This window comes from Rathayibacter sp. PhB151 (genome assembly GCF_004366415.1).
GTDB classification, from domain to species: domain Bacteria; phylum Actinomycetota; class Actinomycetes; order Actinomycetales; family Microbacteriaceae; genus Rathayibacter; species Rathayibacter festucae.
Map to the genome: position 1 here is coordinate 57,204 of NZ_SOEN01000013.1, position 52,718 is coordinate 109,921.

Sequence of the window (52,718 nt, forward strand, 5' to 3'; positions counted from 1 at the left end):
CACGGCGGCCGACTCCTCGGGGATGTCGCGCGCGTAGACCGGCGTCACGACGGGCGCGCTGCCCTCGGTCCAGTCGACCTGCAGGTCGCCCGCCGCGTCCTTCACCAGATTCAGGGTCACCTCGGTGAGCCCCTGCGCCCAGAAGTACGGCTGGGTGACGAGGACCTGCTCGCCGGCGACGTTCGTGTAGAGCGTCTCGGGGACGTCCTGGTGGCTGTGGCCGGCGACGACCACGTCGATGCCGGGGACCTGCGTCGCGATGTTGTTGACGACGTCCTCGTTGAGGTCGGCGGGGTCGTACTCGGCGTCCGGGACGGTGCCCTGGCCGGTGTGCGCGAGGACGACGACCACGTCGGCCTCGGCCTGGACCTTCGGGACCCACTCCTTCGCGGTCTCGACCATGTCCCGGAACTCGAGCACGCCGTCGACGTACTGCTTGTCCCAGACGCGGACGCCCGGGGTGACCAGGCCGAGCACGCCGACCCGCACGGTCTCGCCGTCGATCTCGCGCTCGATCACGGCGTACGGCTTCTGGTACGGCTCGCCGGTCGCGACGTCGACGACGTTCGCGCCGAGCAGCGGGGCGTTCAGATCGCCCTCGTAGGCGCTGAGCATGTCGAGGCCGTAATTGAACTCGTGGTTGCCGACGACCTGCGCGTCGTAGCCGATGGTGTTGAACGCGGTGGCCATCGGGTGCGTCGTCTCGCCCGAGAGGACGCCCGCGGCGCCGTCGCCGAGGCCGTAGTAGTAGGTCAGGGGCGTGCCCTGGATCGCGTCGCCGTTGTCGAAGACGAGGACGGAGTCGTCGCCCTTCTCGGCGCGGAGGCGGTCGACCTCGGTCGCGACGCGGGTGAGGCCCAGCGTGTCCTCGCCCTCGTAGGGCGCGTTCGCGAAGTAGTCCCAGTTGTAAACGTGCCCGTGCGTGTCGGTCGTCGACACCAGGGTGAGCTCGACGCCGTCGTCGAGAGGGGCCGCGCTCGCGAGGGGAGCGGCGGTGACCGCCCCGAGCGCGACGACGGCGAGGAGGCTTGCGGCGCGGAGTGTGCGCATCGGTTTCCTGTTCGCGTGATCGGTGGAGTGTGAACGAGTTCGAATCTATGCGCGACGTGTGAACGCGTCGTTACGAGTTCGAGAGCATCGCTCGGCTATCGGTCGGCGCCCGCATCCGGGCCCGTGCGCACGAGCCGCAGAAGGGGCCCCTCCGCTAGAATCGATCGGCTGGTCGCGCTGCTGCGCCAACGGATGCCCCGCCGGCCGCCGAGGCTCGCCCTCGAGATCGAGTGCACGCCCCACGACTCCGCTCCCACCCGCGAAGGACACGCCATGCCAGCAATCGTCATCACCGGCGCCCAGTGGGGCGACGAGGGCAAGGGACGCGCGACCGACCTGCTCGGCAGCCGCGTCGACTACGTCGTCAAGTTCAACGGCGGCAACAACGCCGGCCACACGGTCGTCGTCGGCGACGAGAAGTACGCGCTGCACCTGCTGCCCTCGGGCATCCTGACGCCGGGCGTCGTCCCCGTCATCGCGAACGGCGTCGTCGTCGACATCGAGGTGCTCTTCCACGAGCTCGAGGCGCTGAGCGCCCGCGGCGTCGACGTCTCGAAGCTGCTCGTCAGCGCCAACGCGCACGTGATCACCAGCTACCACCGCACCCTCGACAAGGTGACGGAGCGCTTCCTCGGCAAGCGCCAGATCGGCACCACCGGCCGCGGCATCGGCCCGGCCTACGCCGACAAGATCAACCGCGTCGGCATCCGGATCCAGGACCTCTTCGACGAGAACATCCTCCGCCAGAAGGTCGAGGGCGCCCTCGACCAGAAGAACCACCTGCTGGTGAAGGTCTACAACCGCCGCGCGATCCTGGTCGAGCAGGTCATGGAGGACCTGCTGCAGTACACGGAGCGCCTGCGCCCGATGGTCGCGGACACCTCGCTGGTGCTCGCCCGGGCCCTCGACGCCGGCAAGACCGTGCTCTTCGAGGCCGGCCAGGCCACGATGCTCGACGTCGACCACGGCACCTACCCGTTCGTCACCTCCTCCAACGCGACCTCGGGCGGCGCGGCCACCGGCTCCGGAGTGGCGCCCAACCGCATCGAGCGCGTCATCGCGGTCATCAAGGCGTACACGACCCGCGTCGGCGCCGGCCCGTTCCCGACCGAGCTCTTCGACGAGTGGGGCGAGTACCTGCGCAAGCAGGGCTTCGAGTTCGGCACCACCACCGGCCGCCCGCGCCGCTGCGGCTGGTACGACGCCCCCATCGCCCGCTACTCCGCGCGGATCAACGGCGTCACCGACTTCGTGCTGACCAAGCTCGACGTGCTCTCGGGCCTGGAGACCATCCCGGTCTGCGTCGCCTACGAGGTCGACGGCGTGCGTCACGACGAGGTCCCCGTCTCGCAGAGCGACTTCCACCACGCGAAGCCGATCTACGAGGAGTTCCCCGGCTGGCAGGAGGACATCACCGGCTGCCGCGAGTTCGCCGACCTGCCCCAGGCCGCGCAGGACTACGTCCGCGCGCTCGAGGCGATGAGCGGCGCCCGCTTCTCCGCGATCGGCGTCGGGCCGGAGCGCGAGCAGGTCGTCGTCCTGCACGACCTCCTCGACTGAGGCGCACCGGGAACGACGCGCGCGAGGACCGCGGGCGGGGGATGATCGGCTGGTGCAGATCTACGCCGACCTCCCCGCCGTCCGCGCCCGGCAGATCACGGCCGACGCCCTCGCGCTCGCCGTCGCGGTGATCGCGATCGCGGCCGGGATCGCCGTCGGCTCTCTGATCGCCGGCCTCGCCGAGATCGGCCGCCGCCTCGAGAGCGCGGGCAGCGGCTTCGGCTCGACCATGAGCGACGCCGGATCGACGCTCGGCGGCATTCCGCTGCTCGGTGACGCCGTGCGCGCGCCGTTCGACGAGGCCAGCGGCGCCGGCGCGGTGCTCGCCGCGGCCGGCCGCGACCAGCAGCAGCTCGCGAGCGCCCTCGCGATCGTGGCCGGGCTCGCGGTCGGCGGGCTGCCGCTGCTCCTGCTCGCCGTCGTCTGGCTCCGCCCGCGCCTGCGCTTCGCCCGCCGCACCGCCGAGCTGCGCGCCCTCGGTGCGACCCCCGGCGGCGCCGAGCTGCTGGCCCTCCGCGCCCTCACCGAGGCGCCCCCGCGCGAGATCCTCGCCGCCCACCCGCAGGCCGTCCCCGCCTGGCGCGCCGGCGACCCCGCCGCCACCGCCGCCCTCTCCGCCCTCACCCTCCGCCGAGCGGGCCTCCGCCCCTGATCCGCGTGCTGACCCCTCCCGCGAGATGCCACTTATGAGCACGACACGCCGTGGATCCCGCTCATAAGTGGCATCTCGCGGGGGCCGCAGGGACCAGCGCGGGTCCCCCGGGAGGATGACGGCGGCGGCCACCCGGGGCGACGCCCGCGACAGAGGCGGCTCCGTAGCGTCGGAGACATGCAGAACCAGACCTCCTCCGTCGTGGCGCGCGTCGAGGGCGTGCGCAAGCTCTACGGCAGCACGCCGCCCGTCGTCGCCCTCGACGACGTCACCCTCTCGATCGAGCGCGGCGAGTTCACCGCGGTGATGGGCCCCAGCGGCTCCGGCAAGTCGACGCTGATGCACGTGCTCGCCGGCCTCGACACAGCCTCGGCCGGCCGCGTCTTCCTCGGCGACGTCGAGATCACCGCGATGGGCGACGCCGAGCTCACCGTGCTCCGCCGGCGCAGCGTCGGCTTCGTCTTCCAGGCCTTCAACCTCGTCCCGACCCTCGACGTGCGCGGCAACATCCGCCTCCCGTTCGAGCTCGACGGCCGCCGCGTCACGGCCGAGGAGGAGGAGTGGATCGCCCGTCTGATCGAGTCGCTCGGTCTCCGCGAGCGCCTCACCCACCGCCCGCACGAGCTCTCCGGCGGCCAGCAGCAGCGCGTCGCCATCGCCCGCGCCCTGGCCACCCGCCCGCAGCTGATCTTCGCCGACGAGCCGACCGGCAACCTCGACTCGCGCACCGGCCGCGAGGTGCTCAGCCTCCTCCGCGCCTCGACCCGCGAGTACGGCCAGTCGATCGCGATGGTCACCCACGACCCGATCGCCGCGGCCTTCGCCGACCGCATCGTCTTCCTCCGCGACGGGGCCGTCGTCGACGACCGCCGCGGGATGAGCGCCGAGGAGATCTCGCGCGCCATGCTCTCGATGGAGGGAGCGTCGTGAGCGCCCGCACGGGCCTCCGCGCCGCGTCGGGCCAGGGCGGCGGCGCGATCATCACGGTCGCCGCGCTCTCGGCCGCGTTCGGCGGGGTCCTGGTGATGGTCATCGCCGACATGGTGGCGGCGTTCGACGCCGCCGGTCTCGACGGCATCGCGCAGGCCGCGACGACGCTGGGCGTGGTCGGCGGCGTCTTCTTCGGCATCGCCGTCTTCGTCGGCGCGATCGTCACCTCCAACGCGGTGTCGACGGTGATCGCCGGCCGCACCCGCGAGATCGCGCTGCTGCGCCTGCTGGGCGCCTCCGGACGCTCGCTCCGTGCCGAGGTGGTGCGGACCGGCCTCGTGCAGGGGCTGATCGGCGCGGCCCTCGGCCTCGTCGCCGCCGTCGTCCTCGTGGCCGTGGGCGCCGAGATCGCCTTCAGCACCGGCACCTTCACGCGCATCGCCGTACCGCTCGCCTCACCGGGACTGCTGCTGCCGGGCCTCGCCGTCATCGCCTCGACCGTCGTCGCCTCCTGGGCCGGGTCCCGGCGCGTGCTCTCGGTCGCGCCCTCGCAGGCCGCCGGCTCCGCCGCCGAGCCCCGCTACGACGAGCTCCGCGGACGCACGGGCCGGAACGTCCTGGCGCTCGTCCTCCTCGTGGTCGGCGTCCTGCTCCTGCTAATCGGCGTCGTCGTCGGGCTCGCCAGCCCGCTCGGCGTCCTGATCGGCCTCGCCGGCGGCATGCTCTCCTTCACCGGGGTGGTCCTCGGCGCTCCGGTGCTGCTCCCGCCGCTGATCTCGCTGGTCGGCCGGGCCTTCGGCGGCAGCCCCGTCGCGCGCCTCGCCTCGGCGAACGCGACCCGCAACCCCGCCCGGAGCGCGCGCGCCGTCATCGGCCTCGTGATCGGAGTGACGCTCGTCACGATGTTCGCGGTGGCCGCCGCGACCTTCTCGTCGATCATGCGCGCCTCGAGCGAGATGAGCCCGGAGATCTTCGCGGCGCTCGACCAGTTCGTCGCGGTCAGCACGGCGATCATGAGCGTGCTGCTCGGCTTCTCGGTGCTGCTCGCGGCCGTCGGCATGGTCAACACGCTCTCGCTGAGCGTGCTGCAACGCCGCCGCGAGCTGGGCCTGCTCCGCGCGCTCGGCTTCACGGGCTCGCAGGTGCGCTGGATGGTCGTCGTCGAGGCGGCGCAGATGGTGATCGCTGCGGCGCTCCTGGGCCTCGTGCTCGGCGCGTTCTACGGCTGGGCCGGCGCGGTCGCGATCTTCGGCTCGCTGCCGGGCATCGGACTGGTGCCGCCGACGATCCCGGTCGGGATCCTGGTCGCCGTCGTCCTGGTCAGCATCGTCCTCACCGCCGTCTCCGCGGTCCTGCCGGCCCGCCGCGCGACCCGGGTGCCGCCGGTGGAGGCGCTCGCCGTCGCCTGAGCGCGCCGGCCGCTCGGCTCGCGAGCGGCTCGAACCACCGGGCCGCTCGAACGACTGAGCGGCTCACACCACCGAGAAGCCGTCCGCGAGGCGCTCCCGCCCGCTCAGTGCGAGCAGGAGCTCCTCGCCCCGTCCCGCCCGAGCGGCGAGCGCCCCCGCCATCGCGGAGCAGGCCTCGACCGCCTCGGGCGGGATCTCGTGCGCGAGGCCCGTCGCCCGCGACAGGTCGAGGGTGTGCACGACCAGCTCGAGTACGCGGGTCCGCAGGTACTCGTCCAGGGCCAGGGCGTGCTCGCCGATCGCGACGAGGCGCCCGGGCGGCTGCTGCGCGAGCAGCGCGAGGGTCCGCTGCAGCGACGCCGCGATCACCTCGGCCGGGTGCTCGCCGAGCAGCGCCCCGGTCTCGACGCCCCGCCGCGCCACGGCCGCGGGGTCGGCGCGGCCGCCGGCCAGGGCCGCGTAGTAGCCGAGCGCGTCGGGCACGGTCGCGGCGGCCGGCTCCTCCGCGAGCAGGTACGTCTCGACCGTCGTGATAGCCCGCGAGGCGTGCCCGGTCAAACCGCGGACGTCCCAGACGCCCAGCCCCGGCAGCGCCCACTGCTCGTCCCCGATCCGCTCGACGAGGCGGAGCAGGGCGCCGGCGGAGGCGGCGAACATCGCGGTGCTGTCCATGGACCTCATGCTGGCACGCGTCCTGGACTCCTCAGCGGGCCGCAGTGGCCCCAGAATGTCCGGATGAGCAGCCCCGCCTCCGCCGATCGTCCCGGCCGTCCCGTCCGCCCGGCGCCCGCGGTGCTGACCGGCCGCCTCGTCGTCCTCGAGCCGCTCACCGAGGAGCACCTGGAGCCGCTCCGGGCCGCGATCGGCCGCCCCGAGGTGTTCGCCGCGGGCTACGGCGGCGGGCCCTCGGGCCTCCCCGACGGCGCCGAGGCGTTCCGCGCCTTCGCCCGGCGCTACTACCCGTGGGAGACCGGCAATCCCTGCGCCGTGCTCGTCGACGGCCGGGTCGTCGGCACCTCCTCGCTGACCGACTTCGACGAGCGGCGGGAGTCGGCGCACCTCGGCTGGACCGCCTACGCCCCCGAGGTCTGGGGCACGGCCGTGAACCCCGAGACCAAGCTCCTCCTGCTCGGCCTGGCCTTCGACAGCGGCTTCTCGCGGGTGAAGCTGCAGGCGGACGCGGCGAACGCGCGCTCCCGCGCGGCGATCCTCCGCCTCGGCGCGGTCTTCGAGGGCGTGCTGCGTCACGACCAGCGGCGGGCGGACGGCTCCTGGCGCGACACGGCGGTGCACTCGATCCTGATCGAGGAGTGGCCGGCCGTCCGCGAGGGGCTCGAGCGGAGGATCGAGGCGCTATCAAGCCCGGTCCCGCCGCGCAACCCGGATGCTCCGATCGGGCGCTGAGCGGTAGGAAGGACGCATGGAACGCATCCACTACGCCGGCAGCTCGGTGCTCACCGGCAGCCGGATCGCGCACTCGCTCGTCGGCTACGCCGAGGCCCTCGCGCTGCGCAAGGGCGCGATGTCGGTCGACATCCCGATCCGGCGCTCGTCCGGTGAGCTCGGCCGGGCGACCCTGCTGATCGGTCCGGCCAGCCAGCTCTTCTCGGAGACCGAGGACGACGGCGGCGAGGAGATCGTGGACGCGGCCCTGGTCGAGAGGCTCGCGAAGGAGACGGCGCGGCTCGGAGTGTCCCAGCCGCTGGCCGAGGAGGGCGACTCGTCCTCGCCGCACCTGTCCGATCTCGAGATCCCGCACTTCGATTCGGACGACGATCGACGCTGAGCGTCGGCCCCGGGGCGGTTAGAATCGCCCCGTACCGTCCGGCCGTGCCCCCGCCGGCTGGACTGCACTGCGAACGGAGACCGCCCTCATGGGCCGATTGATCTACGACTCGACTCTCGAAGCCGACTTCGACGACCGACTGCTCGCTCACCTGCAGATCGTCATCGGCTCGAAGCTGTCGCGCAACGAGTCCTTCTACCTCTCGTGGAAGGACTCGCAGTCCGTCGGCGACGGTCGCACGTCGATCTGGCTGCACCCGGCGATCCCGCTGCGCTTCAAGTACCACGGCGGCCGCGCCCCGGCCATCAACCCCGACTGGATCCGCCAGCTCCTGGCCGATTCGCACAGCGCCCACGGCCTCCGCATCAGCGAGGAGCCGCACGGCGGCGCCCGCCAGAGCGAGGAGGGCCTGCTGTGAAGCGCGTCGAGCTGATCTACGGCGGCACCCCCTACAGCCTGCACGACACCACCGCCGCGGACGTCCGTGCGAGCGTCGAGGAGGCGCTCGACGGCACCGCCTCGCGCTGGCTGACCGTCAACCAGGGCGAGGGCCAGCCCCGCGAGACGTCGATCCTGATCACGCCGGGAGTGGCGTTCTCCGTCGCCGACGTCGCGCAGTGACCGCCGCCGGCTGAGCCGCCGGTCCTGAGCCACCGATCCTGAACGGCGCGTCCTGAGCCGCACGTTCCGAGCCGCCGTCCCGCACCGCTCCCGCGTCAGCCTGCGAGCAGCGTCGGGAACTCGCCCGGGATCTCGCGCGCGAGGTAGCCGGCCGGGCCGAGCCTGCGCACCAGGACCGAGTCGGCCTCGGTGTGCAGGAAGGCACCCCACGCCGCGGCGCCCTGCGGGTCGAGGCCGCGCGCGCGGAGACCGGCCGTCGCGCCGGCGAGGACGTCGCCGCTGCCCGCCGTCGCGAGGCCGGGGTGCTCGCCCTCGATGCGCACGGCGTCGCCGTCGGGCGCGGCGATCACGTTGAAGAGGCTGACGACCGCTCCGTAGCGCTGCGCGACGGCGATCGCGGCGGCCTCCACGTCGTCCACCTCCGCGCCGAGCAGCCGCGCGGCCTCCTCCGTGTTCGGCGTCAGGAGCAGGCGGCCGGCGAGGGCGCGGGCGACGCGCCGCTGGCCCGGCAGCACGCCGAGCGGGAAGGCGTCGAGATGCACGGCGGGGACGTCGGCGAGCAGCGGAGCGATCGCGCGCAGCGTCGCGGCGGTCGCCTTCGGGTCGTCGAGCCCGGGGCCGATCAGCGCGACGTCGGCGGAGCCCAGCTCGCCCTCCAGCGCGGAGAGCCCGCGGCCCGAGATCGAGCCGCCGCGGGTCTCCTCCAGCGGCACGACGCCGCACTCGGGCAGCGCGACGGCGGTGGCGGAGGCGACGGACTCGGCGACGCAGAGGGTGATCCGGCCGGCGCCGACCCGGAGGGCCGCGATCCCGGCGAGGATCGCCGCTCCGGGCGTCTTGCGGGCGCCGCCGACCACGACCACGTCACCGCGGGCGTGCTTCGATCCCGCCGGGTCGGGCAGCGGCCAGCGCCGCTCGAGCAGGGCGCGGTCGACGACGGCGCTCCTGTGCGCGGGCTCGCTCCTGTGCCGGGTCTCGCTCATGAGTCGGTCCTCCCTCGCGGGTCGTCCTCGCCGGTGTCGACGGCGCTGTCCTCGCCGGTGTCGTGGCGGGTGACCGGCGCGCTCGACTCCTCGAGGTGCGCGGTCTCGTTGAAGCGCTCGAGCGTCCAGGCGTCTCCGTCGCGGACGAGCCGGGAGACGGAGGCGTTCGCGACCGGGGTCGCCCGGCCGATGTCGAGCAGCTCGCGCTCGGTGAGGCCCTCGCAGACCGAGCGGATGATCAGGACGACGGCGTCGTGGCAGAACAGCGCCACCGGTCCGGCCGGCGCGACGACGTCGAGGTGGTCCAGGAACGAGCGCACCCGCTGGGCGAGATCGGTCCAGGACTCGCCGCCCGGCGGGCGGTAGTAGAACTTGCCGAGCCAGTCCCGCCGCGCCGCCTCCTCGGGGAATCGCGCGCGGAAGCCCGCGGTGGTCAGGCGATCGGCGATGCCGAGATCGCGGTCGCGGAGCCGCTCGTCGAGGCGCGGCGCGAGGTCGAGGCCCGCCTCCTCGAAGGCCAGCTGCGCCGTCGAGGACGCGCGCAGGTACGGCGAGGACCAGGCGGCGACCGGGGCGTTGCCGTCGGCGAGCCAGCGGCCGAGCGCGCGGGCCTGCTCACGGCCGGCCTGGGACAGCTCGACGTCGGGGTCGCGCCGGTCGACGGCGATGTCGTGGGCGCCCTCCGCCTCGGCGGCGCTCGCCGCGATGTTGGCGACGCTCTCGCCGTGGCGCACGAGGAGGAGCTCGGTGGGGCCGGAGGTGCGTGGGCCGGTGCTGGGGGAGGAGCTCATCGCTCCATGCTCCGCTCCGCGGCCCGCCCGGCCGAGGGGGTTCCGCGCGGTGCGGAGCAGTTGCTACGCGGCTAGGGTCGGTCGGGTGAAGCTGATGCGGACGCGACCGGCCCCGACGACCTCCCCGGCCCGCGCGACCCCGCCGGCCCTGCTGATCGGCGCGACCCTGGCGGTGCTCGCGCTCGCCGGCTGCACCGCTCCCGCGCCGGACGTGGTCGTGTCGAACGACGTGGCGCCCCGCGAGGAGTCGCGCGACCGCGTGCTCGCGCTCGTCTCCGCCCTCGCCGGGCCGCAGGACGACGCCTTCGGCTACGCCCGGCTCGCGAGCGACCAGGCCGTCGAGGGCGTGGACCTGATCGGGATCGAGTCCTACGACGCGCTCAGCGAGGGCGGCGAGTTCGGGGCGCTGTCCTTCCGCACGCCGGTCGACGCCGCGGCCTTCCCGGACGTGGCCGACCTGCCGGAGGCCTACTGCTTCCGCGCGCCGTTCGCCGCGGCGGGTGCCGTGGTCGACGACGCCGGCGGCGGAGGCGTGGCGGTCATCGAGTGCCCGGCCGACGCCGAGACGATCACTCCGCCGGCCGAGTAGGCGCGTCCACCGCGGCGACGACCGCCGCGAGCGTCTCCGGGTCGCTGAGGATGCGGAAGTGCCCGCCCGTCTCGATCCGCACGTTGACCGCGCCCTCGAGCATGCTGCCCTCGGGGATGTGCGGGTCGAAGAGGCCGAAGACCGAGGTGATCCGCGCGTTCGCGCCCGCCCGGCTGGAGAGCAGCAGGGTCGTCGCGTCGCGGGGCGAGAAGGAGCGGAGGCTCTTCAGCAGCAGGTAGGGCGCATAGCGCGAGCCGCCGAACGGCGTGGCGACGGCGACCATCCGGTCGACGCGGCCGTCGGGGTCGAGCTCGGTCATCACGTACTTGCCGATCAGGCCGCCCTTGCTGTGCGCGACGATCACGACGTCGCGGAGGTCGTGCTCGGCGAGGTAGGCGGCCACGTCCTCCGCGGTGCGGGCGACCGGGCGGCCGTTCCAGCCGAGGCTGGTGAGCACGTGCATCGGGTGGCCGCGGCGGTGCAGCGGGTCGATGATCGGGCGGAGGAAGGCCCAGGTCTCCCAGATGCCGGGCAGGACCACGATCGGCCGCTCCGTGCCGTCGAGGTAGTCGTCGGGGGCGCGGCGGGAGACGAAGGCGCGGACCTGCCAGGCGACGGCGTAGGCGTAGTCGCGGATCCACCAGACGGCGTCGCGGACGAGGTGCGTCATGCGGGCACCGGGGACGGGTCGGCGTCGGCGGCGGGGCTGGGCCCGGCGTCGGGGGCGGAGTCGGGCGCGGCGTCCGCCGCGGGGTCGGCGTCGGCGTCGGGGGCGATGTCGGCGGCGAAGGACGCCAGGACGAGCGCGAGCGACTCCGGCTGCGTGCGCGGGACCACGTGGCGGGAGCCGGCGAACTCGAGGAGGTGCCCGTCGGCGGCGTGGGCGAGGAGGCGCTCGCACCAGTGGCGGGTGGCGATCGGATCGTCCCGTCCGCGCACGACCAGCACGGGCGCGGTGACCGCGGCCAGCCGCCGCTGGATCGGGTAGTGCAGCATCTCGGGCAGCTGGCGCAGGTACCAGGCGAGACCGCCGCGGACGTAGTCGGCGAAGAGCAGCGCGTCGACGCCGAGCGGCTCGCCCAGGCAGTCGCGGGCGAGCGCGAGGCCCTGACGCACGGCACCGGGGCGCTGCGGGTCGACGACCGGGCCGATCAGGACCGCTCCCGCGACGAGGCCGGGCGCGCGGGCGGCGAGCTCGACCGCCACCTGGGCGCCCATCGAGTGGCCGACGACGACCGCCCGGGTGACGCCCTGCTCCGCCAGCGCTCTCTCGACCAGACGTGCGTGGTCGGCGATGCCGACACGGCGGCGGGGCGAGCGGTTGGCGCCGAAGCCGGCGAGGTCGACGGCGACGACGCGGCCGTGCGCGCGGAGGGCGACGGCGAGGGTCGAGAAGGTGTGGTGCGACATCCCGATGCCGTGGATCAGGACGAAGGTGCGCTCGGCGTCGGGGCGACCGGTCGCGAGGGTCCGGAGCTCGATCCCGTCGATCCGGTGGCGGACGACGGGCGAGGGGCGGGGCATGCCTCCCAGGCTAGGCACGGCGGTGCCGGCGCGCGCGGGGGTGCGCGGCGCCGGTCGGGTGGGCTAGGCGGTCGGGCGGGGCGGGGCGGGGAGTGTCAAGCGGCTGCTGCGGCGGGGGAGCGCTGCCTAGCCTCGGAGCAGGACGGCGGACGCCGCCCGCGGAGGGACATCATGCGGATCGCGATCGTCGGAGCGACGGGCAACCTGGGCACGGCCCTGCTGAGGCGCCTCCAGCGGGAGGACGCGGTGACGGAGATCGTCGGGATCGCCCGGCGCGAGCCGCCGCCCGGAGCGGACGAGTACCGCGACGTGCGCTGGCACGAGGTCGATGTGGCCTCGAGCGACGCGGAGCGGCAGCTGCGGGAGGCGTTCACCGGTGTGGACGCGGTCGTGCACCTGGCCTGGGCGCTGCAGCCGAGCCACGACGAGCCGTTCCAGCGCCTGGTCGACGTCGGCGGGACCGCGGCGGTGCTGGCGGCCGCGGCGGCGAGCGGAGTCGGCCAGGTCGCGGTGGCGTCGTCCGTCGGCGCCTACAGCGCGGCGCCGAAGAGCCTGCGCGTGGACGAGAGCTGGCCGACCGGCGGGCTGCACACCTCGACCTACAGCCGGCACAAGGCGGCGAACGAGCGCGCGATGGACGCGTTCGAGACGGAGCACCCGGAGGTGGTGCTCACCCGGCTGCGCCCGGGGCTGGTGTTCCAGCGCGGGGCGGCGACCGAGATCGCCGGGCTCTTCGCCGGCCCGCGGTACCCGACGCGCTGGCTTCGGGCGGTCCGGCCGCCGGTCCTGCCGCTGCCGCGGACGCTGATCTTCCAGGGCGTGCACGCCGACGACGTCGCGGACGCGTTCTGGCGCGCGCTCGACCGCCGGACCGGCGGGGCCTTCAACATCGCCGCGGAGCCGGTGCTCACGCCGCAGCGGATCGCGGACGTCGTCGGCGCGCGGCTCGTCACGGTGCCGACGGGGCTGCTCCGCTCGATCGTGTCGGCGACGTGGCGGCTCCGGCTGCAGCGCACCGACGCGGGCTGGCTCGACATCGCGACGAACACGCCGGTCATGTCGACGGAGAAGGCGCGCACCGTCCTCGGCTGGCAGCCGACGACCACCGCCGAGGAGGCGCTGCGCGAGCTGCTCGACGGCCTCGCCGACCGCGCGACGGTCGCGGGCTCCCCGCCGCTGCGCGGCTGACCGCGGATCTCGCTACGCCCTCTGCGAGGGCTGCTCGATCAGCATGCCTACTCCGCGGCGACGCGGATGAGCACCTTGCCCGTCACGCCGCTCTCGACGGCGTCGTGGGCGGCGGCGGTCTCCTCGAGCGGGAACCAGGTCAGCGGCAGGCCGGCCTCCTCGCCGACGGGCAGGGCGCCGTCGCGCAGGGCCGCGGTGATGTCCTCGGCCGCGGCCTGGAGCGGCGCCTCGCCGACCGTGTAGAGCAGCAGGCCCTGCCAGCGGGCGTTCTTGGCGAAGCTGGGCACGATCGGGATCGTGAACTCGTCGCCGTTGTTGTTCGCGTAGTAGCCGATGCTGCCGTGGTTCGCGAGCACCTCGACGTCGAGCGCGGCGTTCTGCGTCGGCGCCACCTCGACGATCTGCTGGACGCCGTCGGGCGCGAGCTCCAGGATCTTCGCTGCGAGCTCCTCGTCGGGGTACTGCAGGACGTGCTGAGCGCCGGCGGCCGTCGCGAGCCGCGCCTTCGCGTCGCTGCTCACCGTGGCGATCACGGTCGCCCCGGCCCACACCGCGAGCTGGATGGCGGCGTGGCCGACCGCTCCCGCGCCGCCCTGCACCAGGACGGTGCGGCCGGCGAGCGCGCCGGGGGAGAGGCGGGCGGGCCCCTCCTCGTGCACGGTCAGGGCGCGGTGCGCGGTCATCGCGGGGACGCCGAGGCTCGCTCCGAGCTCGGCACCGATGCCCTCGGGCAGGCGCACGACGTGCTCGGCGGCGAGGACGGTCGACTCCTGCGCGGAGCCGGTCGGCCGCTGGTGGGCAGCGAGGTAGAACCAGACGCGGTCGCCGACCGCGAATCCCTCGACGCCCTCGCCGACGGCGTCGATCACGCCGGCGCCGTCCTGGTTGGGAACGACCTCGTCGAAGGGCGGCTCGCCACCGGCGCGCGCCTTCCAGTCGGTCGGATTGACGCCGGAGACGAGCACGCGCACGCGCACCTCGCCGGCGCCCGGCGTGCCGGCGTCCCGGTCGACGAGCGAGAGGACGGAGGAGGAACCGGAGCGGGAGTAGACGATGGATCGCATACGACCCAGAAGCCCCGCGAGCCGCCCCCTATTCCCGCGCACCCCGTCCCGGACAGCGAGATGCCACTTGTGTACGCGACACGCCGTGAAAGGCGTACACAAGTGGCATCTCGCGGAGGCGGGAGGGGGAGTTACGAGCGGTCGCTGTCCTGCGTCACGTTCTCTTGGACCGCGTGCTTGGCCTCGCGGGCGGAGTCCTTGACGTCCTCGGCGGCGGAGCCACCCGCCTCCTTGACGTTCTGCGCGGCGTCGGTCGCGGTGTCCTTCACCGAGGCGAAGGCCTGCTGCGCCGGCTCGCGCAGCTCGTTCGCGACGTCCTTCGCGGCACCGGTCACGGAGTCGACGACGGGCTGCGCCTGCTCCTTGACCTTGCCGGCCGCGTCCTTCTCGGCGTCCGAGGCGGGGATGAGCGAGGCGATCAGGAGCCCGGCGCCGAAGGCCATCAGGCCCACCGCGAAGGGGTTGCCGTTCGCCTTGCTCTTCACCGATCCGGCCGTGCCGGAGAGCGAGTCGCCGGCGTCGTGCGCCGAGCCCATCACCCGGTCGCGCACCGAGCCCACGGCCGCCTTGACCTTGTCGGTCTGCCGGTCGACGATCGCGCTCGGGCTGACCTTCTCGGCCAGCGCGTCCACGTCTCCGCCGAGCTCGAGCCGCGTGCGCTCGATGTCGGCCCGGATCTCCTCGGCGCTCTTCTGAGATTCGGGAGTCTTGCTCTGTCCTGCGTCGTACGTCATCGTCCTGCCCCGTTCGGCTTGAGGGTTTCGGGAATCTGCTTGAGGGTGTCGACCGTCTCGGGGACTCCGTCGACCTGCTTGAGGCTCTTGCGGCCGACGGCGAAGAGGATCGCCGCGATGACGCCCCAGATCACGGCGACGATCACACCCGACCAGCCGTTGCCGACCAGCGTCCCGAGCGCCCACCAGAGGGCGATCGAGAGGAAGAGCACGGCCATCAGCGCCGCGTAGCCCGCGCCGCCGAGGAGTCCGGCGCCCTTGCCGGCCTTGCCGGCCGACTCCTTGATCTCGGCCTTGGCCAGCGCCATCTCCTGGCGGATCAGCGTCGAGAGGTCGCGGGAGACCTCGCCGAGCAGATCGCCCAGGGAGGTCGAGCCCGCGCGCTCTCCGGGCGTCGGCTCGGCGGAGGCGCGATGCGCGCCCAGCGGATCGCTCACGGCCGGGTTCCGTTCGGGAAGGCGTCGTAGCCGGGCGTGATCGGCGTGCTCAGCGGGTCGGCGACGGGCTCGGTCGGCGCGAAGTCGCCGCGCTCGTCGAACGAGGTCGTCGTGGTCGCGCCACCGGAGTAGTCCGCGGCGGCGGGAGCGGCGAACTCGGGTCCGAAGGTGTCCGCGGTCGCGGCCTTCTCGTCCTTCGCCTCGGCGGTCAGCGCGCGGACGAGGCGTCCGGCGACCAGGCCGGTCGCGGCGGCGATCAGGATGAACGCACCCGGACGGCGGCGCGCGAACGAGCGGACGTCGTCCAGCAGCTCGGACGGGTCGCGGTTCTCGAGCCACGAGGCGACGCCCTGGACGCGCTCAGCGGCCTGCGAGACGAGCTTCGACGCCGCGTTGTCGTCGCCGCCCTCGCCGTTCGCGAGTGCGGTGAGGTCGTCGCTGAAGGCGCGTGCGCCCTTGGCGGCGTTCTCCTTCTGGGCGTGCGCCTGCTCGGTGAGCTGGGTGCGGCTCTGGTCGAGGAGGTCCTTGACCTGCACCTTCGCCTCCTGGGCGACGTTGGCGGCCTCCTCCTTGCCGGTGGCGAGCACGTCGCCCGCGGCCTGCTTGGCGTCGCCGGCGACGGCGCCGGCCTGCTCCTTCGCCGCGCCCGCGGTCTCGGCGGCCTTCTCCTTGGCGGAGCCGGCGGCGTCCGAGACGCTGCCCGAGGTGCCCCCGCCGACGCTGTGCGCGCCGGAGGTCGTGTCCGTGGTCGTCGTGTCCGACGTGTACGGCTCGGAGGTGAGCGGTGCGTCGTAGGTGCTGTCGGTGCTGTCGTACGAGGGGTCGGCGGCGCGGGCGTTCGCCGCGCCGTCTCCGAACGGAGGTGAAGCGGGATCGATGTTCGACATCGTCTGTCCCTTCCAGGATCGAGAAATGGTGGTCTGCGTGCCGGCGTCGCCAGTCTGGACAGTGCGCCGCGCACCGAGATAGGGCGTAGCGGACAGAAGGCGTGAGGGCGTACGATCCCGCGCATCCGTGCTCTGACGCGTGCACGGCGCTTCCTGGACGTCGGCTCCGGATCCGGTCGACCGCGGCGTCAAGCCCTTCTCGCCGGCGAGGAGCCCTGCCTAGCCTGGAAGGGGATGGGGGCACGACCGCCCCGTCTCCGCTTCCGGAAAGGCACCCCATGCTCAGCACTCGACCGTCCCGCACCGTGCGCGTCCTCGGCGCGCTCGGCGCCTCCGCCCTGACCATCGGCCTGCTCGCGGGCTGCACCGGCGACGCGCAGACCCCGAACCAGTCCGGGAGCGCCGTGCCCACCAGCGCCGACGACGGCTCGACCCGCACGCCCACGATGGAGCCGACGCAGACCGCGCCGTCGGACACCGCGACGCCCGTCATGTGACCCGGCCGGGAGCGGGCAACCGACGATCGTGGCACCTCGGCGATCGTCCGGGCAAGCCCCTTCCGGCTCCCAGCCGACGAGCAGAAACGGCTCCTACCTTCGGGTGAAAGTTCAGCGCACGACGATCACGAAGGAGGCACCACTATGGGGCTCGATGACAAGATCAAGAACGCCGCTCAGGACATCGCCGGCAAGGCGAAGGAAGCCCTGGGCGACCACAAGAACGACGACAGCCTGAAGGCCGAGGGTCAGAAGGACCAGGCCGCGGCCTCCGCGAAGCAGACCGGCGAGGACATCAAGGACGTCTTCAAGTAGGTCTTCCCCGCACCACGACTCAGGCGGCGCCCCCTCGGGGACGCCGCCTTCGTCGTGTCCGGGCGGGTGGATCTCGATACGCCGCGTCCCGCGGCTACTCGATCAGCATGAGCGGCCCATGCTGGTCGAGTAGCGCCGCCAGGCGCGTATCGAGACCCCGCCGCCGCCGCTACGGCTGCAGGACGACCTTGATGCAGCCGTCCTCCTTCTTCTGGAACGTCTCGTAGAGGCCGGGGGCGTCCTCGAGGGGGGCGCGGTGGGTGACGAGGTCGTTGACGCCGAGCGGGTCGCTGGAGTCCTCGACCAGCGGCAGCAGGTCGTCGATCCAGCGCTTGACGTTGCACTGGCCCATCGTCAGGGTGATCTGCTTGTCGAACATCGACTTCAGCGGCAGCGGGTCCGCCTCGCCGCCGTAGACGCCGCTCAGCGAGACCGTGCCGCCGCGGCGCACCAGGTCGAGCGAGGAGACGACCGCGGCGAGCCGGTCGACGCCGACCGTGTCCATCGCCTTCCGCGCGATCGGGTCGGGCAGCAGCCCGGCGACGGTCTGGGCGAACGAGCCCATCGGCGAGCCGTGCGCCTCCATGCCGACCGCGTCGACGACCGAGTCGGGGCCGCGGCCGTCGGTGAGGTCGCGCAGCTGGTCGTTGATGTCGTCGGTGAAGTCGAAGACCTCGATCCCGTGCCGGGCGGCCATCGCGCGGCGCTCGGCGACCGGGTCGACGGCGAGCACGCGGTACCCCTTGTGCGCGCCGATGCGGGCCGCGAACTGGCCGACCGGGCCGAGGCCGAAGACGACGAGCGAGCCGCCGTCGGGAACGTTCGCGTACTCGACGCCCTGCCAGGCCGTCGGCACGATGTCGCTGAGGAAGAGGTAGTTCTCGTCCGGCAGCACGGTGTCGACGACGACGGTGTTGTAGTCGGCGAGCGGCACGCGGAGGAACTCCGCCTGGCCGCCGGGGACCTGGCCGTACATCTTCGTGTAGCCGAAGAGCGAGGCTCCGGAGCCGTACTCCGTCACCTGGGTGGTCTCGCATTGCGACTGCAGGCCGCGGCGGCACATGAAGCACTCGCCGCAGGAGATGTTGAACGGGACGACGACGCGGTCGCCGACCTTCAGCTTCGTGATGCCGGCGCCGACCTCCTCGACGATGCCCATCGGCTCGTGTCCGAGGATGTCGCCCTTGTCGAGGTACGGGCCGAGCAGGCGGTACAGGTGCAGGTCGGAGCCGCAGATGGCGGTCGAGGTGATCCGGACGATGGCGTCCGTCGGCTGCTGGATGCGGGGATCGGGAACCGTCTCGACCGAGACCTTCTCGACGCCCTGCCACGTGAGTGCGCGCATGCTTCCTCCTTCTCCCGGCGCGGACGCCGGTGGTTCTCCGGCGCTCGCCGGGTACCTCCCCAGGCCACACCCGGCGGCGCGGAGTCGCGAGGGGGTTGACGGCCGGACGACGCGGTTCGGAGGCTCCTCCCGGGTGACGGCCGCGCCGAGCGGCGGGGATGTCGAGAGGACGTGCACCCGACGCTCACCCCGCTCCCGGCCGCGCAGTGGTGTGATGGAGGGATGGATGCTCTCTACACCGCCATCGCCCACGCCTCCGGTGGAGGACGCGACGGCCACGTCCGCACCGAGGACGACCGGCTCGACCTCGACACCCGCCCGCCCCAGGAGCTCGGCGGCTCCGGCGAGGGCACGAACCCCGAGCAGCTCTTCGCCGCCGGCTTCGCCGCCTGCTTCCTGAGCGCGCTGCACGGCTCCGGCAAGGCGCTCTCGATCGACACCACCGACGCGCAGGTGTCGGCGAGCGTCTCGATCGGCAAGAACGACGACGGCGGCTTCGGCCTCGCGGTCGAGCTCGACATCCACGTCCCCCAGGCGAGCTCGGAGGACGCGCACGCCGTCGCCGAGAAGGCGCACACCATGTGCCCGTACTCGAACGCGACCCGCGGCAACGTGGACGTCGTCCTCAACATCGTCGACTGACGCCGCCTCTCCTCGAAGGCCCCTGCCCGGTGACGGGCGGGGCCTTCGTCGTGCCGCCGCCTTCGGCTCGTGATTCCGGCTCGGGCTCGCGGGAACTGCGGGATTCGGCGTGCCGGAAGCGTTTCTGCGTGCCGGGGGTCGGTGGGGTCGAGCTTCGGCTCGTGATTCCGGCTCGGGCTCGCGGGAACTGCGGGATTCGGCGTGCCGGGGGCGCCTGCGCGAGCCGGAGGTCTGCGGCAGCGGGAGTGCGTCGCGCCGGTCCGTTAGGGTCGGAGGCATGATCGAGGAACCGTCGCGCGAGGGGTCGGACGCCGAGGCGCTGGCCGAGCTCGAGCAGATCCGTCAGAGCATCGACAACATCGACGCGGCGCTGATCCACCTGCTCGCCGAGCGCTTCAAGTTCACCCAGAAGGTCGGGCGGCTGAAGGCGGCGCACGGCCTGCCGCCCGCCGACCTCGAGCGCGAGTCGCGTCAGATCGCGCGGCTGCGTGCCCTGGCGGAGGACGCACACCTCGACCCGGCCTTCGCGGAGAAGTTCCTCGGCTTCATCGTCGCCGAGGTCATCCACCACCACGAGCAGATCGCGAGCGGCGCTGCGGACTGACGCTCGCGGCGGGTGGGTCTCGATACGCCGCCTGCGGCGGCTACTCGACCAGCATGGGTGGCGCCTGCGGCGGCCGCTCCCTGATGCTGGCCGCCTGACCCCTTCCGCGAGATGCCACTTGTGCACGCTCGACACGGCGTGTCGCGTGCACAAGTGGCATCTCGCGGAGGGGAGGGGTTAGGCCTCGACGGGGCGGGAGAGGGCGCGGACCGAGGTGACGCGCTTGCGGGCGATGGCGGCGACCGTCAGCAGGAGGCCGAAGAGCAGCCAGATCAGCAGGCCGACGACCGCGGCGCCGACGCCGCCGGTGCCCTCGACCACGCCGGCCAGCGCGTTCTGCGCGGCCGAGAGCGGCAGGAAGGCGAGGGCGTCGTCGAAGACGCCCGGGACGGTCGAGATGATGCCGGCGCCGAGGCCGATCACCGCGGCGACCATCGAGACGAAGCGGCCGAGCCCGCCGAGCAGGGCGACCAGCCCTTGGTTCACGGCGGCGAAGGACGCCCCTGCGAGCATCGCCAGCGCGGCGAAGCCGAACCAGGTCACGAGGTCCAGGCTTGCGACCGCGCTCATCACGATCGCGACGGCGAGGCCCTGCACGAGTCCGATCACGAGGGCCGGAACGTAGGAGGACAGCGCCAGCGCCGCGGAGGAGCGGGTCGAGGAGAGCGCGCGGTGCGAGAACGCGGCGAGCACGAGGAAGGTCGCCAGGGCGCCGAGCCAGAGCGCGATCGTCGCGAAGAACGGCACGCTCGACGCTCCGAAGAGGTCCGTGCTGCTGCTCGAGTTCTCCACCGGGTCGGAGACGACGTCGGCGAGGTTCTGCGACTCCGACTCCGTGTAGGTCGGCAGCTGGGCTACCGCGGCGTCGAGGCCGGTGGCGAGCGAGCGGGTGCCGTCGGCGAGCTGGAGCGCGCCGTCCGAGACGCCGCCCGCTCCGTCGGCGAGCTGGCGGGCGCCGTCGGCCGCCGAGGAGGCGCCGGTCGAGAGCTGCGCGGCGCCGTCGGCGGCCGTGGTCGCGCCGCTGGCCAGCTGGCGGGCGCCGTCGGCGGCGGAGGAGGCGCCGGTGGCGAGCTGGGACGCTCCGCCGGCGGCCGTGGCGGCGCCGGTCGAGAGCTGAGTGAGTCCGCCCGCGAGGGAGCCGGCGCCGTCGGCGACGCCGCGCGCCCCGGTCGCCGCGGACGCGACTCCGGAGACGAGCGAGGGCTGCCCGTTCGCTCCGACGCGGATCCCGGCATCGAGCTGCGCGGTGGCGCCCGCGGCGGTCGTCGTCAGGGTCACCGGCCCGGTGGCGGAGGTCTGCGCATCGGCGATGACGCCCAGCGCGGTGAGGCACTCGGCGGTCCGGCAGGTGGCGAGGACCCGCTGGAGGCCCTGCAGCGTCCCCGCCGTCGACGCCGCGGCGCCCGCGCTGAGGGTCGCGATCTGCTGCGTGCTCGCGCCGAGCTCGGTCGTGCTGGCGCTGAGACCGTCGAGCCCGTCGGCGAGCGAGCCCGCCCCCGTCGCGAGCTGCGTCGCGCCGTCGGCCGACTGCTGCGCGCCGGTCGCGAGCTGCGAGACGCCGCCCGAGAGGTCGGAGGCACCGGTGCCCACCTGCGCGACGCCGTCCGCCAGGGACGACGCGCCGGTGCCGAGCTGTGCGACGCCGTCGGAGAGCCCGGACGCGCCGGTCGCGAGGTCGTCGATGCCGTCCGCGAGCGTGCTGGTGCCGTCGGCGAGCGTGGAGGCGCCGGTGCCGAGCTGGTCGGCGCCGTCCGCGAGCGTGCCCGCGCCGTCGGCGGCCTGGCCGATCTGCTGGTTCAGGGTGTTGAAGCCGACGTAGATGTTCTCGAGGTACGCGGTGGTCAGCTGCGTGTTCAGCAGCGCCGTCGCCGTGCTGGTGACCGTCGCCGAGATGGCGTCGTCGACGAGCTTCGCCTTCTCGCTGGTGGCGATGTCGATCGTGGCCTTGGTCGCGGCGGCGGCGTCTCCGGCGTAGGAGGTCGCGGCGGCCGAGAACGAGGACGGGATCGTGACGACGGTCGAGTAGCTGCCGTCGGCGAGGCCCTTCGCCGCGTCGTCCTTGTCGGTGAGGACCCAGGTGAAGTTGCCGGTGGAGTCGGAGCCCGAGACGTTCGCCGCGGGGCTCGCGGAGCTCGCGGAGGGGGAGGGAGTGCCGGACGCGGAGGGCGCGGGCGTCGCCGCGTCCGTCTCCCCGCCGGTGACGAGCCCGGCCGCGAGCTGGCGCCCGAGCGGCACGGTCTGCCCGTTGAGCTCGACGGGGGTGTCCTCGTTCACGACCGCGGCCGTGATGGTGTCGAGGCGCTCGGTCGGGTTCCACAGCGCCCAGACGAGCAGGCCGCCGATGACCAGCGGGACGAGGACGATGCCGAGAAGGGTCACCCAGGACACCTTCTTGACGCCGCGGGGGCGTTCGAGGGAGAAGAGAGCCATCTGTCAGCGGACCTTCGCGATAGCGCGGCGCTCGGCCGCGGGGGAGACCGCGAGCTCGCCGCGGTCGGTGGGGAGGAGGTCGTCGAGCGCGTCCGCGTCGACGGAGGAGACGATCACCGTGAAGGAGTGCTCCTTCTGCGCGGCCTTCGCGCGGGCCCGGTCGAGCTCGGCGCGGATGCCGTCGCGCAGCTGCGGATCGGTGACGGTGTCGAGGTCGTCGAGCACGAGCAGCGGCGGGGCCGTCTCGAGCGCCGCGCGGACCTCGGCCACCGGATCGGCCGCGCCGGCGAGCCGGACGAGTCCGACGCGCCCGCGGACCGCGGAGGAGCGGATCGGCACGACGAGGCCGTCGACCTTGAGCCGGCCGGCGTCGGGGGCGAGGCGCCCCGCGATCGTCAGCAGCAGCGCGGTGCGGCCCGAGCGGTGCGGGCCGTGCACGACGAGCGCGCCGCCCGCGGGCACCCGCACGTCGACGTCGCGGTAGACCGGGCCGTCGGGACCGTCGAGGCACAGCCCCTCGGCCGCGACCGCGTCGGTGGCGCCGGGCTCGGGCCAGTCGGCGAGCGCGAGCTCCTTGGTCAGGCCCTCGCCCTCCACATCGAAGGAGGGGAGCACCCGATCGAGCCAGCGCGGCATGTGCCACGCGCGGTCGCCCAGCAGGTGCAGCACCGCCGGCACGAGCGTCATCCGGACGATGAAGGCGTCGACGAACACGCCCACCGCCAGGCCGAGCGCGATCGGCTTGATGTTGGTGTCGCCCTCCGGCACGAACGCCGCGAAGACGGAGAACATGATGACCGCGGCCGCGGTGACGACCTTCGCCGAGCCGACGAAGCCCGACTCGACCGCCGCGCGGGCCGGACGGCCGTGCACGTAGTCCTCGCGCATCCGCGAGACGAGGAAGACCTCGTAGTCCATCGCCAGTCCGAAGAGCACGCCCATCAGGATGATCGGCATGAAGCTGATGATCGGGCCGGTCTTGTCCACGTGCAGCGCGTCGGCGAACCAGCCCCACTCGAAGACCGCCGCGACGGCGCCGAAGGACGCGCCGACCGAGAGCAGGTAGCCGAGCGTCGCCTTGAGCGGCACCCAGAGCGAGCGGAAGACCATCGTCAGCAGCACCAGCGAGAGCCCGACGACCAGCAGGCCGAACGGCAGCAGTGCGTTCGCGAGGGTGTCGGAGATGTCGATGCCGACCGCGGTCTGCCCGGTGACCGCGAGGTCGACCCCGTAGGTCTCCTCGAAGTAGTCGTGCTTGTCGCGGATCTCGGCGACCAGCGCCTTGGTTGCCTCGGAGTCCGGGCCGCCCTCGGGGATCACCTGGATGATCCCGGTGTCGGCGGTCTCGTTCGGGGTGGCGAGCGGCACGGAGGCGACGCCGTCCAGGCCCTCGATCTCGGTCTTGAGGTCGGCCATCAGGCCGAGCGGATCGGTCGAGCCGATGATCGTGCCGGTGACGATGAGCGGGCCGTTGTAGCCGGGGCCGAAGTTCTCGGCGAGCAGGTCGTAGGTGTCGCGCGCGGGCGTGCCCTCGGCCTGGTAGCCGGCGTCGGGCAGGGCGAGGCGGAGGCTGAGCGCGGGGATCGACGCCATGCCGAGCACGCCGACGACCGCGATGATCGTGAGGATCGGGAAGCGGGTGACGACGCGGACCCAGCCGCGGAAGAAGCCGCGCGGGACCTCGGCGTGCACGTGCGAGCCGGGGGAGGGGGCGGTCGCGTCCTCGGCGGCGTCGGGATCGGTGTGGGCGCCGGTGGTCAGAGCGGCCTTCTCGGCGCCGGAGGTCGCGGCGGCCTTCGCGGCGGCCTTCTTGGCCTTGCGCTCCTTCGGCCGGAGGCGCTCGCCGGCGAAGCCGAGCAGCGCGGGGGTGAGCGTGAGCGCGATGACCACGGCGATCGCGACTCCGCCCGCCGCCGCGATGCCCATCGTGGTGAGGAACGGGATGCCCGCGACCGAGAGGCCGGCGAGCGCGATGATGACGGTCAGGCCGGCGAAGACGACCGCGGAGCCGGCGGTCGCGGTCGCGCGGGCGGCCGACTCCTCCGGCGCCATGCCCTGCTTCAGCTGGTCCTGGTGCCGGCTGATGATGAAGAGCGCGTAGTCGATGCCGACCGCGAGGCCGAGCATCAGCGCCAGCAGCGGCGTGGTGGAGGAGATCGAGGCGAAGCGGGTCGCGATGAAGATCGCGGACATCGAGAGCGCGACGCCGAGCAGTGCGGTCACCAGCGGCATGCCCGCGGCGAGGAACGAGCCGAAGGTGAGCACCAGGACGACGAGTGCGACGAGGAGGCCGATTCCCTCCGTGACGGTGACGCCGGGCAGGCTCTGGGAGAAGAGGTCGCCGCCGAGCGAGACCACGGCGCCCGCGGGGAGCGCATCCTGGAGTGTGGTGGCCTCGGCCTGGAGCGCGTCCCGCGACGCCTCGGAGGTCGTGGTGGCGGAGCCGTCCATCTGCGTGGTGATGACCAGCGCGTTGCCGGCCTCGGAGATCGTGCCCTCGACGGTGTCGGAGTAGGGGTCGGTGACCGCGGCGACGCCGTCGATCCCCTCGAGCGCGGTGACCGCCTCGCCGACCGGGCCGCTGATGTCCGCGTCCTCGACGCTGCCGCCGTCGGGCGCGACGACGACGTAGCGCGCCGAGGTGCCGCTGACCTGGGGGAAGGTGCGCTCGAGCTGGTCCAGTGCGGTCTGCGACTGGGTGCCGGGGATCGAGAAGGTGTTGTCCGTGCCCTGGTTGAGCAGCAGCGCGCCGCCGCCCGCGAGGACGACGACGGCGAGCCAGAGGACGGCGACCAGCCGGTGGGCGCGGAACACCCAGCGGCCGAGTCGGTAGAGCATCGACGACACGCGTGTCTCCTGACGACGGGGGAGCGGAAAGGGACACGACTCTGTGCTCGGAGAGCGCGGTCGTGCCGTCAGCACGAACGCGCGGGAGGCGACGTGCTCGATGCACGACCGTGCTCGATACACGAACGTATCCGATACGCGAATGTATCCGATACAGTGATGTATCTCAACACCGCCGACGCCCGCCCGGGAAGGACTCAGGATGACCGACTCCGTCGAGACCTCCCGCCGGAGTCGGACGCGCGAGCGGCTCCTCGACGCCGCCTACGACGTCTTCGCCGAGACCGGCGTGCACACCGCCTCGGTCGAGCAGATCTGCGAGCGCGCCGGCTTCAGCCGCGGCGCCTTCTACTCCAACTTCTCCACGAAGGAGGAGCTGTTCTTCGCGCTGATGCAGCGGGAGAACGGCGCCCGCCTGGACGGCCTGGTCGAGCAGATGGGGCGCACGATCCCCAAGGTCGCCGAGTCGGACGAGCCGCTCACCCCCGAGACGCTCGCGGTCGTCATCCTCGACTTCCTGCAGGGGCCGTTCACCGACAGTCGGCGCTGGTGCGTCGTGCAGTCCGAGTTCGAGCTGCTGGCGCTGCGCGACGCGGCGATCGCGCCACAGTACAGCGCCTTCCGGACCGGCTTCGACGCGACCCTCGTCGACATCGTGCGGGGGGCGCTGCAGCAGGTGCACCGCGACTTCTCGCTGGCGCCGACCACGGCCGTCCGCCTGCTGATCGCGAGCTACGACGACGCGGTGAAGACCTCGATCCTCGAGGGCGACTCGGAGGAGGCCGCGCTCGAGCGGCTCCGGGCGACGCTCACCGACGTGGTGCTGGCGATCTCGGCGGAGCGCTAGGCCGGGTGGGCCTGTCCGTCGGGCACGGAGCCGTCGGGCGACGCGCCGCCGTGCGCGGAGCCACCGGGCGCTGAGCCGCCGGGCGCTGAGCCGTCGGCGCAACCGGTCCCGGTGGTGCCCGCGCGCGAGGAGGATGGACCCATGGAACTGCGCCAGCTCGAACACTTCCTCGCCGTCGCGAAGGAGCAGCACTTCACCCGCGCGGCGAGCGCCCTGCAGATCTCGCAGTCGGGCCTCTCGGCGTCGATCCGCGCGCTCGAGAGCGAGCTCGGCAGCCCGCTGTTCACCCGGAGCACCCGCCGGGTCGAGCTGACGCCGGCCGGCCGGGCGATGCTGGCGGAGTCGGAGCAGTCGGTCGCCAGCGCGCTCGCCGCCCGCGACGCCGTGCTGGCGGTGCAGGGCGTGCTGCGGGGGAGTCTCGCGGTCGGCACCGAGGAGTGCCTGGGCGGCGTGCACCTGCCGCGCGAGCTCGCGACCTTCCGGGAGCAGCACCCGGGCGTCGGGCTGCGGCTGACCCACGACGGGTCCGGCACGCTGCTCGACGCGGTGGGCAGTGGGCGCCTGGATCTCGCGCTGGTCGCCGACATCGGCGCGGTGCCGGCCGGAGTGGTGACGAGGCCGCTCGCCAGCGAGGGCTTCGCGGTGCTCGCGCATCCGGAGCATCCGCTGGCCGACCGGCCGGTCTGCCGCATCCCGGACCTGGAGGGGCAGACGATCGTCGGCCTGCAGGAGCACTGGGGCGCGAGCCACCTCGCGGCCCAGGCGTTCGCCGCGCACGGCCTGGCGTTCGAGGTGGAGCTCGAGGTCAACGACGTGCACACCCTGCTCGACCTCGTCGAGTACGGCATGGGCGTGGCGGTCGTGCCGGCGCACTTCGCCGAGAAGCGGCCGGCCGGCCTGCGCGCCGTGCCGCTGGAGGACCCGCTGCTGGTCTGGCGCACCATGGTCGCGCTGCCGGAGCGGCCGACGGCGGCGGCGCGCGCCTTCGTCGCGGCCCTGCCGGGCGCCTCCGCCGCCCGCTGACCGACGGCCCGCGCGGGGCCCCTGCATGCTGATCGAGCAGCCCTCGGAGCCGCCCCTTCATGCTGATCGAGCAGCCTTCCGAGCCGCCCCTTCATGCTGATCGAGTAGCCCGCGGAGTGGGCGTATCGAGATCCACGCTCGTCCGGTGGGCGGGTCTCGATACGCGCTGCGCGCTACTCGACCAGCATGGGCCGCCTGCTGACCGAGGAACCCGTGGGGCGGGTCCTCCATGCTGATCGAGTAGCCCGCGGAGCGGGCGTATCGAGATCCACCGCGCTCAGTCGAGCGAGGCGAGCTCCTCCGCGGTCAGCTCGAGGTCGGCCGCCGTGGCCGAGTCGCGGATGCTCTCGGGGCGCGAGGATCCGGGGATCGGGAGGACGGTCGGCGACTTCGCCAGCTCCCAGGCCAGGCAGACGACCTGCGGCGAGACGTCGTGCGCCTCGGCGACGGTGGCGAACGCCGCGAACGAGGTGCCCAGCTCGGCGGCCGAGGTGATGCCGCCCAGCGGGCTCCACGGCAGGAAGGCGAGGCCCAGCTCGGCGCAGAGCTCGAGCTCCGGCTCGCTGGAGCGGAACTTCGGCGAGAACTGGTTCTGCACGGAGACCAGGCGGTCGCCGAGGATCCCGTGCGCCTCGCGGATCTGGTCCGGGTCGGCGTTCGAGATGCCGGCGCGGAGGATCACTCCCTCGTCGAGCAGCTCGGCGAGCGCGCCGATCGAGTCGGCGTAGGGCACCTCGGGGTCGGGGCGGTGGTACTGGTAGAGGCCGATCGCGTCGACACCGAGGCGCTGCGCGGAGGCGCGGGCCGCCTCCTTGAGGTATTCGGGGCGGCCGTCCTGCGTCCAGACTCCCGGCTCGGGGCGGAGGTGGCCGCCCTTGGTGGCGACGAGCACCCCGGAGGTGTCGCCGCCGTAACCGCGGAGCGCCTCCGCGATGAGCAGCTCGTTGTGGCCGAGGTCGGCGTCGCCGCCCTGGTGGTAGGCGTCCGCGGTGTCGATGAGGGTGACGCCGGCGTCGAGGGCGGCGTGGATCGTGGCGATCGACCGCTCGCGGTCGGGCCGGCCCTCGATCGACATCGGCATGCCGCCGAGTCCGATGCTGCCGACGCTGATGTCGCCGATGCTGCGCTGCTTCATATGTGCTTCCTTCGTGGTCGATGTCATGGGGGGATGCATGCTGGTCGAGTAGCCGCGTCAGCGGCGTATCGAGACCCACCGTCGTCAGCAGGGCGGGTCTGCAGACTCGTCTTCCGGCGGTGGTGGATCTCGATACGCCCGCTGCGCGGGCTACTCGATCAGCATGAAATGCGCACGGTGCGCGGGCTACTCGATCAGCATGAAAGGGGAGCGCCCCGCTCGATCAGCGGGGCAGGCCGCTCACCAGGCGTAGTCCTCCGGCGCCGTGCGGTGGCCGGGGAAGATCTCGTCGAGGCGGGCCAGGTCGGCGGGCTCGAGCGCGATGTCGACGGCGGCGACGGCGCTCTCGAGCTGCTCCATCGTGCGCGGGCCGGTGATCGGACCGGTGACACCCGGCTGGTGCAGCAGCCAGGCGAGTGCGAGCTCCCCCGGCGCGATGCCGCGCTCGCGGGCGAAGGCCTCGTACTGCTCCAGCGCGGGGCGGTTCTTCTCGATCGCCTCGAGCGAGCGGGCGGAGGCGCGACGGCTGCCCGACTCCGTCTTCTCGATCACGCCGCCGAGCAGGCCGCCCTGCAGCGGCGACCAGGGGATGACGCCGAGCCCGTAGTGCCGGGCGGCGGGCAGGACCTCGCGCTCGATGTCGCGGACGAGCAGGTTGTAGATCGACTGCTCGGAGGAGAGGCCGGTGAAGCGGCGGTCGCGGGCCGCCTCCTGCGCCTGCGCGATGTGCCAGCCGGCGAAGTTGCTCGAGCCGACGTAGAGGACCTTGCCCTGCTGCACGGCGACCTCCATCGCCTGCCAGATCTCGTCCCACGGCGTCGTGCGGTCGACGTGGTGGAACTGGTACAGGTCGATGTGGTCGGTCTGCAGGCGGCGCAGGCTGTCGTCGAGCGCGCGGCGGATGTTGAGGGCGGAGAGGCGCCCGCCATTGGGCCAGGAGTCGCGGCCGCGCTCCGCGCCGGGAGCGGCGTGCTGCTCCATGTCGCCGTAGAGCTTGGTCGCGAGGACGGTGCGCTCGCGGCGCTCGCCGCCCTGCGCGAACCAGCGGCCGACGATCTCCTCCGTCGCGCCGCGTCCGCCCTCGCCGCCGTAGACGTTCGCGGTGTCGAAGAAGTTGACGCCGAGCTCGTGGGCGCGGTCCATGATCGCGAACGAGTCGGGCTCGCTGGTCTCCGGGCCGAAGTTCATGGTGCCCAGGACGGCGCGGGAGACGGACAGACCGGTGCGGCCGAGATTCGTGTACTGCATGCCTCCAGTTGACGCCGTCGCGGGCGCGGTGTCCAACAGGGCGGTGCGATGGGATTCAGCGCCCCCAGCGGTCAATGCAGGGCGGGCGGATGCGACGGTCCGGCCTGGGGGTGGTCACGGGCTGGAGCGCGATCAGCCATTTCTCAACGGCGCAGGCGAGGCGGGCGCGGAACTTCTTGCTCGAGAGCGGCGGCATCCTCCGCAGCAGCTCGGCAGTGACGAGGGCGACGGTCTCACTGCCCGGATCGCTCCGGCCTTGCGCGACCAGGATCTCTGCGAGGTCGACGCGCCAGTGCTCCAGGTGGATCGGCCCGGCCAGGGAGGGCGGCGTCGCCGCCATCACCCGGGAGAGAAGGCCGGCTGTCGCAGTCATCCGGGCGAGCTCGACGGCCGTCACACCGAGCTCCTCCTTCAGCCCGTCCCCGGTCGCCGTGGTCAGAGCGAGCGGATCCTCGAACCCGAGTCGCGTGAGGATGAGCCGGTGCGGAGCGTAGATCGGCAGATCCCACAGCCCGAGTCGGTCTCCGCCGCCGACGAGTCCGTCCACGACGGCGCCTCCGCGCAGATTCGAGACCTCGGGATCCTGCCGGATCCACCGCCGGAGCTCGAGCGACGTGAACGCCGACCGGAGGCGGAAGGCGGCTTCGCCCGCCTTGTCCTCGCCGAGGGCGGACAGAGCGGCGTTGTACGACCCGTAGGGATCGAGGGGCTGCCAGGGAGGTGGCGCGCCGGTGCAGTTGTCCCGGACCAGGTCCTGTTCTCGCACTCCGTACTCCGCCAGGACGGCCTCCCGGAGGTTCTCGAACCTCGTCTTCGTCGTGAGGAGCAGCGGGTCCTGCTCGCGCACCCGGTCGTCGACCTCCGCCCGCTCCAGGAGCGCACTCATCTGCCGGAAGCGCCGGCCGAGATCGCGGGGCGCCCGCTCGCTCGGCCGAGCGGAGTGCAGGTTGATCAGCACCGAGAAGTAGGTCATCAGCACACGCTGGGTGAGAAGCCGGTGCTCGGGCTGGTCGCGCATGCTCTCCGCCCTCGCCCGCAGCGAGTCCCGGTACCGGCGGAGGATGAGCGGGTCGTTCGAGCGCCGGTGGAGGAGGTGCTGGAGCGCAATGTCCGCTCCTCGGTTGCCCGGATCGATCTGCAGTGCCCGGCTGAGGAGGAGGACCGCCCGATCGGTGTCGTGCGCGAAGGTCGTCGTCGCGACGAATTGGAGGCCGACGCTGCGACCGTCCGTCGCTCCACCGAGACCCTCGAAGCCGGGATGCGCGCGGCTCAGGGCGATCACGACGACCCCCGCAGCGAGCGCGCACAGCATCGACCGCTCGGCTTCGGCGTCGTTCTCGCCGAAGAGACCGTGCTCGGACGGATCGCTCGGCGTTCTCAGCACAGCGGTCTGCACCGTCCGGCCGTTCCGGCTGATGACGACGCTCGCCGAATGCTCACCCGTGAACTGGAGGTCGACCTTCCAGGGTGCGCTGCCGACCAGCGCCGACAGTACCGCGAGCGCAGCCTTCGCCATGGCGTTGGCCGGCGCCGGAAGGAGGAAGGAGTCGGCGAGGGAGCTGACATCCGATCCGCGCGGCGTCTCGAGTCCGGCCGGTGGGCTGTTCCCGAACCGGCCGAGCACGGCGACCAACTGCGTCGTCCGCGCCGCGCTGAGATCGCGGTCTCCGTCCTTGTCGGTCGCCGACACCGAGATGCGCTTCCTCCCGATCAGGTGCGCGGCAGCGAAGATCACGGCGAGGAGCAGTGCGGCGAGGAAGCCGAGAAGGAGCGGCAGGACGAGCTCGAGCTGACGCGCTGTCCGAGCATCGACCCCCAGGTGCCCGATCGAGATCAGCGCAATCAGGAGGGCACCGACGAGTGCGCCGCCGGATGCGAACGCGAGCCCTCTCTGGGTGGCGTCCGACCGCATGCCTGGATTAGGGAGAGGAAGCAGCGTCGCTGCTCGAACGGCGATCACGAACGTGAGCAGGATCGCCCCGACCGCGGCCAGAACCGACGGAAGGAGCGGCTGCAGCCACGCCCCGGAGAAGGCGGCCCAGCCGCGTTCGAGATCTCCGGATGTGCCCGCCGGGCCCTCGGACTGCATCGAGAGCGCACTCTCTCGTTCCGCCGTGCACAAGCGGGCTGCTGCAGCCTTCGCGGCGGCGTCGGCACCGTCGGGGGAGGCGCGGACCTTGTCGATCAGGGCGAGAGCCTCGGCCGGTCTGCCGGCGTCGGTCAGTTCCTGGGCCGCGTCGCAGACCGCGTTGTTGTCGGATCCGAGGGTCGCGGGCTCCGGCGAGGCGGTCTGCGCGGGGGTCGACCGCGTCGTGGTCGTGGTGGTGGTCGTGGTGGTCGCGGGCTCCGGCTGGCCCGGTGTCGTGACCGTGGTCGTCTCCTCCACGGTGGTGCTGCTCGGGGAGGCCTCCTCGGCCGGCGCGGGGGCGGCCAGCAGACACGTGAGCACGCCCGACGCGAGGACGGCGAGGACGAGCCGCGCCGCTGCGGACCGCTCAGGGCGGAGGCGACGTGGGCGAGGGGCCGCAGTGTCGTCGACCGTGCGTGTCGTGCAGTGCGGAACAGGCATCGTCGCCTCCTGCGCACAGTGTGATCCTCAGGGAGATCGGAGGCAATACTCGAGCGCGTCACAGTTCGGGCAGGTTCTCGGGCGTGAGAGGGCGGAAGAGGCGGCTGCCGTGCGGGTTAGAGTCTGGGAGTGGCATCGAAGACGACTCAGCGCATCGTGATCGTGCTCGCGAGCACCCTCCTGCTCGCCGGCTGCACGTCGGCGGCCGACATCCCGGATGCGGCGCCGACCGCCGAGGCCGGTGCGGCCAGCTCCGCGACCGCCACGAGCGCGCCGAGCGCTGACGCCGATGCCGGTCCGCGTCCCGTGCCGAGCGTCTCGCTCGCGCCGGTGCCCGTCGCCGCCACCGGCGAGTGCGTGATCTCCGACCTGGCCGGCGGCGGCTCGATCGGCGACGTCGACCTCGAGGTCGTGCGCGACCGGGGGACCCGCGAGGGCGCGGCCGGGACGACGCGCACCGCGACCGACGGCATGCCCGCCGCGTACGTCGTCGCGGCCGGCGACAATCCCGCCCGCATCGCCGACCGCTTCTGCGTCAGCGCCGACTACCTCGACGCCCTGAACTCGGTCCGCCGCGACGGCGTCACCCTGAGCAGCCTCTTCGGCGGCGACACCCTCAACCTCAGCCCGTCGACGGTGCTGACCGTCGGCGACCAGAACGGCCGCGTCCTCGACAACGCCGAGCCCGACCCGCTGCCGACCCAGGCCGGCTGACCCGGCCCTCCCCGCCGATCGAGCAGCCGCCGTGCATGCCGATCGACGCGCCCGCCGAGTCATGCTGATCGAGTAGCCCGCGAAGCGGGCGTATCGAGATCCACCACTGTCAGAACCTGAGTCTGCAGACCCATCTTTCTGAGGACGGTGGGTCTCGATACGCCCCTGCGGGGCTGCTCGACCACCATGGGCGGCGCGTCGGTCAGAGCCCGATCACGCGGACGAGCACGGCCGAGAGGGCGACCGTGCCGGCGAAGCCGGTCGTCCGGGCCCGGCGCTTCGACGGATCCTCGAGCCAGGGCAGGGCGTGCCAGCGCACGACGGCGCCGAACGCCCCGGCCGCCGCCAGCGCCACGAGCGCGAACCACGGCACGAGGGTCACCAGCGTCCAGTCGGCGAGCACCCGCACCAGCAGCAGCACGAGCGCCGATTCGACGCCGCGGGTGAGCACGCGCAGGCGGTCGCGGTCGAGGTGCTTCGCCGTGCGGCGCCAGAGGATGCTCCCGAGCGCGAAGCGGCCGACGGTGAAGACCGTGACGGCGAGGGCGATCAGCGTGGCGAGGATCATGCCTCCTCCTCCAGGACGTGGGCGAGCAGGTCGAGGCCGAGCGCGTCGACCGAGGTCGCGGTGCTCGAATTCACGAAGACGGCGACGCCGCGCTCCCGGTCCATCGCGAGCATGGTCGCGTAGCCGGCGGTGCCGCCGTTGTGCCAGGTCGTCGAGCCGCCGCCCTCCGCCGGGGAGGTGAACCAGGCGAGGCCGATGCGGTCGCCGTCGCCGGCGTCGAAGCGCGGCTCGAGGACGGTCGCGGCCGGGACGCCGAGCGCCGGGTCGTCGGTGAGCAGGGCGCTCGCGTACCGCGCCACGTCCGCGGCGGTCGAGCGGACGCCTCCGGCCGGCGCGTAGCCCTCGAGCGTCCACGGCCCGACCGAGCGGCCGCTCTCGGAGTAGCCCGTAGGCGCGTCCGGCGCGAGCGCGTCCGCCGAGACGGGGACCGAGCTGCCGGTCATCCCGAGCGGCGCGAAGATCCGCTCCCGGACCAGGTCGGCGTAGTCGGCTCCCTCCGCCCGGGCGAGGGTCTGCCCCAGGACGGCGACGCCGAGGTTCGAGTACGCGACCTCGTCCGTCCCGCCGCCGCCGGCGCTCGCCGCCTGGCGCAGCACGTCGTCCGGCGAGAAGGTCGTGTACGGATCGACGCCGCGCAGCTGCGCGACGAGCGTCGCCGCCAGGTCGAGCGGGGCCGAGGAGAGGCGCGGGAGCCCGGAGCGATGGCTCGCCAGCTCCTCCAGCGTGCCGTCGAAGCCGCCCAGCTTCGCGTGGTCGCCGGCGCGATCGGCGAGGGCGACCGTCCCGGCGTCGGCGCTCTGCGCGAGGAGCAGCGCCGTCATCGTCTTGGTCACCGAGCCGATCTCGACCTCCGTGCTCTCGTCGGCGCCGAGTCCGGCGAACCGGACGCCGTCGGGAGTGACGACCGCGGCGACGAGCCGGTCGCGGGTGCCGTCGGCCCGCTCGGACAGCCACTGCGCGATGGCGGCGTCGCCCGTGCGCTCGTCCGAGAGCCGGGGGGCCTGCGGGCGCAGCAGCACCCCGCCGGCGAGCACGGCGACGGCCGCGGCGGCGGCGATCACGCGGGTTCGGGTTCTCATCGGGGACCTCCTGCGGCGAGAAGGATCGTCAGCAGGGGCACCCGCCGCTCGGGCGGGATGCCGTAGCGCCCGCGCCCGCGCGCCTCGAGCCAGCCCGCCGCGACCAGCTGGTTGACGTGGTGGTAGATCTGGCCGGTCGTGCCGGCACCCTCGCTCTCGGCGAGCTGCGCGACCGTCTCGACTCCGCCCGCGACGGCCTGCAGGAAGCGCAGCCGCACCGGACTGCCCAGCGCGGCCAGCGCCGCCGGTCCCGGGCTCGACCCCCAGTCGCGCTCGAAGAACGCGTCGGTGCTGAGGCCGTACTGCCACTCGACCGGCCCGGACGGGGTGGCGACGGCCCCCGCGAACACGACTCCGCCCGGCGAGGGCAGCCGCTCCTTGAGCGCGCTGAGCGCCCAGAACGGGTCGTCCTGCGCAGGGGCGCCGGTGGCGGCGGTGCCGGGAGGAGCCGCGACGAGCGCGTCCCCCTCGAGCCGCGCCACCCGCTCCCGCAGCTCGTCGAGCTCGCCGGCGAGATCACGTTCGGAGGTCATACCTCCACTATTGCAAACATTCCGTAAGCCCGGAACCCGCACTCCGGTCCCGGCGCCCACTCCTCAAGAGTTGTCGTACGCGCTTCCCGAGTACGACAACTTCTGCGCACCCGACGCACCCGCGGAGACTCGCCCGCCCCACTCCTCAAAAGTTGCGGTAGCGGCGCGCGACTACCGCAACTTCTGGAGAGTGGGGCGGGCGCTGCGGGCTCTGGGGCGTGGGCAGGCATGCGCGGGCACCCGCCGCGGGGCGCGGGCGAACGCGCGCGTCGACTCCTCAAAAGTTGCGGTAGCGGCGCGCGACTACCGCAACTTCTGGAGGCTCGGGCGGGTGCCCCGGCGGGCTGTGCGGGCGAGTCCTCCGAAGTTGCGGTCGTCGAGCGCGACTACCGCAACTTTTGAGGGGTGGGGCGGGCTCCGGAGCGGAGCCGCCCCGCGTCAGGCGAAGCGGGAGGGCAGCACGGCGCCGTTCACGGCGCGCAGCTCCTCGAGGGGCACCGTGAAGAGGCCCTGGACCTCGACGACGGGGGACTCGGCGTCGGTGACGCCGATCCGGAGGACGGGGTAGCCGCGGCCCTCGCAGAGCCCGCGGAACTTCACGTCGTCCTCGCGCGGCACGGACACGAGCACGCGGCCGGTCGACTCCGAGAAGAGGGCGGCGGTGGCGTCGACGCCGTCGCGCTCCATCAGCTCGTCCAGCCAGATCCGCACGCCGACCCCGAAGCGCAGCGCGGACTCGGCCAGCGCGACGACGAGGCCGCCGTCGGCGAGGTCGTGCGCGGAGGCGATCAGCGACTCGGTCGAGCCGGCCGCGATCAGCTCGGCCAGCGCCTTCTCGGCGGCGAGGTCGAGCTGCGGGGGACGCCCGCCGAGGTGGTCGTGCACGGTGCCGGCCCAGGCGGAGCCGTCGAGCTCGTCGCGGGTGACACCGAGGAGGTAGACGTTGTCACCCTCGTCCTGCCAGCCGGACGGGATGCGGCGGGCGACGTCGTCGATCACGCCGAGCACGCCGACGACGGGGGTCGGGAAGATCGGCACGTCGCCGGTCTGGTTGTAGAACGAGACGTTGCCGCCGGTGACGGGGATCTCCAGCTCGAGGCAGGCGTCCGCGAGCGCGCCGACGGCCTCGCGGAACTGCCACATCACCTCGGGGTTCTCCGGGCTGCCGAAGTTGAGGCAGTCCGAGACGGCGACGGGCGTCGCTCCGGTGACGGCGACGTTGCGGAAGGCCTCGGCGAGCGCGAGACGCGCGCCCTGCGCGGGGTCGAGCTGGCACCAGCGGCCGTTGGCGTCGGTGGCGACGGCGAAGCCGAGTCCGGACTCCTCGTCGACGCGGACCATGCCGCCGTCGTCGGGGTAGCTCAGCGCGGTGTTGCCGAGCACGTAGCGGTCGTACTGCGAAGTGATCCAGCTCTTGTCGGCGAGGTTCGCCGAGCCGAGCAGCGCGAGGGTCTCGGCGCGGAGGGCGTCGCCCTCGGTCGAGCGCGGCAGGCGCGAGGAGGAGTCGGCCTGCAGGGCGTCGAGCCAGGCGGGGTAGGCGATCGGGCGCTCGTAGACCGGGCCGTCGACGGCGACGGTGCGCGGGTCGACGTTGACGATCTCCTCGCCGTGCCAGTTGATGATGAGGCGGCCGGAGTCGGTGACCTCGCCGAGCACGCTGGTCTCGACGTCCCACTTGCGGACGACCTCGAGGAACGCGTCGAGCTTCTCGGGGCGGACGACCGCCATCATCCGCTCCTGCGACTCCGACATCAGGATCTCCTCGGCCGTCAGTGAGGGATCGCGCAGCAGCACCGAGTCGAGCTCGATGAACATGCCGCCGTCGCCGTTGGAGGCGAGCTCGGAGGTGGCGCAGGAGATGCCGGCCGCGCCGAGGTCCTGGATGCCCTCGACGAGGTCCTTGCGGAACAGCTCGAGGCAGCACTCGATGAGCACCTTCTCGGCGAACGGGTCACCGACCTGGACGGCCGGGCGCTTGGTCGGGCCGCCGTCGGCGAAGCTGTCGGACGCGAGGATCGACGCGCCGCCGATGCCGTCGCCGCCGGTGCGCGCGCCGAAGAGCACGACCTTGTTGCCGACGCCGCGGGCGTTGGCGAGGTGCAGGTCCTCGTGGCGGAGGACGCCGACCGCGAGCGCGTTGACGAGCGGGTTCCCCTGGTAGACGGAGTCGAAGTACGTCTCGCCGCCGATGTTGGGCAGGCCGAGGCAGTTGGCGTAGAAGGAGATGCCGGCGACCACGCCGTGCACGACACGCGCGGTGTCGGGGTCGTCGATGTCGCCGAAGCGCAGCGCGTCCATCACGGCGACAGGGCGGGCGCCCATCGAGATGATGTCGCGGACGATGCCGCCGACGCCGGTGGCCGCGCCCTGGAACGGCTCGATGTAGCTGGGGTGGTTGTGGCTCTCGATCTTGAAGGTGACGGCCCAGCCCTCGCCCACGTCGACCACTCCGGCGTTCTCGCCCATGCCCACCATGAGGTTCTTCTTCATGGCGGGCGAGACCTTCTGCCCGAACTGGCGGAGGTACATCTTCGACGACTTGTAGGAGCAGTGCTCGCTCCACATCACCGAGTACATCGCCAGCTCGCCGCTCGTGGGGCGCCGGCCGAGGATCTCGCGGATGCTCGCGTACTCGTCGGGCTTCAGCCCCAGCGCCGCGTAGGGCTGCTCCTTCTCGGGAGTGACGGCCGCGTTCGCGGTGGTGTCGGGAACGGCGATGCGGGCGTCTGCGGTGCGGCTGTCTGCCATGTGCTGGAGGCTCCAGGAGAGAGGGTGGGGATGCGCGACGATCCTACCGGGGCGGGCGGTCGGCGCTCGGGGGCGGCCTCTGGGCGTCCTTCCCGTCGATCGGGCACCGCCTAGGATCGGCCGGGTGGAGCGGGGGATCGGCACGGCGCGCGGAAGCGAGACGGCGCGGGCCGTCGGCACGACACGCGGAACCGGCGCGGCGAGGGCCGCGGCCGTCCTCGCGACCCTGCTCTGGGCGCTCTGGCAGTGCTTCGGCAACCTGGGCGCCGCGAACATCTCCTCGGACGAGCCCGTCTACCTCTCCGCCGGCTGGAGCTACCTGCACGGCGACATGACGCCCAATCTCGAGCACCCGCCGACCGCGAAGTACCTGATCGGACTCGCGCAGGTCCTGCTCGGCGAGGGCCTGCTCGCGGGGCGGATCGCGGCCGGCGCGGCGACCCTCCTCACCGGCGTCATCCTCTGGTTCTGGCTGAAGCGCGAGCTCGGCACCGTCCTGGCGCTGATCCCGGCCGGCCTGTTCCTCCTCTTCCCGCGGACCACCGCGACCGGCGGCACCCGGATCGACCGGCTCGCGCTCCTGGAGCCGTTCATGGTGCTCTTCGCGGTCGCCGCGATGGCCGCCGCCTGGACCTGGGCGCGACGCGGGGCGGCGGGGGAGCGCAGTGGTCGGCTGATCGCCGTCGCCGGCGTCCTCTTCGCGCTGTCGGTCACCTCGAAGCTGACGACCCTGGCGCTGGCGCCGGTGTTCCTCGTGCCGCTGCTGCTGATCGGCGACCGCCGCCGGGCGCTCCGGGGCTTCGCGGCCTTCGCGCTCGCCTTCCTCGTGACCGCGGTGCTCGCCTACCTGCCGGTGCACCCGGTCGAGGCGATCCGCTACCTGCTCGACTTCCAGAGCGAGCACAACGCGAGCGGGCACATGATCGACGTCGCGGGGGCGCCGTACCGCTTCCCGCCGTGGTGGGCGAACCTCTGGTTCATGCTGTCGGGCGTCGGTCCGGCGGCGCTCGCCGTGCTCGTGCTCGGCGGACTGCTGGCGCTGCTCGCGCCGCGGCGGCGGGCGCTGGTGCTATACCTGGCGGGCGCGACGCTGCTCCTGCTGGTGTTCCACCTGCTGATCAGCGCCGTCGCGCTGCCGCACTACTACGTGGCGTGGGCGTGGCTGCTCTGCGTGCTGGCCGGGGTGGGGATCGCCGAGGCGCTGCGCGACGGGCTCGTGCTGCCGTGGCGGATCGCGCGGCCGGCCGGTGTCCTGCTGCTGGTGGCCTCGCTGGTGATCGCGGCGGCGACCTCCGTCGGCATCGTGCAGGAGCGGCCGACCGGGATCGCGCGGGTGGCGGGCGCGCTGCACGAGCGCGGGCTCGACGGCGGGCTGGTGCTGGTGCAGGGGATGTCGTCGGGGGTCTACGTGCCCTACATCGGCGATCGGTACACGACGGATCCGGCGTCGGAGGGGATCGTCGCGATCGCGATCGAGGAGTCGGCGCGCTTCCCGCTGGATCCGCGGGTCGAGGAGTACCTGGCGACCGATCCGACCGTGGTGCAGCTGGACGAGCTGCGGCTGGTGCTCACGGACGGCCCGCTGCCGGCGGAGTGACCGGGGTGTGCGCGGATGCGCTGCACAACATCAGCTGAGAAGGGGGTGCCTCCGCTGTGGGGCGAGGGACTCCCTTCTCAGCTGATGTTGCGCGCGGGAGTTCGTGATCAGGCGGAGCGGCAGGGCCCGGAGTCGACGGTCGCGGTCAGCGACGGCGCCTCGGCGGCCACCGGTCCGAGAACCGAGAGCGGGATCGCGTAGCCGACGTTGTCGACCGAGGCGGCCTTGCCGAACACCACGCCCGAGACGGTGCCGTCGAGGGAGAGCAGCGGTCCGCCGGAGTTGCCCTGGTTCACGAGGGCCGCGAGCGTCAGCACCTCGCGCGAGGTCGGCGCGCCGTCGACCATCAGCGAGACGGTGGCGTCGGAGGAGATCTGCGCGGCACCGAGGGTCAGCGGGCCGCCGAACGGGTAGCCGGCCACCACGCCGTCGTCCCCGGCCAGGACCGCGTCGTCGAGGGCGAGCGGCGCGGCGGAGAGCCCGTCGACCGCGATGACGGCGAGGTCGGCGGCGGCGTCGAGGTAGACGACGCGGCCGGTGCGCGGCGGCTCGTTCGGCGCCTCGACCACGGGCTGCGAGACTCCGGCCACCACGTGCGCGTTGGTGATCACCCGGTCGTCCGAGACGACGAAGCCGCTGCCGGTGACACCGACATCGCAGGCCCAGGCGGTGCCGGAGACTCGCACGACCGAGTCGGTCGCGGTCGCGACCTCGGGGTCGTCCGTCGCGACGCTGGGGATGACCGGCGCCTCGGTCGGGGCGTCGAGGGCCTCGACAACCCAGGAGGTGCCCTCGTCGACGACGGTCGACTGCAGCTGCGCGAGGAAGCCGCGGACCGGGTCGGGCGTGAGGTCGTCGATGGTGCGGATGACGGTGGAGCCCGCGACGGAGGTGGTGACCAGTGGGACGCCGAGCAGCGAGACCGCCGAGGTGACGGCGATCCAGACCAGCCCGGTGATGGCGACGCCGGCGACCCCGCCGGCGAGGCGGTCGAGCAGGCCGAGCTTGACCTTGTCGGCGCCGCGGCCGAACACGGCGCCGATCGTCGCGCCGATCGCGTAGCCGATGCCGAGCAGCAGCACCGCGGTGCCGATCACGGCGAGCAGCCGCCACTCGCTGCCGGCCGCCCAGGCGGAGACCGCGGGAACGGCGAAGGAGGCGGCGATCGCCCCGGCGACCACCCCCGCCAGGCCGCCGAGCGTGCGGAGGAAGCCGCGGCGCAGGCCGTCGACGAGCGCGCCGATGAGGCTCAGCACGACGACGGCGTCGACGATCACGGATGCGCCCATGCGGAACTCCTCGCGGGTCGGGATCCTCCAGCATGACCGACCGCGGTTGCGGGGACACCCGGAGGACCCTGCGAGTCCCGGGCTCGGCACGCTGTTCGAGAGGACGCGGCTGGGCCGCGCGATGCCGGTCGAGAGGACGCGGCTGGGCCGCGCGATGCCGGTCGAGAGGACGCGGCGGGGCTGCGACATGCTGGTCGAGTAGCCGCGCAGGGGCGTATCGAGACCCGTCGTCCTCAGCAGGCCGGGTCTGCAGACTCTCCTCCTGGCGATGGTGGATCTCGATACGCCCGCTCCGCGGGCTACTCGATCAGCATGACTTCCCCGTACGTGCCGCCTAGAAGAAGGAGATGCAGTACGGCGCCGCGATCGGCGCGAAGAAGCGGTCGACGCTCTCGTGGTCCGCTTCCGCCAGCGTCACCGCTCCGGCCCGCGCCAGCGTGGACGGGCGGGCGGAGCCGAGCAGCAGCGTGCCGAGGTCGGCGACGTCAAGCGACAGGGTCGCCGCGTCGTCGCTGCGCTCCACCCGGCCCTCGCCGCCCTCGACCGTGATGCGGTAGGTCCCGTCGACGAGGCCGAGCTCGTCGCGGACCGCGAGCACCAGCGTGCCGTCGCTCGTCCACGGCCGCGCACCGAACGCCGCCGCCACGTCGAGCACGCGGGTCCAGATCAGGTCGGCGACCTTCGTCACCTCCACGACGCGCGCGTCGCGCAGCGCCCAGGTCAACGGGTCGTCGACGGGAGCCATGTCCCAGGTGACGGTCGAGGCGAGGTCGACGGCGCCGAGGAAGCCCCAGAGCCCGAGGTAGGCGTCGGCGGTCGCGGCGACCAGGTCGACGACTTCGAGGGTTCGGTCGTCCTCGTCCGGCCCGACGGCCTTGTAGGTGACGTAGCCGTCGAGCCGGCCGTCGGCGTCGAGGTGCACGGCGGAGCGGACGGCGCGGCCCGGCGCGGTCTCGCCGGGCTCGGTGCCGACGGCGTTCGCGGCGTAGCGCGACTGCCGGGTCAGCGAGCCGGGGGTGCGCGCGTGGAAGGCGCGGAAGACCTCCTCGACCCGCGACTGCAGCCAGGTCGTCGCGACGACCTCGACGCGGCCGGCCGGCTCGACCTGCAGAGCGAAGCGCGGGCCGGTGTCGACGCGGATCGAGCGGGTGAACGCCGAGCGGCCGAAGCCGAACCGGCGGTAGATCGAGGCCTCGCTCGCGGTGAGCACGGCGACCGCGGCACCCGATTCGCGGGCCAGGCGCAGGTCGTCGGTGATCATGGCGCGGAGGATCCCGCGGCGACGGTGCGTGGCCCGGACGGTGACCTGCGAGACGAGGTGCGCGGCGAGCTCGCGCCCGCGGCCGACCTGCAGCGACCCGGGGAACGCGGCGTAGGTGGCGACGGGGACGGACTCGCCGTCGATGCCCTCGGGGGAGGCGGAGTCGTGCACCGCGGTCAGCTCGCGCTGGTCGGCGACCATGTGCTCGGCCCAGTCGCGCCACTGCTGCGGCGTGTACTCCTTCTCGTGGAACCCCGCGTTGATCGCGGTGCCCCAGGTGGCCGTGGCGGCGTCGGGTCCGCCCTCGGCGGTCAGGGCGGCGGGGAAGCGACGGAATTCGAGACCGGGAAGGGACATCCGTCCAGCTTAGGCACCCGGCCTGCGCGGGTGCTCCGGGGGCCGGAGCGGCGGTCGCTCGGCGCACGCCGCGTGCTCGCGGGTCCACCTCCGGCTCGTGGAACCGCGTCGGGCTCGCTGCATCCGCCCGTTTTCGCGAGCCGAGGGCGTTTCCACGTGCCGGAGGTGTGGCTCGGGGAGCTCCGGCTCGTGGAACCGCGGCGGGCTCGCTGCACCCGCCCGTTCTCGCGAGCCGAGGGCGTTTCCACGTGCCGGAGGTGTGGCCCGGGGAGCTCCGGCTCGTGGATTCGGGTCGGGCTCGCTGGATCCGCGCGTTTCGGCGTGCCGAAGGTGTTTCCGCGTGCCGGAGGTGTGGTCGGGGGAGCTCCGGCTCGTGGAAACGGGTCGGGCTCGTCCGATCAGCGGGCTTCCGCGTGCCGAGGGTGATTCCGCGTGCCAGAGGTGCGGCCCAGGAGCTTCGGCACGCGGATTCGCGTCGGGCTCGCTGGATCCGCGCGTTTCGGCGAGCCGAAGGTGTTTCCGCGTGCCGGAGGTGTGGCCCGGGGGAGTTCCGGCTCGCGGATTCGCGTCCGGCTCGCCGGATCAGCGGGTTCCCGCATGCCAAGGCCGGTTCCGCGTGCCCGAGGTGGGTCAGAGGGCGCGCCAGCGCTTCTCCAGCGCGTCGTCGACGGCCTCCGCCAGTGCGGCGAGCGCCCCGGGGTCCGGCGCCGCCGCCACGACGCGCGCGCAGGCCGCCGCGATCACCGCGCACCGCCGGGGCAGCGTCGCCGTGAAGGCGCAGTCGCGCAGCAGCAGGAGCACCCGCTCGGCCGGCGCCTCGACCGCCAGCGCCAGCAGCAGCCGCCGCTCGAACGGCGCCTCCGGCACCATCAGCCGCCAGAAGCCGTCCGCGTCCTGGAACGCCGCCGGCGGATCCGGCACCCGGGCCAGCAGCGCGAGCGCCGCGGCCAGCCCGTCGATGTCCGCCCGCGCGACGAGCCCGCGCAGCCGCGACTCCGCATCCGCCCCGGGACCCGGCCCGAGGGTCACCGCCGCGAGCGCGCGCGCATCGAGCCGTCGCTCCGTCTCCTCGTCCGGCACCGTCTCGTCCGCCGACCACCACGAGAGCAGCGGGGTCGCCGCCACGGCGAAGTCGCCGGGCCGCCGCTCCAGCGCGATCAGCAGGTCCTCCGAGGCGGCCAGCGCCACCAGCGCGTCGACGTCCACGGCGAGCACGGTCCCCGAGGTGGACGGCAGCACGAGGTGCCGCCCCGACGGCGGCACGATCTCCGCCCGGGTCCGCGCGCCGGGCCCGCGGGTGCTCGCGCGCAGGATCGCCGCCTCGAGTGTGTCCGAGCCCGTGTCCGAGCCCGCCCGCGCCGCACCGCCCCCGAAGATCCGTCCACCGCGCGCCATCCCGCCACGCTACCGTCGGCGGCATGACCCGCCTCGTCGCCCTCCTCCGCGGAGTGAACGTCAACGGCCGCACCGTCCGCAGCGCGGACCTCGCCGCCACCGTCGCGAGCGTCGGCGGCACCGCCGTCCGCACCGTGCTCGCCAGCGGCAACGCCGCCTTCGACTCCGACCGCGACCCCGCCGAGCTGAAGCCCGCGCTGGAGGCGGCCCTCGGCGAGCGCTTCGGCTACGACGCCTGGATCGTCCTCGTCACGCAGGAGGCGCTCGCCGCGGCCGCCGCCGCCTACCCGTTCGAGCGGATCGACGAGACCGCGCACCCCTACGTCGTCTTCGGCTCCGACTCCGCCGCCCTCGACGCCGCCGAGTCCGCGATCGGCGCGACCGACCCGGATGTCGAGCTGCTCGCCCGCGGCGACGGCGTCCTCTACTGGCGCTGCCCGAAGGGCTCCTCCACCGACACTCCGGCCGCGAAGATCCTGGCCCGTGCGGTCTTCCGCTCGACCACGACGACCCGGAACCTCCGCACCGTGGAGAAGCTCGTCACCGCCTGAGATGCGGACCGCGCAGCCCTTTCCGGCTGAGAACCCGCACATTCTTTGGTTAGGCTGTCCTTAGTGCACGGCGTCCGTCGCCCGTTGCGCGCCACGACCACAGCCTTCCGAAAGGGAACAATGCCCCGCGCCACCAAGTCGCTCGCGCTCGTCACGACCGCCCTGCTCACCGTCGGCCTCGCCGGCTGCTCGTCCGCCGCGGCCGGCTCCGACACCGCCGACAGCGACTTCACCCCGATCACCATCGAGCACGCGCTCGGCACCACGACCATCGAGTCGCAGCCGGAGCGCGTCGCGACCGTCAACTGGGCCAACCACGAGGTCCCGCTCGCGCTCGGCGTGGTCCCGGTCGGCATGGCCGCCGCGAACTTCGGCGACGACGACGGCGACGGACTGCTCCCCTGGGTGTCCGAGAAGCTCGAGGAGCTCGGCGGCGAGACTCCCGTGCTCTTCGACGAGACCGACGGCATCGACTTCGAGGCCGTCGCCGACACGCAGCCCGACGTGATCCTCGCCGCCTACTCCGGCCTCACCCAGGAGGACTACGACACGCTGACCGAGATCGCGCCCGTCGTCGCCTACCCCGAGACCGCCTGGGGCACCTCCTGGCGCGACACCATCACCTTCAACAGCGAGGCGATGGGCATGGCCGACGAGGGCGCCGCGCTGATCGGCGAGCTCGAGACCGAGATCGAGGAGAAGGTCGCCGCGCACCCGCAGCTCGCCGGCGCCTCGGCGATGTTCCTCACCCACGTCGACCCGACCGACCTCAGCCAGGTCAGCTTCTACACGACGCACGACACCCGCCCGGCCTTCTTCGAGGACCTCGGCCTGACCACGCCGGAGAGCATCGCGACCGCCTCGGCCACCACCGACGCGTTCTCACTCACCCAGAGCGCCGAGCAGGCGGACGCGTTCAACGACGTCGACGTCATCGTCACCTACGGCGACGACGAGCTCGTCAACACCCTCAAGGCCGACCCGCTGCTCTCGCAGATCCCGGCCGTGCAGAACGACGCCATCGTCCGCCTGCCTTCCACCCCGCTCGGCACCGCCGCGAACCCGACCCCGCTGTCGATCTCGTACGTGCTGGACGACTACCTCGCCATGCTGGCCGAGGCCGCGGACAAGGCGGCGTGATCCACTCCCGCCCGACTGCGTGAGCTCCGACCGCGTGACCCTCACCGCACCTCCCGTCTCGGGTGCCGCCGCCGTGCGGCGCCCGAGGCGTCTGCGCGCCCTCTGGCTGCTCGTCTCGCTGCTGGTGCTGGCCGGCGTCGCGGTGGTCTCGGTGATGATCGGCTCGCGCGACGTGGCCTGGAGCGACGTGGTCGCCGCGTTCGGCGGCTCCACCGACGGCTTCGGGCAGGCCGCGGTCGCCAAGCGCCTCCCGCGCACGGTCCTCGCCGCGGTCGCGGGCGCCGCGCTCGGGGTCGCCGGCGTGCTGATGCAGGGCGTCACCCGCAATCCGCTCGCCGACCCCGGGATCCTCGGCGTCAACACCGGCGCCTCGCTCGCGGTCGTCACCGGCATCGTCTTCTTCGGCCTCTCCACCGCGACCGGCTTCATCTGGGTCGCGATTGGCGGCGCAGCGGTCGCCGCCGTCTTCGTCTACGTCGTCGGCTCGCTCGGCCGCGGGGGAGCGACGCCGCTCAAGCTCGCGCTCGCCGGCGCCGCCACCTCCGCCGCGCTCGTCTCCGTGATCAGCGCGATCGTCCTGCCGCGCGCCGACCTCTCCGGCGGCATCCGCTCCTGGCAGATCGGCGGAGTCGGCGGCGGCACCTTCGCGAGCATCGGGCAGGTCCTGCCCTTCCTCGCCGTCGGGCTCGCGCTCTGCGTGCTCTCGGCGAAGAGCCTCAACACCCTGGCGCTCGGCGACGAGCTGGCGGCCGGCCTCGGCGAGCGCGTGGCCCTGGCCCGTGGCGCGGCGGCCCTCGGCGCCGTCGTCCTCTGCGGAGCGACCACCGCGGTCACCGGGCCGATCGGCTTCGTCGGGCTGGTCGTCCCGCACGCCTGCCGCCTCATCGTCGGCGTCGACCACCGCTGGCTGCTCCCGTTCTCCGCGGTCGCCGGAGCGGTCCTCCTCATCGGCGCGGACGTCGTCGGCCGGATCGTCGCGCGCCCGAGCGAGATCGACGTCGGCATCATCACCGCGCTGATCGGCGCCCCCGTCTTCATCGCGATCGTCCGTCGGCAGAAGGTGCGCGAGCTGTGACCTCCGTGCAGTCCCGGCCCGCGGCCCGCTCCGCAGCGCCCTCCGCCACCGCCCTCGCCGTCGCGGCGAGCCGCCGACGCCGCGGGGCCCGCCGCCGCACCGTGGTCGCCGCGCTCGTCGCGCTGCTCGTCGTCGTCTTCGCCGTCTCGCTGATCGTCGGCCAGACGATCTACTCGCCGGCCGAGGTCGTCCGGGTGATCCTCGGCGAGCAGGTCCCCGGCGCCTCCTTCACGGTCGGACGCCTGCGGCTGCCGCGCGCGATCCTCGGCGTGCTCGTCGGCCTCTGCTTCGGCCTCGGCGGCGTCGCCTTCCAGACGATGCTGCGCAATCCGCTGGCCAGCCCCGACATCATCGGCATCAGCGCCGGGGCGAGCGCCGCCGCGGCCTTCGCCATCGTGACGCTGTCGCTCGGAGCGACGCAGGTCTCGGTCCTCGCCATCGCCGCGGGCCTCCTCGTCGCGCTCGTCGTCTACGCCCTCTCCTACCGCAGCGGAGTCGCGGGCACCCGGCTGATCCTGATCGGGATCGGCGTCGCCGCGATGCTCGACAGCGTCACCGCCTACGTGCTCTCCCGCGCCGCCGCCTTCGACTTCCAGGAGGCCAGCCGCTGGCTCACCGGCAGCCTCAACGGCGCCCGCTGGAGCGAGGTCGTGCCGGTGCTGATCGCCGTGGTCGTCCTCACCCCCGTCCTGCTCGCCCGCTCGCGCGACCTCTCCGGCACCCAGCTCGGCGACGACACCGCCTCCGCGCTGGGCATCCGGGTGAACCGCACCCGCCTCGTCGTCATCGTCGCCGCGGTCGGCCTGATCGCCTTCGCCACCGCGGCGGCGGGCCCGATCGCTTTCGTCGCCTTCCTCTCCGGCCCGATCGCCGCGCGGCTGGTCGGCCCCGGCCGCTCGCTGCTGATCCCGTCCGCGCTGGTCGGCGCGCTGCTCGTGCTCGTCGCCGACTTCGTCGGGCAGTACGCGCTGGGCCTGCGCTACCCGGTCGGCGTCGTCACCGGCGTGCTCGGCGCGCCGTACCTGATCTACCTCATCGTCCGCAGCAACCGATCGGGAGGCTCCCTGTGACCGCCGAGCACACCCTCACCGTCGACGCGCTCACCCTGGGCTACGGCGACCGCACCGTCGTCCAGGGACTCGACCTCGTCGTCCCGCCCGGTCGGATCACCGCCATCGTCGGCGCGAACGCCTGCGGCAAGTCGACCCTCCTGCGCTCGATGTCACGACTGCTGGCGCCGCGCGCCGGCACCGTGCTGCTCGACGGCAAGGCCGTGCACAGGACGCCCGCGAAGCAGCTCGCGCGCACGCTGGGCCTCCTGCCGCAGTCGCCGATCGCTCCGGAGGGGATCACCGTCGCGGATCTCGTCGGCCGCGGCCGCCACCCGCACCAGGGCATCCTCAGCCGCTGGAACGCGCACGACGACGAGGCCGTCGCGACCGCGCTCGACGCGACCGACACCGCCGCCCTCGCCGACCGCGCGGTCGACGAGCTCAGCGGCGGCCAGCGCCAGCGGGTCTGGATCGCGATGGCCCTCGCCCAGGAGACCGACCTGCTGCTGCTGGACGAGCCGACCACCTTCCTCGACGTCAGCCACCAGGTCGAGGTGCTCGACCTCCTCGTCGACCTCAACCGCAACCGCGGCACGACCGTCGTGATGGTCCTGCACGACCTCAACCTCGCGGCCCGCTACGCCGACCACCTCGTCGCCCTCGCCGGCGGCACCGTGCACGCCGCCGGCACCCCCGCCGAGGTCCTGACCGAGGACACGGTCCGCGCCGTCTTCGGCCTGGACAGCCGCATCATCACCGACCCCACCTCCGGCACCCCGCTGATGCTCCCGCTCGGCCGCCACCGCCTGACCGCCGGCCCGGACGAGGCCGACCTGCAGCCCCTCGGCTGACCGCCCGAGTCGCGCGTCTCTCCCGGCCGACGAGCCTGTGATCCGCCGAGTCGACGCGTAGTGGGGCCTGCTGCTCGACCAGCGCCCATCCCGGGTCCGCTCGCGGGCTGCGCCGCGACCGAGTGGACGCGAACCGGGGTCCGCGACCGAGCCAGGGCCCGGTCCGCGTCCGTTCGGGAGCGCGGCGCCCGGACAGCTGCGAGACACGGGGCCGAGGCCGACCTGCATCCCCTCGGCTGACCGCCCGGCGCGGATCTCCTCCCCAGGCGTGAGATCCCTCCGTTCTCCACGAAGTTCAAGCCCACCCTGACTCTTGAGCAGCAGGGTGGGCTGGAATATCCTGATGACCAGGCCGCAGAAGTACCGCGACGTCACGAGGTTCCTTCGCTCGAAAGGGTGGGAGCGCACCCGGCAGCGAGGGAGCCACGAGACGTGGAGCCCCGCCGAGGGCGGGGCGACCATCACCCTCGTGCAGCACAGGGGCGAGGTCTCGCCCGGCGTCGTCCGCCAGCTGCAGGCGGTCTTCGAGGACACCCCGAGCGATTGGAACCGACCATGACGAGCGGACCCCGGGTCCTCGCGGCCCGCGCCTACCGGGACGGCACTCCCTGGTGGACCATCGAGATCCCCGAGCTGACGTCGACCGCGCCGAACGGCGTCGAGATCGTCGCGACCGGAGGTGCGGTCTCGACCCGGGGCATCCCGGCTGCCGCCCGCGAGCTCGCCGCCGTGCACCTCGACGTCGGAGTCGACGAGGTGGACGTGCAGGTGACCGTCGAGGCACCGCCCGAGGTCCTCGCGATCTGGAACGAGGGCGCCCGCGCCGAGGAGGCGGCCCGCGCGGCACTCCGGCACGCCGGCGCGCTCCGCCGCGAGGCCGTCCGCTCCCTCCGCGCCGACGGCTACACCGTCGAGGCCGTCGCAGCCGCCCTGCGGATCAGCCCCGCCCGCGTCTCGCAGCTCGCGGCCACCCCCGATGCGGGGGACGCCCTCGCGGAGACCGCCTGACGGGCCGCACAACGAAGGCCGAGCGCCCGGGATCGCCCGGAGATCAGCGGATCCGGTCGTCCGGCCTTCGTTCCGGGGACGACTCCGCGCGCACCGGCGCGCACACGCCGCGCAGACCGTCCGGGGCCCGCAGATGTCGGACGTGTAAACGGTTCCAGACGGCGACCGGGGGGCGTATACGATACCCGGTGTCCGCGCGGACGGCCTGTCGACGGCGGAGCCCGCCGCACCCGTGCCCCGACCAGAGGTCCTCCCCGCTGTGACTGCTTCACCGACGCGCCCCGACGCCTCCGCCCTCGGCCGGGCGAAGGCGCTGCTCTTCGACCTCGACGGGGTGCTCACCCCCACCGCCGACGTGCACATGCAGGCCTGGGCCCGCCTCTTCACGCCGTACCTCGAGTCGCGCGGCATCGCCGAGGGCTACACCGACGCCGACTACTTCCGGTACATCGACGGCCGCCCTCGCTACGACGGCGTTCGGGCGCTCCTCGCCTCGCGCGGCATCACCCTCCCCGAGGGCTCGCCGAGCGACGACCCCGCCCTCGAGACCGTCTGCGGGCTCGGCAACCGCAAGAACGACGCCTTCAACCAGACCCTCGCCGAGAACGGCGTCGCTCCCTACCCCGGCTCGCTCGCCCTGGTCGACGCCGCGATCGCCGCGGGCGTCGAGGTGGCCGTCGTCACCTCCTCGCGCAACGGCGTGCCGGTGCTCGAGGCCGCGGGGATCCGCGACCGCTTCGAGGTCGTCGTCGACGGGCTGCTCGCCGCCCGCGACGCGATCGCCGGCAAGCCCGCGCCGGACACCTACCTGCACGCCGCGCAGCTGCTCGGGCTCACCGCCGCCGAGTGCGTGGTCGTCGAGGACGCCCACTCCGGAGTCGCCGCCGGCCGCGCGGGCGCCTTCGGCCTCGTCGTCGGCGTCGACCGCGGCGTCGGCCGCGACACCCTGCTCGAGCACGGCGCCGACATCGTCGTCGACGACCTGGCCGAGCTGCTCCCCTTCCTCCCCTCCGCCCCCGCCCCCGAGGACGCCGCATGAACCCCATCACCTCCGACCCGCTCGACCGCAACCGGTTCCCGGTCGACGAGTGGTCGCTGATCGAGACCGAGTTCGCCACCGAGCTGCAGGGGCGCACCGAGACCCTCTTCGCGACCGGCAACGGCTACCTGGGTCTGCGCGGCAACGTCGAGGAGGGCCGCGACGGCTACGCCTACGGCACCTTCATCAACGGCTTCCACGAGACCTGGCCCATCCGGCACGCGGAGGAGGCGTTCGGCTTCGCCCGGGTCGGCCAGACCATCGTCAACGTGCCGGACGCGAAGATCATCCGCCTCTACGTCGACGACGAGCCGTTCGTGCTGAGCGAGGCCGACGTCCTCGCCTACACGCGCCGCCTCGACTTCGCCAACGGCGTGCTCACCCGCGAGCTGGAGTGGCGCACCCCCTCGGGCAAGCGCGTGCTGATCCGCTCGCGCCGCCTGGTCTCCTTCACCGACCGGCACCTCGCGATCCTCGACTACGAGGTCGAGATGCTCGACCACGACGCCTCGGTGCTGATCTCGAGCCAGATCCTCAACCGCCAGGACGGCGTCGACGAGTACCACGCGCCCTCGGGCAGCGAGGCGGCCGGCTTCGACCCGCGCAAGGCAGAGTCGTTCGAGGACCGGGTGCTGCAGCCGCAGCTCAAGCGGGTCAGCGGCACGCGCTACCTGCTCGGCTACCGCACCACCAACTCCCGGATGACCGTCGCCTGCGGTGCCGAGCACGTGCTCGAGACCGAGAACGAGTGGGACCAGACCTCCCAGATCGACGACGACCTCGCCAAGCACGTCTACCGGGTGAAGGCGAAGGCCGGCGTCCCGGTGCGCCTGGTGAAGACGCTGACCTACCACACCTCGCGCGGCGTCCCCGTGCGCGAGCTCGCCGACCGCTGCGACCGCACGCTCGACCGCGCCCGCGAGACCCCGGTGGAGGAGCAGTTCAGCAAGCAGCGCGAGTGGCTCGACGACTTCTGGACCCGTTCCGACGTGCAGATCGACGGTCAGCCGGCGATCCAGCAGGCCACCCGCTGGAACCTCTTCCAGCTCGCGCAGTCCACCGCCCGCACGGACGGCGGCGGCGTCGCGGCCAAGGGCGTCTCGGGCTCCGGCTACGGCGGGCACTACTTCTGGGACACCGAGGTCTACGTCCTCCCGTTCCTCAGCTACACGGCTCCGCTCGTGGCGCGGAACGCCCTGCGCTTCCGCCAGAACATGCTCGAGGCGGCCCGCTCGCGCGCGGCCGAGCTCAACCAGCGCGGCGCGCTCTTCCCCTGGCGCACCATCAACGGCCAGGAGTCGTCGGCCTACTACGCCGCCGGCACCGCGCAGTACCACATCGATGCGGACATCTCGTATGCGCTGATGCAGTACGTCGGAGCGACCGGCGACGACGACTTCCTCGCCCGCGGCGCGATCGACATCCTGGTCGAGACCGCGCGGATGTGGGCCGACCTGGGCTTCTGGCGCAGCAACGGCGACGACCACTTCCACATCCACGGCGTCACCGGGCCGGACGAGTACACGACCGTCGTCAACGACAACCTGTACACGAACGTGATGGCCCGCTCGAACCTGCGCGCGGCCGCCCGCGCTGTCGAGCTGCTGAAGGCCGTCGAGCCGTCGGCCTACGAGCGGATGGTCGCCCGGCTGCTGCTGGACGAGGACGAGGTCATCGAGTGGGCCCGCGCGGCCGACAAGATGCACATCCCCTTCGACGCGCGCGCCGGCATCCACCCGCAGGACGCGGCGTTCCTCGAGAAGGAGCTGTGGGATCTCGAGAACACCCCGGCGTCCAAGCGCCCGCTGCTGCTGCACTTCCACCCGCTGGTGATCTACCGCTTCCAGGTGCTCAAGCAGGCCGACGTGGTGCTCGCGCTGCTGCTGCAGGGCAACGAGTTCACCGCGGAGCAGAAGCGAGCCGACTTCGAGTACTACGACGCCCTGACCACCGGCGATTCGACGCTGTCGGCGGTCGTGCAGTCGATCATCGCGGCCGAGGTCGGCTACAGCGACCTGTCGCGGCACTACTTCCTCTCGGCGCTGTTCGTCGACCTCGCCGACCTGCACCGCAACACCGCCGACGGCATCCACGTCGCGTCGACCGGAGGCGTCTGGTCCGCGCTGGTCTACGGCTTCGGCGGGATGCGCGACCACGGCGGGCGGATCACGCTCGACCCGCGCCTCCCGGACGACTGGGACCGCCTGACCTTCCGCATCACGCTGCACGGCACGCGGGTGCGGGTCGAGGTGACCCAGCAGTCGGTGCTGCTGACCGTCGAGGACGGCGACGCCGCGGCGATCACCGTCCGCGGCGAGCGCGTGCACGTCGAGTCCGGCAACCCGGTCCGCGTCGGCCTCGGCCACCAGGGCCCGCGCCTCACCGGCGCGCCGACCACCTCCGACATCGAGGGCACCCGCCGCTCCGACGGCACCGTGATCACCGCCTCCATCCCCACCATCTCGATGACCCCGGAGCCCGAGGTGCTGACGGGCCCGTAGCCCCTCCTCGCGACCGAGCGGCTGCGCAGCCGCCCCCTCACTGATCGAGCGGCTGCGCCGCGCTCCCTCTTCGACGCACCGGTCCACGGAGCGGGCGCCGTCCATGCTGATCGAGTAGCCCGCGCAGCGGGCGTATCGAGATCCACCACCGCATGCACGCGGGGTCTCCTAGGAAAACATGGTGACCTCAGGCCGCGGCTCGTGGTGTGAGTTGGACGTCGTAGCCGAGGGATTTCAGCTGGTTGAGGGCCTT

50 protein-coding genes (1 of these 50 only partly in view) are annotated in these 52,718 nt (G+C 73.2%); 27 read left to right on the forward strand and 23 right to left on the reverse strand.

Annotated features, from left to right (window positions below; genetic code table 11):
* Positions 1-1,050, reverse strand: partial view of a 5'-nucleotidase C-terminal domain-containing protein gene (locus EDF35_RS19890; RefSeq protein WP_133963591.1) — the 5' portion only. Its footprint begins 1,008 nt before the window's first position; the window shows 1,050 of its 2,058 coding nt (coding positions 1-1,050); its start codon is at positions 1,048-1,050; its stop codon lies off the left edge, out of view.
* A gap of 273 nt (positions 1,051-1,323) precedes the next feature.
* Here EDF35_RS19890 and EDF35_RS19895 point away from each other — a divergent pair, with 273 nt between their 5' ends.
* From EDF35_RS19895 to EDF35_RS19910, 4 genes are all read left to right on the forward strand, one after another.
* Positions 1,324-2,610: an adenylosuccinate synthase gene (locus tag EDF35_RS19895; RefSeq protein ID WP_123447124.1), complete on the forward strand. Its 1,287-nt coding sequence runs from the start codon at positions 1,324-1,326 to the stop codon at positions 2,608-2,610.
* A gap of 52 nt (positions 2,611-2,662) precedes the next feature.
* Entirely contained in the window at positions 2,663-3,262 is a 600-nt protein-coding gene (locus tag EDF35_RS19900; RefSeq protein WP_133963592.1) for a hypothetical protein, read from the forward strand.
* 177 nt (positions 3,263-3,439) lie between these two features.
* On the forward strand, positions 3,440-4,192 hold the full coding sequence (locus EDF35_RS19905; protein WP_123447122.1) for an ABC transporter ATP-binding protein: 753 nt from the start codon (positions 3,440-3,442) through the stop codon (positions 4,190-4,192).
* The gene (locus tag EDF35_RS19910; protein ID WP_243840074.1) at positions 4,189-5,601 is read left to right on the forward strand and encodes an FtsX-like permease family protein; all 1,413 of its coding nucleotides are present in this window, start codon (positions 4,189-4,191) and stop codon (positions 5,599-5,601) included. The genes EDF35_RS19905 and EDF35_RS19910 overlap by 4 nt, the downstream gene beginning before the upstream one ends.
* A 63-nt stretch (positions 5,602-5,664) precedes the next feature.
* Here EDF35_RS19910 and EDF35_RS19915 read toward each other — a convergent pair whose 3' ends face one another.
* Positions 5,665-6,273 (reverse strand): maleylpyruvate isomerase N-terminal domain-containing protein, encoded by a 609-nt coding sequence (locus tag EDF35_RS19915; protein WP_166674187.1) that lies wholly within the window; start codon positions 6,271-6,273, stop codon positions 5,665-5,667.
* Positions 6,274-6,336: 63 nt separating this feature from the next.
* Between EDF35_RS19915 and EDF35_RS19920 the strand changes: the two genes are divergently transcribed.
* From EDF35_RS19920 to EDF35_RS19935, 4 genes are all read left to right on the forward strand, one after another.
* A complete protein-coding gene (locus EDF35_RS19920) occupies positions 6,337-7,005 on the forward strand; it encodes a GNAT family protein (RefSeq protein WP_133963594.1) in 669 nt (222 codons plus the stop codon).
* A gap of 16 nt (positions 7,006-7,021) precedes the next feature.
* Entirely contained in the window at positions 7,022-7,387 is a 366-nt protein-coding gene (locus EDF35_RS19925) for a hypothetical protein (protein WP_133963595.1), read from the forward strand.
* A gap of 88 nt (positions 7,388-7,475) precedes the next feature.
* Positions 7,476-7,805, forward strand: a complete 330-nt coding sequence (locus EDF35_RS19930; protein WP_123447118.1) for an ATP-dependent DNA ligase — start codon at positions 7,476-7,478, stop codon at positions 7,803-7,805.
* Complete coding sequence (locus EDF35_RS19935) at positions 7,802-8,008, forward strand: hypothetical protein (protein ID WP_133963596.1); 207 nt, start codon at positions 7,802-7,804, stop codon at positions 8,006-8,008. Before EDF35_RS19930 ends, EDF35_RS19935 begins: the two co-directional genes overlap by 4 nt.
* A 95-nt stretch (positions 8,009-8,103) precedes the next feature.
* On the opposite strand, the gene EDF35_RS19940 is transcribed toward EDF35_RS19935, so the two are convergent.
* Both EDF35_RS19940 and EDF35_RS19945 read right to left on the reverse strand, forming a co-directional pair.
* On the reverse strand, positions 8,104-8,991 hold the full coding sequence (locus tag EDF35_RS19940; protein WP_133963597.1) for an ADP/ATP-dependent (S)-NAD(P)H-hydrate dehydratase: 888 nt from the start codon (positions 8,989-8,991) through the stop codon (positions 8,104-8,106).
* Positions 8,988-9,782, reverse strand: a complete 795-nt coding sequence (locus tag EDF35_RS19945; RefSeq protein ID WP_133963598.1) for a histidine phosphatase family protein — start codon at positions 9,780-9,782, stop codon at positions 8,988-8,990. The genes EDF35_RS19940 and EDF35_RS19945 overlap by 4 nt, the downstream gene beginning before the upstream one ends.
* Positions 9,783-9,867: 85 nt before the next feature.
* Here EDF35_RS19945 and EDF35_RS19950 point away from each other — a divergent pair, with 85 nt between their 5' ends.
* Entirely contained in the window at positions 9,868-10,371 is a 504-nt protein-coding gene (locus tag EDF35_RS19950) for a hypothetical protein (RefSeq protein WP_133963599.1), read from the forward strand.
* On the opposite strand, the gene EDF35_RS19955 is transcribed toward EDF35_RS19950, so the two are convergent.
* Both EDF35_RS19955 and EDF35_RS19960 read right to left on the reverse strand, forming a co-directional pair.
* The gene (locus EDF35_RS19955; RefSeq protein ID WP_132437407.1) at positions 10,352-11,041 is read right to left on the reverse strand and encodes an alpha/beta hydrolase; all 690 of its coding nucleotides are present in this window, start codon (positions 11,039-11,041) and stop codon (positions 10,352-10,354) included. The genes EDF35_RS19950 and EDF35_RS19955 overlap by 20 nt on opposite strands.
* Positions 11,038-11,895 (reverse strand): alpha/beta hydrolase, encoded by an 858-nt coding sequence (locus tag EDF35_RS19960; protein ID WP_133963600.1) that lies wholly within the window; start codon positions 11,893-11,895, stop codon positions 11,038-11,040. Before EDF35_RS19960 ends, EDF35_RS19955 begins: the two co-directional genes overlap by 4 nt.
* A 171-nt stretch (positions 11,896-12,066) precedes the next feature.
* Here EDF35_RS19960 and EDF35_RS19965 point away from each other — a divergent pair, with 171 nt between their 5' ends.
* Positions 12,067-13,083, forward strand: coding sequence for an NAD-dependent epimerase/dehydratase family protein (locus EDF35_RS19965; protein ID WP_133963601.1), 1,017 nt, complete (start codon positions 12,067-12,069; stop codon positions 13,081-13,083).
* 47 nt (positions 13,084-13,130) lie between these two features.
* Here EDF35_RS19965 and EDF35_RS19970 read toward each other — a convergent pair whose 3' ends face one another.
* The 4 genes from EDF35_RS19970 to EDF35_RS19985 form a co-directional block, all read right to left on the reverse strand.
* Positions 13,131-14,147, reverse strand: coding sequence for an NADPH:quinone reductase (locus EDF35_RS19970; protein ID WP_133963602.1), 1,017 nt, complete (start codon positions 14,145-14,147; stop codon positions 13,131-13,133).
* A gap of 131 nt (positions 14,148-14,278) precedes the next feature.
* On the reverse strand, positions 14,279-14,881 hold the full coding sequence (locus EDF35_RS19975) for a DUF3618 domain-containing protein (protein ID WP_133963603.1): 603 nt from the start codon (positions 14,879-14,881) through the stop codon (positions 14,279-14,281).
* Positions 14,878-15,306, reverse strand: coding sequence for a phage holin family protein (locus tag EDF35_RS19980; RefSeq protein ID WP_133963625.1), 429 nt, complete (start codon positions 15,304-15,306; stop codon positions 14,878-14,880). Before EDF35_RS19980 ends, EDF35_RS19975 begins: the two co-directional genes overlap by 4 nt.
* Positions 15,307-15,314: 8 nt before the next feature.
* The gene (locus EDF35_RS19985; protein WP_133963604.1) at positions 15,315-16,205 is read right to left on the reverse strand and encodes a hypothetical protein; all 891 of its coding nucleotides are present in this window, start codon (positions 16,203-16,205) and stop codon (positions 15,315-15,317) included.
* A gap of 278 nt (positions 16,206-16,483) precedes the next feature.
* Between EDF35_RS19985 and EDF35_RS19990 the strand changes: the two genes are divergently transcribed.
* Together EDF35_RS19990 and EDF35_RS19995 are read left to right on the forward strand one after the other, a co-directional pair.
* The gene (locus tag EDF35_RS19990; protein WP_123447108.1) at positions 16,484-16,702 is read left to right on the forward strand and encodes a hypothetical protein; all 219 of its coding nucleotides are present in this window, start codon (positions 16,484-16,486) and stop codon (positions 16,700-16,702) included.
* Between the two features lie 144 nt (positions 16,703-16,846).
* Positions 16,847-17,017 carry a CsbD family protein gene (locus EDF35_RS19995; RefSeq protein WP_133963605.1) on the forward strand — a complete coding sequence of 57 codons (171 nt, stop codon included), beginning with the start codon at positions 16,847-16,849 and terminating at the stop codon, positions 17,015-17,017.
* A gap of 169 nt (positions 17,018-17,186) precedes the next feature.
* Here the strand turns inward: EDF35_RS19995 and EDF35_RS20000 are convergent, their stop codons facing one another.
* Entirely contained in the window at positions 17,187-18,362 is a 1,176-nt protein-coding gene (locus EDF35_RS20000) for a zinc-dependent alcohol dehydrogenase (protein ID WP_133963606.1), read from the reverse strand.
* Positions 18,363-18,584: 222 nt separating this feature from the next.
* On the opposite strand from EDF35_RS20000, the gene EDF35_RS20005 reads away from it, so the two are divergent.
* A complete protein-coding gene (locus tag EDF35_RS20005) occupies positions 18,585-19,004 on the forward strand; it encodes an organic hydroperoxide resistance protein (protein WP_123734280.1) in 420 nt (139 codons plus the stop codon).
* A 277-nt stretch (positions 19,005-19,281) separates the two neighbouring features.
* Positions 19,282-19,608 carry a chorismate mutase gene (locus EDF35_RS20010; protein WP_123447104.1) on the forward strand — a complete coding sequence of 109 codons (327 nt, stop codon included), beginning with the start codon at positions 19,282-19,284 and terminating at the stop codon, positions 19,606-19,608.
* Positions 19,609-19,785: 177 nt separating this feature from the next.
* Here the strand turns inward: EDF35_RS20010 and EDF35_RS20015 are convergent, their stop codons facing one another.
* The gene (locus tag EDF35_RS20015; RefSeq protein WP_133963607.1) at positions 19,786-22,038 is read right to left on the reverse strand and encodes a YhgE/Pip domain-containing protein; all 2,253 of its coding nucleotides are present in this window, start codon (positions 22,036-22,038) and stop codon (positions 19,786-19,788) included.
* Between the two features lie 3 nt (positions 22,039-22,041).
* Entirely contained in the window at positions 22,042-24,876 is a 2,835-nt protein-coding gene (locus tag EDF35_RS20020; protein WP_347876899.1) for an MMPL family transporter, read from the reverse strand.
* A 211-nt stretch (positions 24,877-25,087) separates the two neighbouring features.
* Between EDF35_RS20020 and EDF35_RS20025 the strand changes: the two genes are divergently transcribed.
* Together EDF35_RS20025 and EDF35_RS20030 are read left to right on the forward strand one after the other, a co-directional pair.
* A complete protein-coding gene (locus EDF35_RS20025) occupies positions 25,088-25,732 on the forward strand; it encodes a TetR/AcrR family transcriptional regulator (protein WP_133963608.1) in 645 nt (214 codons plus the stop codon).
* A 141-nt stretch (positions 25,733-25,873) separates the two neighbouring features.
* Positions 25,874-26,755 (forward strand): LysR family transcriptional regulator, encoded by an 882-nt coding sequence (locus EDF35_RS20030; protein WP_123705990.1) that lies wholly within the window; start codon positions 25,874-25,876, stop codon positions 26,753-26,755.
* A 277-nt stretch (positions 26,756-27,032) separates the two neighbouring features.
* On the opposite strand, the gene EDF35_RS20035 is transcribed toward EDF35_RS20030, so the two are convergent.
* From EDF35_RS20035 to EDF35_RS20045, 3 genes are all read right to left on the reverse strand, one after another.
* Positions 27,033-27,890, reverse strand: a complete 858-nt coding sequence (locus EDF35_RS20035) for an aldo/keto reductase (RefSeq protein ID WP_123734283.1) — start codon at positions 27,888-27,890, stop codon at positions 27,033-27,035.
* Positions 27,891-28,130: 240 nt separating this feature from the next.
* Positions 28,131-29,138 (reverse strand): aldo/keto reductase, encoded by a 1,008-nt coding sequence (locus EDF35_RS20040; protein WP_123734284.1) that lies wholly within the window; start codon positions 29,136-29,138, stop codon positions 28,131-28,133.
* Positions 29,139-29,193: 55 nt separating this feature from the next.
* The gene (locus tag EDF35_RS20045) at positions 29,194-31,707 is read right to left on the reverse strand and encodes a hypothetical protein (RefSeq protein WP_166674188.1); all 2,514 of its coding nucleotides are present in this window, start codon (positions 31,705-31,707) and stop codon (positions 29,194-29,196) included.
* Between the two features lie 129 nt (positions 31,708-31,836).
* Here EDF35_RS20045 and EDF35_RS20050 point away from each other — a divergent pair, with 129 nt between their 5' ends.
* Positions 31,837-32,421 carry a hypothetical protein gene (locus tag EDF35_RS20050; protein WP_133963610.1) on the forward strand — a complete coding sequence of 195 codons (585 nt, stop codon included), beginning with the start codon at positions 31,837-31,839 and terminating at the stop codon, positions 32,419-32,421.
* Between the two features lie 202 nt (positions 32,422-32,623).
* Here EDF35_RS20050 and EDF35_RS20055 read toward each other — a convergent pair whose 3' ends face one another.
* The 4 genes from EDF35_RS20055 to purL form a co-directional block, all read right to left on the reverse strand.
* Positions 32,624-32,989, reverse strand: a complete 366-nt coding sequence (locus EDF35_RS20055) for a hypothetical protein (protein ID WP_133963611.1) — start codon at positions 32,987-32,989, stop codon at positions 32,624-32,626.
* Entirely contained in the window at positions 32,986-34,068 is a 1,083-nt protein-coding gene (locus tag EDF35_RS20060) for a serine hydrolase domain-containing protein (RefSeq protein ID WP_133963612.1), read from the reverse strand. The genes EDF35_RS20055 and EDF35_RS20060 overlap by 4 nt, the downstream gene beginning before the upstream one ends.
* Positions 34,065-34,601, reverse strand: coding sequence for a winged helix-turn-helix domain-containing protein (locus EDF35_RS20065; RefSeq protein WP_133963613.1), 537 nt, complete (start codon positions 34,599-34,601; stop codon positions 34,065-34,067). Before EDF35_RS20065 ends, EDF35_RS20060 begins: the two co-directional genes overlap by 4 nt.
* Before the next feature lie 438 nt (positions 34,602-35,039).
* Positions 35,040-37,349: a phosphoribosylformylglycinamidine synthase subunit PurL gene (gene purL / locus EDF35_RS20070; protein ID WP_123447094.1), complete on the reverse strand. Its 2,310-nt coding sequence runs from the start codon at positions 37,347-37,349 to the stop codon at positions 35,040-35,042.
* Positions 37,350-37,473: 124 nt separating this feature from the next.
* On the opposite strand from purL, the gene EDF35_RS20075 reads away from it, so the two are divergent.
* A complete protein-coding gene (locus tag EDF35_RS20075) occupies positions 37,474-38,946 on the forward strand; it encodes a glycosyltransferase family 39 protein (RefSeq protein WP_166674189.1) in 1,473 nt (490 codons plus the stop codon).
* Between the two features lie 107 nt (positions 38,947-39,053).
* On the opposite strand, the gene EDF35_RS20080 is transcribed toward EDF35_RS20075, so the two are convergent.
* The 3 genes from EDF35_RS20080 to EDF35_RS20090 all read right to left on the reverse strand — a co-directional run bounded on the left by EDF35_RS20080 (position 39,054) and on the right by EDF35_RS20090 (position 43,248).
* Entirely contained in the window at positions 39,054-40,235 is a 1,182-nt protein-coding gene (locus EDF35_RS20080) for a MarP family serine protease (RefSeq protein WP_166674190.1), read from the reverse strand.
* Positions 40,236-40,569: 334 nt separating this feature from the next.
* A complete protein-coding gene (locus EDF35_RS20085) occupies positions 40,570-41,853 on the reverse strand; it encodes a GNAT family N-acetyltransferase (RefSeq protein WP_133963616.1) in 1,284 nt (427 codons plus the stop codon).
* A 630-nt stretch (positions 41,854-42,483) separates the two neighbouring features.
* On the reverse strand, positions 42,484-43,248 hold the full coding sequence (locus EDF35_RS20090; protein WP_133963617.1) for a DUF2254 family protein: 765 nt from the start codon (positions 43,246-43,248) through the stop codon (positions 42,484-42,486).
* Between the two features lie 23 nt (positions 43,249-43,271).
* On the opposite strand from EDF35_RS20090, the gene EDF35_RS20095 reads away from it, so the two are divergent.
* The 9 genes from EDF35_RS20095 (at position 43,272) to EDF35_RS20135 (ending at position 52,465) form a co-directional block, all read left to right on the forward strand.
* Positions 43,272-43,799 (forward strand): DUF1697 domain-containing protein, encoded by a 528-nt coding sequence (locus tag EDF35_RS20095; RefSeq protein WP_123734295.1) that lies wholly within the window; start codon positions 43,272-43,274, stop codon positions 43,797-43,799.
* Between the two features lie 120 nt (positions 43,800-43,919).
* A complete protein-coding gene (locus EDF35_RS20100; RefSeq protein ID WP_133963618.1) occupies positions 43,920-44,939 on the forward strand; it encodes an iron-siderophore ABC transporter substrate-binding protein in 1,020 nt (339 codons plus the stop codon).
* A gap of 19 nt (positions 44,940-44,958) precedes the next feature.
* Positions 44,959-46,014: an iron ABC transporter permease gene (locus tag EDF35_RS20105; RefSeq protein ID WP_243840075.1), complete on the forward strand. Its 1,056-nt coding sequence runs from the start codon at positions 44,959-44,961 to the stop codon at positions 46,012-46,014.
* Positions 46,015-46,019: 5 nt separating this feature from the next.
* Positions 46,020-47,084: an iron chelate uptake ABC transporter family permease subunit gene (locus EDF35_RS20110; protein WP_133963627.1), complete on the forward strand. Its 1,065-nt coding sequence runs from the start codon at positions 46,020-46,022 to the stop codon at positions 47,082-47,084.
* Positions 47,081-47,917 carry an ABC transporter ATP-binding protein gene (locus EDF35_RS20115; RefSeq protein ID WP_123734297.1) on the forward strand — a complete coding sequence of 279 codons (837 nt, stop codon included), beginning with the start codon at positions 47,081-47,083 and terminating at the stop codon, positions 47,915-47,917. Before EDF35_RS20110 ends, EDF35_RS20115 begins: the two co-directional genes overlap by 4 nt.
* A 343-nt stretch (positions 47,918-48,260) precedes the next feature.
* Positions 48,261-48,476 (forward strand): type II toxin-antitoxin system HicA family toxin, encoded by a 216-nt coding sequence (locus tag EDF35_RS20120; protein WP_133963619.1) that lies wholly within the window; start codon positions 48,261-48,263, stop codon positions 48,474-48,476.
* Complete coding sequence (locus tag EDF35_RS20125; protein WP_133963620.1) at positions 48,473-48,925, forward strand: hypothetical protein; 453 nt, start codon at positions 48,473-48,475, stop codon at positions 48,923-48,925. The genes EDF35_RS20120 and EDF35_RS20125 overlap by 4 nt, the downstream gene beginning before the upstream one ends.
* 259 nt (positions 48,926-49,184) lie before the next feature.
* Positions 49,185-49,964, forward strand: a complete 780-nt coding sequence (locus EDF35_RS20130) for a beta-phosphoglucomutase family hydrolase (protein WP_133963621.1) — start codon at positions 49,185-49,187, stop codon at positions 49,962-49,964.
* Positions 49,961-52,465: a glycosyl hydrolase family 65 protein gene (locus EDF35_RS20135; RefSeq protein WP_133963622.1), complete on the forward strand. Its 2,505-nt coding sequence runs from the start codon at positions 49,961-49,963 to the stop codon at positions 52,463-52,465. The genes EDF35_RS20130 and EDF35_RS20135 overlap by 4 nt, the downstream gene beginning before the upstream one ends.
* Positions 52,466-52,718: the final 253 nt, after the last annotated feature.

Excerpts from the sequence above, each read along its gene's own strand:
- EDF35_RS20010 (WP_123447104.1), top strand. The coding sequence starts at position 19,282 with ATGATCGAGGAACCGTCGCGCGAGGGGTCGGACGCCGAGGCGCTGGCC.
- EDF35_RS20080 (WP_166674190.1), bottom strand. The coding sequence starts at position 40,235 with ATGGGCGCATCCGTGATCGTCGACGCCGTCGTCGTGCTGAGCCTCATC.
- EDF35_RS19995 (WP_133963605.1), top strand. The coding sequence starts at position 16,847 with ATGGGGCTCGATGACAAGATCAAGAACGCCGCTCAGGACATCGCCGGC.
- EDF35_RS20095 (WP_123734295.1), top strand. The coding sequence starts at position 43,272 with ATGACCCGCCTCGTCGCCCTCCTCCGCGGAGTGAACGTCAACGGCCGC.
- EDF35_RS20030 (WP_123705990.1), top strand. The coding sequence starts at position 25,874 with ATGGAACTGCGCCAGCTCGAACACTTCCTCGCCGTCGCGAAGGAGCAG.
- EDF35_RS20025 (WP_133963608.1), top strand. The coding sequence starts at position 25,088 with ATGACCGACTCCGTCGAGACCTCCCGCCGGAGTCGGACGCGCGAGCGG.
- EDF35_RS20065 (WP_133963613.1), bottom strand. The coding sequence starts at position 34,601 with ATGACCTCCGAACGTGATCTCGCCGGCGAGCTCGACGAGCTGCGGGAG.
- EDF35_RS20085 (WP_133963616.1), bottom strand. The coding sequence starts at position 41,853 with ATGTCCCTTCCCGGTCTCGAATTCCGTCGCTTCCCCGCCGCCCTGACC.
- EDF35_RS20135 (WP_133963622.1), top strand. The coding sequence starts at position 49,961 with ATGAACCCCATCACCTCCGACCCGCTCGACCGCAACCGGTTCCCGGTC.
- EDF35_RS19905 (WP_123447122.1), top strand. The coding sequence starts at position 3,440 with ATGCAGAACCAGACCTCCTCCGTCGTGGCGCGCGTCGAGGGCGTGCGC.
- EDF35_RS19970 (WP_133963602.1), bottom strand. The coding sequence starts at position 14,147 with ATGCGATCCATCGTCTACTCCCGCTCCGGTTCCTCCTCCGTCCTCTCG.
- EDF35_RS20090 (WP_133963617.1), bottom strand. The coding sequence starts at position 43,248 with ATGGCGCGCGGTGGACGGATCTTCGGGGGCGGTGCGGCGCGGGCGGGC.
- EDF35_RS19955 (WP_132437407.1), bottom strand. The coding sequence starts at position 11,041 with ATGACGCACCTCGTCCGCGACGCCGTCTGGTGGATCCGCGACTACGCC.
- EDF35_RS20020 (WP_347876899.1), bottom strand. The coding sequence starts at position 24,876 with ATGCTCTACCGACTCGGCCGCTGGGTGTTCCGCGCCCACCGGCTGGTC.
- EDF35_RS20120 (WP_133963619.1), top strand. The coding sequence starts at position 48,261 with ATGACCAGGCCGCAGAAGTACCGCGACGTCACGAGGTTCCTTCGCTCG.
- EDF35_RS20035 (WP_123734283.1), bottom strand. The coding sequence starts at position 27,890 with ATGAAGCAGCGCAGCATCGGCGACATCAGCGTCGGCAGCATCGGACTC.
- EDF35_RS19925 (WP_133963595.1), top strand. The coding sequence starts at position 7,022 with ATGGAACGCATCCACTACGCCGGCAGCTCGGTGCTCACCGGCAGCCGG.
- EDF35_RS20000 (WP_133963606.1), bottom strand. The coding sequence starts at position 18,362 with ATGCGCGCACTCACGTGGCAGGGCGTCGAGAAGGTCTCGGTCGAGACG.
- purL (WP_123447094.1), bottom strand. The coding sequence starts at position 37,349 with ATGGCAGACAGCCGCACCGCAGACGCCCGCATCGCCGTTCCCGACACC.
- EDF35_RS20060 (WP_133963612.1), bottom strand. The coding sequence starts at position 34,068 with ATGAGAACCCGAACCCGCGTGATCGCCGCCGCCGCGGCCGTCGCCGTG.
- EDF35_RS20040 (WP_123734284.1), bottom strand. The coding sequence starts at position 29,138 with ATGCAGTACACGAATCTCGGCCGCACCGGTCTGTCCGTCTCCCGCGCC.
- EDF35_RS19915 (WP_166674187.1), bottom strand. The coding sequence starts at position 6,273 with ATGGACAGCACCGCGATGTTCGCCGCCTCCGCCGGCGCCCTGCTCCGC.
- EDF35_RS19990 (WP_123447108.1), top strand. The coding sequence starts at position 16,484 with ATGCTCAGCACTCGACCGTCCCGCACCGTGCGCGTCCTCGGCGCGCTC.
- EDF35_RS19985 (WP_133963604.1), bottom strand. The coding sequence starts at position 16,205 with ATGTCGAACATCGATCCCGCTTCACCTCCGTTCGGAGACGGCGCGGCG.
- EDF35_RS20005 (WP_123734280.1), top strand. The coding sequence starts at position 18,585 with ATGGATGCTCTCTACACCGCCATCGCCCACGCCTCCGGTGGAGGACGC.
- EDF35_RS20125 (WP_133963620.1), top strand. The coding sequence starts at position 48,473 with ATGACGAGCGGACCCCGGGTCCTCGCGGCCCGCGCCTACCGGGACGGC.
- EDF35_RS19930 (WP_123447118.1), top strand. The coding sequence starts at position 7,476 with ATGGGCCGATTGATCTACGACTCGACTCTCGAAGCCGACTTCGACGAC.
- EDF35_RS19965 (WP_133963601.1), top strand. The coding sequence starts at position 12,067 with ATGCGGATCGCGATCGTCGGAGCGACGGGCAACCTGGGCACGGCCCTG.
- EDF35_RS19895 (WP_123447124.1), top strand. The coding sequence starts at position 1,324 with ATGCCAGCAATCGTCATCACCGGCGCCCAGTGGGGCGACGAGGGCAAG.
- EDF35_RS19975 (WP_133963603.1), bottom strand. The coding sequence starts at position 14,881 with ATGACGTACGACGCAGGACAGAGCAAGACTCCCGAATCTCAGAAGAGC.
- EDF35_RS19940 (WP_133963597.1), bottom strand. The coding sequence starts at position 8,991 with ATGAGCGAGACCCGGCACAGGAGCGAGCCCGCGCACAGGAGCGCCGTC.
- EDF35_RS19960 (WP_133963600.1), bottom strand. The coding sequence starts at position 11,895 with ATGCCCCGCCCCTCGCCCGTCGTCCGCCACCGGATCGACGGGATCGAG.
- EDF35_RS19945 (WP_133963598.1), bottom strand. The coding sequence starts at position 9,782 with ATGAGCTCCTCCCCCAGCACCGGCCCACGCACCTCCGGCCCCACCGAG.
- EDF35_RS20045 (WP_166674188.1), bottom strand. The coding sequence starts at position 31,707 with ATGCCTGTTCCGCACTGCACGACACGCACGGTCGACGACACTGCGGCC.
- EDF35_RS20055 (WP_133963611.1), bottom strand. The coding sequence starts at position 32,989 with ATGATCCTCGCCACGCTGATCGCCCTCGCCGTCACGGTCTTCACCGTC.
- EDF35_RS20100 (WP_133963618.1), top strand. The coding sequence starts at position 43,920 with ATGCCCCGCGCCACCAAGTCGCTCGCGCTCGTCACGACCGCCCTGCTC.
- EDF35_RS19920 (WP_133963594.1), top strand. The coding sequence starts at position 6,337 with ATGAGCAGCCCCGCCTCCGCCGATCGTCCCGGCCGTCCCGTCCGCCCG.
- EDF35_RS20015 (WP_133963607.1), bottom strand. The coding sequence starts at position 22,038 with ATGGCTCTCTTCTCCCTCGAACGCCCCCGCGGCGTCAAGAAGGTGTCC.